The sequence below is a fragment of the Brotaphodocola sp. genome (assembly GCF_050873065.1).
Lineage (GTDB): Bacteria > Bacillota > Clostridia > Lachnospirales > Lachnospiraceae > Brotaphodocola.
The window spans coordinates 1-57,671 of sequence record NZ_JBNMIC010000010.1 but is presented as its reverse complement, the minus strand read 5'-3'; the positions used below and the strand labels follow the sequence as shown (position 1 = coordinate 57,671).

The following is a 57,671-nucleotide window of genomic DNA, read 5'->3' as shown; positions in this document are numbered from 1 at the left end:
CGCAAGCTCGTGGTGGGAGGCCTCCACACCGAAGCCCATCTCCTCCAAATTCAGCACAATATCGCGGCGAACATTCTCTGCCATATCGATCGGAGCGACATCAAAATATCCTGCCATCTCGTGAGTCTGTGTCGTCGGTCTTCCGTTGTCGTCCGTGTGGAACAGGAAGAACTCACACTCCGGTCCTACATGGAAGGCATATCCCATGTCCTCGGCCTCCTTGAGCACCCGCTTGAGCACATAGCGCGGGTCTCCCTCAAACGGTTCTCTGTTCGGGCGGTAAACATCGCACATCAGGCGTGCAACCTTTCCCTGCTGCGGTCTCCATGGAAATATTTCAAATGTATCAAGATCCGGATACAGATACATATCAGATTCTTCAATCCGGACAAAACCCTCAATTGCGGATCCGTCAAACATGCATCGATTCTCCAGTGCTTTCGGCAGCTGGCTGGCGGTGATGGCTACGTTTTTCAGCATACCGAACATATCGGTAAACTGCAAACGGATGAATTCGACGTCCTCTTCTTCTACCAGACGGATGATGTCATCCTTATTATACTTGCTCATCGTTTTTCTCCTTTTCTTTGCACGGGTTTCGGGCTGCCTGTCCGTCCCCCGATACACAAAGGAGGGCGGCAATTCGATCATCCGGGCAGACGATCCCCTTTTCATGCAACACCCTCGTTCCATGCTCAAATGATAACAGGCAAAGAAAAATTTGTCAATGTATGAATTTTAACAACTCTTCCTCTTATTTGTCATAATTTTCAGCCAATCGCACTTTATTTTCTTCCGGCTTGCCGGAACCTTTGGCTTATGGTAAAATAAAACGATTCACCCGGATTGATTTCCGGCTGCCTGCAACTGTTCACCGATATTTTTATTTTTTACGATTTATTTATGGGGGATTTTTTATCTATGAAAAACAAGAAACTCTCATCCCTGCTCCCGATTGCTGTCTTTCTCATCTTTTATCTGGGGCTTGGAATTTTTTCTGAATATGTCATGAAAATTCCGATGGGCTTTTACAACATCCCGATCGTCGTCGCCTTTCTGCTCGCGATCCTGACCGCCTGCCTGCAAAACCGTTCTGTCTCTTTCGACCGCAAACTTGAGCTCATGGCACAGGGCGTCGGGGACAAGAATATTATCACGATGCTCCTGATCTTTCTGACTGCCGGAACTTTCGTCGGCGTTGTCGGGCGCAGCAGTGCCGAGAGTGTCGCCTACCTGATGCTCTCCCTGATTCCAGCGCGTTTTTCCGTTGCCGTGCTCTTTGTCGTCGCCTGCTTTGTGTCAACCTCGATGGGAACTTCCGTCGGAACGATCACGCTTCTCGTCCCGATTGCGGCCGCGGTTGCCGAGACCTCCGGTTTTTCGCTTGCGCTCTGCACAGCTTCCGTCATGGGTGGGGCAATGTTCGGGGACAATCTGTCTTTTATCTCGGATACGACGATCGCCGCCTGCAATGGTCAGGGATGCGCGATGAAAGATAAGTTCCGGGAAAACTTGGGAATCGCTCTCCCTGCTGCCATTGCCTCACTGATCCTGATTCTCCTCGTCTCTTTTCGGGAAGATCCGGGAACACCGATCCACCACTCCTACAACCTGATCCAGATGCTTCCCTACCTTCTGGTCCTGATCGGAGGAATCGCGGGCGCCCAGGTCTTTCTCGTGCTTCTGACAGGCATCGTCTCCGGCGCTGTGATCATGCTTGGAACCGGACAGACAACACCGTGGGCGATGCTCACAAGCATGGGATCCGGCACTTCCGGGATGTTTGAGACCTGCATGGTCGCAATTCTCGTCTCTGCAATGTGCGCACTGATCCGCGAAAACGGTGGCTTTGATGTCCTGCTTGAGACGATCCACAAAATCTTCCGAGGAAAAAAAGGTGGACAGCTCGGAATCGGTCTTCTCGTCGCCCTGCTCGACATTGCAACAGCAAACAACACTGTCGCGATCGTCATGGCAAACCCGATCGCAAAAGAGATGTCCGATGACTACGGCATCACTCCGAGAAAAACCGCCTCCCTCCTCGACACCTTTTCGTGTATCGCTCAGGGTGTGATTCCCTACGGTGCCCAGATGCTCGTCGCTCTCTCTGCCGTGCACGAACTGGGGTATGAGCTGTCCGCATTCGACATCATTCCGCGTCTCTTTTATCCATCGATGCTGCTTGTCAGCTCACTGATTTTTATTTTTCTTCTCCCGGAGAAAAAAGCCTGAAAGACTAAAAAAAGACGGAAGCGCAGGATTCCTTTCTGGAAACTGTTCTTCCGCCTTTTTCTTATTTCTTACTTCTTAATTTGTAATTTTCTACGTTTTCTCTATTCTGATTCTTTTCTAATTACTTTCTCTTTTATAGGAGAGTGCACGGATCGCATTGAGGATTGCGAGAACAGAGACTCCGACATCGCCGAACACAGCCGCCCACATCGAGGCATATCCGAGTGCGACAAGGATCAGCACAAGCACCTTGACTCCGATCGCAAAAATAATGTTCTGCCGCACAATTCCAACCGTCTTTGAGGCAATCAGGATCGCATCCACAATCTTTGACGGCTCATCATCCATGATGACAACATCGGCCGCCTCCACTGCGGCGTCAGAACCGATTCCTCCCATCGCAATGCCGACATCAGCGCGCGCAAGAACCGGGGCATCGTTGATTCCATCCCCGACAAACGCAAGCGTCTTTCCGGGTGCTTTTCTGCCAAGAAGTTCTTCCACCTTCTTAACTTTGTCTCCCGGAAGAAGATTTCCATAAACCTCATCAAGGCCCAGCTTCTCTGCGACTTTTCGTCCGACTTCCTCGCGGTCTCCGGTCAGCATCACAAGTTTCTTGACGCCATGGCGGCGCAGGCCCTCAAGCGCCTTCGGCACATCCGGACGGATTGTGTCAGAGATCACAATCGCACCGAGATACCGGCTCTGCTCTGCGAGATAAAGCGTCGTTCCGAGAAGAGCTGCCGGCTGTTCGATAACTGCCCCGCATGCCTTCATGAGTTTTTCATTTCCAATGTAAATCTCCCGGAAGTTTCCATTTTCTTCAATCTGTGCGTGAATACCCTGACCGGAAATCTCTTCGACGTTTCCGATTCGGCCCGCATCCACCTCGCTTCCGTATGCACGCTTGATCGAAAGCGCAATCGGATGGTTGGAATTGTGCTCGGCAAACGCTGCAAGCTCGAGAAGTTCCTCCCTCGTCGTGCGAACTGCAGAGACTTCCGTCACTTCAAACTGACCGGTTGTCAGAGTTCCCGTCTTATCAAAGACAACCGTCTCGAGACTTCCGACCGCCTCAAGGTAATTGCTTCCCTTCATCAAAATACCGTTCTTCGATGCGGCACCGAGACCGCCAAAGAAACTTAACGGAACCGAGATCACAAGCGCACACGGACAGGAGACAACAAGGAAACTGCAGGCGCGGTACACCCAGGTGCTCCATCCGCCTCCGAGAACAAGCGGCGGAATCACCGCAAGAATCACGGCGAGAACCACGACGATCGGCGTGTAGACTCTCGCAAACCGTGTGATAAATGCCTCCGCCTTCGCCTTTCTCGAACTTGCATTCTCAACGAGTTCGAGAATTTTTGAGACAGTCGAATCATCAAAAAGCTTCGTCGTCTCGACCTCAAGCACACCACTCAAATTGATCGAACCGCTCACAACCGCCTGACCTTCGATCACCTCAACCGGCATCGACTCACCAGTCAGCGCTTTTGTGTCGAGCGTGGAACTTCCCTTTCTGACGACGCCGTCAAGCGGAACCTTCTCACCCGGGCGGATCACAATCGTGTCACCGACCTCGACCTCATACGGATCGACCTGCTCCTCCTGTCCCTCTCTCAAAAGATTTGCATACTCCGGATTGATGTCCATCAGATCTGTGATCGACTTTCTCGACTTGTTGACCGCATAGTCGTTGAAGAGTTCTCCGATCTGGTAGAAGAGCATTACTGCCACAGCCTCCTCAAGGGAGCCGACGACGATCGCTCCGATGGTCGCCACCGACATCAGAAAGTTCTCATCGAAAATCTGTCCCTTCGTGATGTTTCGGCAGGCACGCAGAGGAATGTCATACCCGGCAAAGAGATATGCCGCAAGAAACGGGATCCACGCAAACGCAGACCGTTTTTCCAGAATCAGCGCCAGAATGAAAAATACGGCGCTGGCACTGAGCCTGGTTACCATCTTTTTCTGTTTTTTTGTCATCACAGTCATCCTTTCCTTCCGGCGCTCTCCGGAATCCTGTCTCTATCTTTTTTCTGATCTCGCCCTGCAATTAAGGGAAATCCCCTTTCTCACAGAGACTCTCTTTTCCACGTCCTGTTCTTTAGCGCAGAACCTTAAACTCTGCCTCCGGCTCGATCTTGTCTGCAACCTTTCTTGCTCCCTCAACGACCTGATCTTCCATTCCATCCTCAGCCTCGATCACAAGACGCTGGGTCATAAAGCTCAAAGATGCCTCCTTGACGCCGTCGAGCTTCTTGACACCCTCCTCAATCTTTGCAGCACAGTTTGCACAGCACAGTCCCTCAAGCTTAATGATCTTCTTCATCGTTTTTCTCTCCTTTTCTTTGCTTTTCTTTTTTATTTTTTTGTTTTATTTGTAGCTGTCTTGCAGTACATTTTTGTACTTTTACAGTTACTTTTATTTTTGTTACTTTGTTACTTTTATCTTTCTTTTGCGAAACCTTTTTGTTATTCAAATCTGCCTGTTTTATTCGCTGATTTATTTCTATTCGCTGATATGTTCCATTCCCTGAGCAAGAATCGTCTGAATGTGCGAATCCGCAAGACTGTAAAAAACCGTCTTTCCCTCTCTGCGAAAGGACACCAGTCTCATCTGCTTCAAGGTTCTCAGCTGATGGGAAATCGCCGATTGCCCCATCTGTAAAAGAGTTGCAATGTCACAGACACACATCTCAGACTGGCTGAGCACATACAGGATCTTAATTCGCGTGGAGTCTCCAAAGATCTTAAAAAATTCAGACAGATCAAGAAGCTCCTGCTCATCCGGCATGACTCGCTCCACCTTCTCCACGATCGCATCATGGACATGGATGAATTCACAGGTTCCCTCTTCCACTTCCTCTTCAATCTTTGCTCTCTCTTCCCTGGTCATCAAAGCCTCCGTTTGTTTTTATGTTCATATGAATATCTGTTCATATATTTATATTAGCATATTCTAACTCATTGTCAAGTAAAGTACGCAAAAAAAGAGAAACTTTCAAACATTTAATCTCAATGTTCAAAAATTTCTCTTCTATCCGAATTATTTCTCCGGTCAGCCTGCCAGATGCAGCATCTCAATCAGGAAAATCCAGCTCAATCCATAGTACGAAATCACGGCAACAAGGTCGTTGATTGTCGTGATTAACGGACCGGAAGCGACTGCCGGATCCACATGAATCTTCTTGAAAAAGAGCGGAATCAGCGTGCCGACTGCGCCGGAAATCAGCATTGCGAGCACAAGTGCCGCGCCGATGCATCCCGACACTGCATAGGCAAATGCAAATGTCTTTTTCTTAAAGAATACAATGTAAAGTCCGATCACGGTGAACGAGAGCACACCGAGAATCATACCGTTTGAGAATGCGATTCTCATCTCTTTCCACACCAGTTCCAGTTTCTGGCGAACAGTCAGAGACTCATCCATCAGAACACGGATGGTGACAGCCAGAGACTGGGTGCCGACGTTTCCTGCCATGTCAAGAATCAGTGACTGGAAACACATGATCAGCGGAAGCTGACTTACCACCTGTTCAAACAGACCTACTACCGACGATACCAGCATGCCGAGAACGAGAAGAATCAGAAGCCACGGCAGACGCTTTTTCATGCTCTCCTTGAGTGGTTCCTTGAGATCTTCCTCCGCAGTCAGACCTGCTAACTTTGCATAATCCTCTCCCATCTCATCGTCAACGAGTTCTACGATGCTCTGGGAAGTGATGACTCCGAGAAGACGGTTACTGTTGTCCAGAACCGGAATGGAGTCCTCCGAGTAATCCTTCAGTTTCTCAATACAGTCGTCAATCGCCTCATGGCCGTACACATACGGGTAAGAGGTGACAATCAAATCCTCAAGCGGTGCCTCCGGCGGTGCTGTGAGCAGATCTCTTAAATCCATCGCACCATAAAAAGTGTGGTCATCCGTCACCATAAACAGGGTGGAGATATTGTCATTCTTCTGGGCCTGACCGACGAGGCTTCCCATCGCCTGCTTCGCTGTGAGATTCTCCCGGATCACAATGCAGTTTGTCGTCATCCAGCTTCCGATCTCCTCCTCGTCAAACGAAGCGATCACTGCGACGCTCTTTCTCGCATCATCGTCCATGAGCTCAATTAAAAGCGCCCGCTTCTCCTTCGGCTCCATCTTCAGGACATCCACAACCGCATCTGTCTCCATTCCAGAGAGAATAGATGCCGCTTTCTTGATATCCATCTCATTCAGATAACCGGCTGCCTCACGCTCATCGATGTGCTCGAAGATATCCGAGAGCATGTCCGTGTCGAGAACGCGGCAGACTTTCTGCCGTTCCACCACTGTCAGCTCCGGAAAGACATCTGCCAGATCATTTTCATGGTAATCCTCCAGCTGCCCGCGCAGGACACCCGGTGATGCATTTCCCCGGATAATTTCCAGGATTTCGGACTTGTAATCTTCCTGTACTTTATTTTCCATGTTCGATCCCCCTTATTCAGTTTTTGATGCAGTACTCCTGAATCTATTCAAGTCGATACAGACTTTCCATCACTTCCATTCAGGTACTGCGCTTGCAAACAGGGACGAGTTCCGAACAGGATCAGATTATCAGAGCAAACAGAATAGACTGCCGTCTGCTTCCGACCCTGTGCTTCTACTTCGTCCATGACTGTCGCCGTCCATTCTGTTCACCTGCCTTTTTCATAGAATTTCCTGTTATCTTAACAGGATTTTAGCGGGTACCTCAAAAATATCCCGATATATTATAGTCTACTTCCCCCTAAAAGTAAACTTGAAAATGCAATTTTTTATGTACAAAAACAGGCTTTCTGCACAAGAACCATAAAATCGCCTGATTCTCCTGTACAAAAAGCCTGTCTCTGTCTGTTTTCTCAGCCCTCAGTCACCGGGCCCATTCCTCGCTTCCGAGAGATCGATCCTACACGGATGCTCTGCCTTGACACTCACCTGACATCCATATATTCATCTTCACATCTTAAAACTTGCACACAGTGTCTGATCTGCCGTTGTCGCATAGTCTCCGGTGATTCCGATGTGATCAGCCATGCAGCGGTGACCCTCGTTGTACATACACTTTACTGCCTCACAGCTGACCTCTAACTTTTCCTCCGGTGTCTGGAAGACATTCGTAAAACTGCCCTCTTTCTTCTCATCGAAACTGCAGCAGCACGTGTCTTCTTTCGTGCTCGCGTCCTGACCATCGACTACAATCGCCTGACGGCAGCAGCAGTGGTCGGAATTGTGCAGACAGTTGGTGACAGAACATTCAAGTTTCGTCATAATAAATGCATACCTCCTTGATCCAAAAATCATAATTATCTGGCATCAGGAATAGTATGCATTTATTTTTAAAACTTATTCTGTTGTCCGAAATTTTCACATCAAAACTTTTTCAAGCCGACGCGACTGGATCAATGTCTGACTTTGATCTGACTTTGATCTCACTTTGAACTTACTTGTTCTCTGCGACAACCTCTACCTTGCGGTTTTCCTTGCGCTCAATCTCGCCCTGAATATCGGACAGGAAATCTGCAAGGCTCTTCTGTCCCTCGTCGCCCTTGAAACGGCTGCGGACAGCGACAACACCATTCTCCTCTTCCTTCTGGCCGACAACCAGCATGTACGGGATCTTGTTCTTCTGAGCCTCACGGATCTTGTAACCGATCTTCTCGGAACGGGTGTCAAGCTCTGCACGGATACCAGCCTCGTCGAGCTCTGCCTTTACCTTCTGTGCATAGTCGAGATACTTGTCGGAGATCGGCAGTACCTTTACCTGTACCGGAGCCAGCCAGGTCGGGAATGCACCTGCAAAGTGCTCGATCAGGATACCGATGAAACGCTCGATGGAACCGAATACAACGCGGTGGATCATGATCGGACGATGCTTCTCGCCGTCTGCACCGATGTACTCAAGCTCAAATCTCTGCGGAAGCTGGAAGTCAAGCTGGATGGTACCACACTGCCAGGTACGTCCGATTGCATCTACCAGATGGAAGTCGATCTTCGGGCCGTAGAATGCGCCGTCGCCCTCGTTGACTACATAGTCAAGGCCGAGCTCATCGAGTGCATTTCTCAGACCGTCGGTTGCTACCTCCCAGTCCTCATCGCTTCCCATGCTGTCTTCCGGTCTCGTGGACAGCTCTACATAATACTTGAATCCGAACAGCTTGTATACGCTGTCGATCAGGTTTGCTACACCCTTGATCTCATCCTTGATCTGGTCCGGGGTCATGAAGATATGTGCATCATCCTGAGTGAAGCAGCGAACACGCATCAGACCGTGAAGCTGACCGGATTTCTCATGGCGATGAACAAGACCAAGCTCACCCATGCGCAGCGGCAGATCGCGGTAGGAACGCGGCTCAGAAGCATAAACCAGAACACCACCCGGGCAGTTCATCGGCTTGATTGCGTAATCTTCGCCATCGATCACGGTTGTGTACATGTTCTCTTTGTAGTGATCCCAGTGTCCGGAAGTCTCCCACAGGCTGCGGTTTAAGATCACCGGAGTGGAAATCTCCACATATCCTGCCTTCTTGTGGATCTGTCTCCAGTAGTCAAGCAGAACATTCTTTAATACCATGCCCTTCGGCAGGAAGAACGGGAATCCCGGGCCAGCCTCATGCATCATGAACAGGCCAAGCTCCTTGCCGAGCTTTCTGTGATCGCGCTTCTTTGCCTCTTCCATCATCGTGATGTAAGCCTCAAGCTCCTCTTTCTTTGCGAAAGCAGTTGCATAGACTCTGGTGAGCATCTTGTTGTGCTCATCACCTCTCCAGTAAGCACCTGCAATGCTCATCAGCTTGAATGCCTTGCCGACTTCCTTCGTGTTTGCCAGATGCGGGCCTGCACACAGATCGGTGAAATCTCCCTGGCGATAGAAGCTGATGGTCTCACCCTCCGGCAGATCCTCAATCAGCTCTACCTTATACGGCTCCTCTTTCTCCTTCATCAGAGCGATTGCCTCTTCTCTCGGAAGCTCAAAGCGCTCTAACGGCAGAGCCTCTTTCACGATCTTCTTCATCTCTGCCTCGATCTTGCCAAGGTCATCAGAGGTAATCGGGGTCTCAAAGTCGATATCGTAGTAGAAACCATCTGCGATAGACGGACCGATTGCCAGCTTTGCGCTCGGGTACAGGCGCTTGACTGCCTGAGCCATCACATGGCTTGCGGTGTGGCGCAGGGTGGACAGTCCGCCTGCATCCTTTGCGGTCAGGATGTTCAGGGCACAATCTTTGTCCAGAACTGTGCGCAGATCTACAACCTCTCCGTCAACCTCTCCTGCACATGCGACTCTTGCCAGACCCTCGCTTAAGTCTTTTGCGATATCCAGAACGGACATCGGCTGTGCATACTCTTTTACACTTCCATCTTTTAATGTAACCTTCATGATTCTGACTCCTTCTTTAAAAAAAGTTTCCTACGCCATGAGGCGCGATTTCTAAAAAACATAGAACGCACTTTTTTATGAAACAAAAAAATCCCCTGTCTGCACAAATGCCAGACAAGGGACGATCTTCATCGCGGTTCCACCCTGTTTGTTATGAGTCTAACAGTCTATCTGCTCTGCCTCACAACCACTTCATTCTGATGATAACGGAATCACCGGATCCGATTAAGGATCACTCCGAGATGGTCTTCACCGCGTCTTCCCCGCAGAATGCTTCCACCAATCACATTCCTCTCTGTGCGCTCCGGGCGGGCTACTCTTCTCATCAACGTATTTTTATATCTCGTTTGCTTTCGATTCGTACTTCATTATAACACGACAGGCAGATATGTCAAGCCTGTCCGGATGCAAAATTATCCTTTTCCTCATAAAATCGTGGGAATTGACGCCTGCAGAATTCTGATCGCTTCCTGTTCATCCGGTCCCTCCGCCTGGATCTCAATCCGATCCCCGCATTTCGCCTTCAGTCCCATCAAAGCCATCACTCTGCCTGCATCCACTTCTTTTCTTTTCAGCCGGATGCGTACTTGTGACTGAAAAGGCTCTACCAATCTGCTGATTGCCGCCGCACTGCGCGCATGCATTCCAGCCGGGTCAGAAATTACATATTGAAACCACGTCATGTCTCTCATCCTCCAAACATTTTCATGTGCCTTTTATAAAAGTACACGTTTTCCGGTTTCCCTGATTTTCACACACATTTCTTCTCCCCTTCACGTTCAGTTTATCAGCCTTTTGTAAATTCGTAAACAGCATTTTTGACCATAAGCAAAAGTAATTTTTTCAATCATTTTTACATATTGGCTATTTTTTCTTCCGTCCCTTATAATAAAATCAGTCAGTCAGACAAGATTTCCACGTTTTCCATTCATTTTTTGGCTGACTTCACATGACTTTATTTGTCACAGAAATTTTTATTTTATTTCAGATTTGTAAACACACATATTCTTTACATATCAAGGAGGATTCTATTATGGCAGGAACACCAATCATCACAGAGATGCAGGTCATCCCGGTAGCAGGATACGACAGCATGGAAATGACGCTCAGCGGAGCTCATGCACCGTACTTTACAAGAAACCTTGTCATCATCAAGGATAATTCCGGCCACACCGGTATCGGTGAGATTCACGGAGGCGAATACACCGAGGAGTGCTTAAACAGCTACATTCCGCTCGTTGTCGGACAGGAGATCGGCAAGTACCGCTCCATCCTCGGCGCCATCCACAGAGGCGGCAAGCGCGCAGAAGGCGATGACGGCGAGGGCATCCAGACCCTCGACATCAGCAAGCTGAAGTTCGTTGTCCGCGCTGAGTGGGCAATTGAGTGCGCTCTGCTTGACCTGCTCGGTCAGCATCTCGGTGTTCCGATGTGTGAACTCCTCGCAGAGGGCAAACAGCGCAATCAGGTCGAGGTACTCGGCTATCTGTTCTACGTATCTGACCGCAACAAGACCGATCTTCCTTACTTAGATGAGTCCACGAGCTCCGATCCGTGGTTTAAGATGCGCCGCAACGCAATGCTCTCCCATGAGCAGATTGTGGAGGAGGCACAGTGCCTTCAGGAGAAATACGGCTTCCGCTGCTTCAAGCTCAAAGGCGGTGTCTTCTCCGGCGAGTACGAGATGGATACCGTCCGCGCTTTAAAGAAACACTTCCCGGACGGACGCATCAACATCGACCCGAACGGCGCATGGAGCCTCGCAGAGGCAATCAGCCTGTGCAAGGGTATGCACAACACCCTCTCCTACATCGAGGATCCTTGCGGACCGGAGGCAGGTTTCTCCAGCCGTGAGATCATGGCCGAGTTTAAGAATGCGACAAACATGCCGGTTGCAACGAACATGATCGCAACCAACTGGCGCCAGTTCTACCATGCAGCAGCACTCAAGTCCGTCGATATCGTGCTCGCTGACCCGCACTTCTGGGGTCTGGAAGGTTCCCTGCGCATGGCATCCATCTTAAACGACTGGGGTCTGACCTGGGGCAGCCATTCCAACAACCACTTTGATATCACTCTGGCTACGTTCGCCCATGTCGCTGCTGCCGCTCCGGGCAACCCGACTGCTCTGGATACCCACTGGATCTGGCAGGATGGCCAGAACCTCTTAAAGGATGCTCCGATGATCAAGAACGGCTATCTGGAAGTTCCGAACCGTCCAGGTCTTGGTGTCACCCTCGACATGGATCGCGTCATGGAGGCAAACCGTCTCTACAACAGCATGCCGTCCCATGACCGTGACGATGCAATGGCTATGCAGTACCTGATTCCGAACTGGAAATATGACTCCAAGAAGCCTTGCCTTGTAAGATAAGATTTATTGTTTCATTATTATTCTCTTTTCATAGTACCTCTAAAAAGTGCGGTAAAAAAGTGCAGATTTTTACCGCACTTTTCTCTTTCTGATTGTTTTCAAATTTTTCCAAAAAAGATATAATAGATTGAGAATAAAGACAAAGTTCCCAATGAAATTTAATGGAAAGGAATCTCTCATCATTCATGAAACCCGTCAAAAACCACTCTTCTCTGGACTTCTTCACAAAGATCAAAGTACAGAAACAGCTGTACCTGATTTTTTTTATTGCTATTTTTATCCCCGTCGTCGGAGTAGGCGGATACTTAGTCCGGCAGACGAGAATCCGGCTGTTTGACCACTATGCAAGTCAGACCCGCTCCGACAATCTGCGCGTCAAGTCTCTTCTGCTTGACTTGACCAGCAATATCTACCGGCAGTCACAGACTCTCGCCTCCGATCCTGAGCTCACCGAGCTTCTTGGCACCTCTTATGGGTCCGAGGAGGAGGGGCTTAAAGCCGCCAGAAACTGCAGGCTTTTAAAAAACGCACTCTCACAGGATGCCTCCCTAGGCGGAATCGCTGTCTATACCTGGAATCCCTCAATTCCGGACAGCACTTACATCCACCCGATTACCGACGCTCTAAAAAGCGAGCCATGGTTCTCCCATGCCTCAACTTCCGTCACCCCGTTCTGGAATGTGGAGACTGAGCGGAGCAACCGTTTCGGGACAGAGATCCGGGTGCTCTGCCTCTACACGAGGATATTTCTTCCGAACATCCGCAGTTACGCCATCTTAAAGACCACAGTCAGCAGGAATTATATCAAAAACCGGATTGAGAACAGTTCCATGCACACAGTTCTGTGGCTGAACGACCGGGAGGTTTTCTACACCAGCGACGACCGTCTCTCCCTCCCTGGTCTTGAACAGTACGACAGTCTTCCGGGAGAATCCTTCAGCGGGACACTCTGCCTTGCCTCGGATGACCGGCGGATCGGCACAGTCTCGAATCTCTCCGCGGTCTACTCCGACGACGTATTCCGCATGGCTTCGCTGAGTCTCGACGGATATCCGCAGATCAACCGGATCACCGGTGTCTATGTCGGCATTCTTGCCCTTGTGCTCTCTGCCGCCAGCCTGTTTATCTATGCTTTCTCGCGCTATTTCAGCGGAAGAATCAACACGCTCCGGGAGAGCATGCACCGCGCAAGCATGGGGGACTACAACATCACCGACCATTTCCACGGGGAGGATGAGATCTCCGAGGTCTTCACCGATCTCAAAAAGATGATCGAAGAGATCCGCCAGAAGGAGGCCTCGATCTATCAGGCACAGATCCGCACGCAGGAGCTGGTCAACCAGCAGCAGCAGATGGAATTTAAGATGCTCTCAAGCCAGATCAACCCGCACTTTCTCTACAACACGCTTGAGACCATCCGCATGCGCTCTCTCAAGGCAGGAAACCGGGAGGTCGCAAATGCAGTCAAGCTTCTCGGCAAATCCATGCGCTATGTGCTCGGAAATACGACAACCGCTTCGACAAGCCTCGCAAGAGAACTTGATTACATCGAGACTTATCTTGCAATCCAGAAACTCCGCTTTCATGACCGGGTCAACTATTCGCTCTCCATCCGGCCGCCCGTTGACTTAAACGACTATGAAATCATGCCGCTTCTGCTCCAGCCCATCGTGGAGAATGCGATTCTTCACGGACTTGAGGAAGTGGAACAGAACGGCAGAATCATTCTTCACATTGAGATCCTTGAGCCTTATCTGCGCATCCGTGTCTATGACAATGGATGCGGAATGACGCCTGAGGAAATCAAAAAAATGGAAGACAACATCTACCACCATCCGAAAGACTCCTCCCGGAGCATCGGATTATATAACATCAACCAGAGAATCGAGCTGTGTTACGGATTTGGATATGGAATTCAGGTCCAGAGCAAAAAAGGCTTTGGAACTCTGGTCACGATGGTAATACCAGCAAAAAAATTTACAGGGGGAATGACAAATGAAACTGCTGATCGCAGATGACGAGATCGGTGTACGCGAGGGAATTCGTTATCTTTTAGACTGGGATGCCCTTGGATTTACAATCTGCGGGGAGGGAAAAAACGGCCAGGATACACTCGAACAGATTGAAAAACTGCACCCGGATGTAGTCCTGATGGACATCCGGATGCCGAAGCTGACCGGCCTTGACGTGGTCCGCCTTGCAAGGGAGGCCGGATTTTCCGGAAAATTTATCATTGTCAGCGGCTACTCCGATTTCAGCTATGCACGGGAAGCAATGCGCTACGGGGTGAACAGCTATCTGACAAAACCAATCGATGAGGAGGAACTCGAAAAAGCCGTGATCGAGGCGAGAGATTCTCTTCTCGAGGAACAGAGCAAAGAGAACCGGATGCTTCAGTACCGGGACCGCGCGCGCGAATCCATCCTCAAGGAGATTCTTCTCAATCAGGCATCTTATTCCTATTTAGACTATCGGGACCTGACTCTCGATGTCCCGGTCTGTCAGGTTGTTCTCTATGCCAACTATAATCAGGAATCCTTCCAGACAACCTGGGATTTTGCAAGCATCCTGCGCCTCGCCAACCACAATCACAACTCCCTCGATTATCTCAAAATCGATAATCAGGACGTGATTCTGTTGAAAGGAGAGTTCGCGCTGCGGCGTTTTCAGGAACTCGTCGATCACTATATCAGCCAGCCACAGAAAGGCTCTCCCCTCGATGCCCTCTTTTTGACCTACGGCCGCCCGGTCTACTCTCCGGAACAGATCCACTGTTCCTATGAGGACGCCCAGACTCTGATGAAGCGCCGCTTCTTCTGCGAATTCAACCAGCACGTCCTCGGATACACGGAGATTCCGGCCGAGACGCATCTCTCCCGCGAGTCCTCCATGGAGAATCTCTATTCCCGGCGGATTTCCGACTACATCCAGTCCGGAAACCGTCATATGATGCTCGAGGTGTTAAAGGAGATGCGTCAGGATTTCTATGCGTCCGGCGAGGAGATTTCCGTGATCCGCCGCTGCCTCGAAGATGTGATGATCCAGGTCAAGTCCCTCGTGACGCGTAACTATGATGACCTGACTGCTCTTCTTCCCGGAAATGCCGCAATCATCAGCACCATCGAAGAAAAGTATTATCTCTACGAGATTTTACAGTTCTTCACGATGCAGTTTGAGATCTGCATGAATGCGATCGGTTCCCCGAGCCGTGACAGCGTCATGGACGGAATTCTCCAGTACATCCAGCACAATTACCGGGAAGACTTAAAACTCGGCTCCATCGCGGAACTCTTCGGCTACAACAGCTCCTACCTCGGAAAAGTCTTCACCAAGACCGTCGGCAAGAGTTTTAATTCCTACGTCGATGAAGTCCGCATTGAAAATTCCAAGCGCCTTCTGATCGGGGATACCTGCAAAGTCTACGAGATTGCCCAGCTCGTCGGCTATGCCAACGTCGATTATTTCCACAAGAAATTCCGAAAATACGTCGGCATGAGCCCCGCCGAGTTCCGAAAAAATGCAACCGGACGCAGCGAGTGATTCATCACTTTAAAGCTGGCATTTAAAGATCTCCCCGCCGTATGCGCCAAGCTGAATCGTACTTCCTGCCGGGTAGGATTCGCAGGATCCATCACACAGACAGCAGTCCCACGGCAGGCAGACAGTCTGTTCTCTTCCACTGTGATTGAGGAGGAAGAGAACGGACGTCTGTCCATTTCTGCGAATCGTCGCCTCCACGCCCTCGGGCGTCTCCATCACCGGTTTCACTCCGGCATCTTCACAGATTCTTTCAAGAAAATCACGATAAAACGTTTCATCTGACCGCGTTCCCACATACCAGGAATTCCCCTTGCCAACCTTGTTGCAGGTAATCACAGGCGTTCCCGAATAGAAGTCCGACTCATAACGGCAGATCGCCTCCGCGCCTTCCAAATGCATGAGATCGCAGAGAACCCGCGCCGGATAACGTTTTCCATTCCACAGGAAGGAATTCTCCTCGCCCTCCGGCAGCGCATCGTTTTCCTCCACCCAGATTCCAAGCGTCCCGGAGAGTTTTCCCGGATATGCGCCGACGACGAGGTCATCCTGATCGACAAGCCCGCTGAAATAAGTGGTGATAAAGGTTCCGCCATTCTCGGCAAACTTTTTGATTTTCTGATCCAGTCCCGGCTTGACCATGTAGAGAAGCGGAGCAATCACAACCTTGTAACGTGACAGATCGTCATCCACACCGATGAAATCCACAGGCACGTTTTGGTCAAACAGCGCACGGTAATAATCTTTCACCGCATCCATATATTTCATCAGAACACTCGGACCGGCCGAATATTCGACTGCCCACCAGTTCTCCCAGTCCACGAGGATCGCCGTCTCAGACGGGGTTCTTCCATTCAGAAAGACTCCATTCCAACCCTCAAGCTCTGCGCCAAGCGAAGCCACCTCCCGGAACACCCGGGTGTCACTGCGCCCTGCATGGTCGATCACTGCCCCGTGGTACTTCTCACATGCACCGATGCTTCTGCGGATCTGGAAAAACTGAATCGCATCTGCACCGTGAGCCGCTGCCTGAAGACTCAGAAGACGCATCTGACCCGGACGTTTCAGGCGGTTGTATGGCTGCCAGTTTGTGACGCTCGGCGTCTGCTCCATCAGAACAAAAGAATCCTGATCGTGGATTCCCCGCATCAGATCATGGTTCATCGCACAATCTGCCGGAAGATCATCCGGGGACGGATAGCTGTCCCAGGAGACAAAATCCATGTATTTCGCCCACTTCTGGTAGTCGAGAGGCTTGTAGAATCCCATCAGATTTGTCGTGACCGGAGTGTCCGGCATCCATTTCTTGACAGCATCCCGCTCAAGACGATAGCACGCAAGGATGCTGTCCGACTGAAAACGCTCATAGGCGAGCGAGATTCCCTGAAACATCGTCCGCTCTGACCCGCTTCCATCCCGGAAATGTTCACTTCTAAGATCCGGAATCACAATCTCGTCCCAGTCATAGAAGGTATGGCCCCAGAAAGAAGTGTTAAACGCACGGTTTACCGCCTCAAGCGTCCCGTAGCGCTCCTTCAGCCATTCCCGGAAAGCCTTCTCACAGTTCTCACAGTAACAGCGTCCGCCGTACTCGTTTGCGATATGCCATGCCACAATGTTGTCATAGCCGCGGTAATGTTCTGCCAGCTTTTCCGCCAGTTTCGCCGAATAATGGCGGTAGGTCGGACTGTTCGGGCAGGAATTGTGTCTCCCGCCGAACTTATGGCGCATTCCGTCAGAATCCGTTCTCAGAATATCCTGATGTCTCTTCGCCATCCAGGCGGGATGAGCTCCGGTGGAAGTCGCCATGCAGACCTTCAAACCGTTCTTTCTCACAAGCTCCATGATTCTGTCCAGACGCTCAAAATCATAGACGTCCTCGGACGGCTGAATCGCCGCCCAGCTGAACACATTCAGCGTCACGAGGTTGATATGCGCCTTTTTCATCAGACGCATATCCTCCTCCCAAACCTCTTCACTCCACTGCTCCGGATTGTAATCTCCGCCGTAATAAATCTCTGTCACCTGTTTTCCGTATGCCATAAGTTTCGATTCCTGTCTTTCTATTGATTTCCTTCTCTTTTCTATCGCCCAGAATGGATGCGCCTCTGATTTCCAATCCTCTGCAACCTTCTATTTCGTGCGGCTGTTGTACTCTCTGATCGCTTCCGTTCTCGATGCGGCACGGTCTTTCGCATTCTGAAGGTCAACCTTCAACACTTCCTCATATCCGAGTCCTGCAACCGTATCCTGCATATGTCTCAGAATCTGCTCAAACTCAGCCTCATCCGACGCAAAAACCATCTGCCAGGAGTCATCGACGATCACAGATTTGCACTGTCCGCGAAGAGTTGTGATATCCGAGGTCTCCTCCGGCTGGATGTATGAGGTTCCCGGAGCTACCGAGAGCGCATTCTTCTCCTCCAGAAATTCTACGGTTGTGCGCGCTCCTCCTGCCCAGGATTTCCACGCCTCATCCACCGGCGTATTGTTCAGTTCCAGAATCGAGCTCCACATCGTTGTCAGATACGGCTCATTCGTGCGCGGATCGGTGTCGACGAGTGCAAGCGGTTTATAGTTGAGCGCACTGATTCCATCTTTCCAGGTTCCGCCTCCCCACTCTTCCGGCACAGCAACATCGTTGCTCGGGAGCGCTTCCCATCCGTATTCGGTGTAGACAGCCTCCCCGTCTTTCATCTCCCAGGTCAGTCCCTCCGGACCGGCTGCTCCGTTTGCCTGTCCGACAATCTCCATTCCCTCCGGAGAATACAGCCAGTCAATGAAATCAGCAAGACGGCTTGCATACTTGGTCTGACTGCCGATCGCAATCACGCCTTTTCCATTTCCCATTGAGTAACAGCCCTCTGAGTACGGCGCCATATCCTCAATATACAGCGGCATCATGCCCTTTCCGGCTTCCTTGTGTTCCCTCGTGTTGTAGTTGCTCTGTCCCTGCCATGACCAGATCGAACTTAAAATCTGACCGTCACGGAATTTATCGGAAAGGGTATCGTAATTCTGGGTTGTCGACTCCGGATCCACAAGCCCCTCCTGATTTGCCTCAAACAGAAAATGAAGCGCTTTTACATAGAAGCTGTCATCGTCAATGATACTCTGGAAATCGCTGCCATCCGCCTTCTCCATCGCGAATCCGATCTCCTGATAGCCATACAGTGCCGCATAGTTCTTCGCCACCATCATCATGTTGTCATCCCAGTCCTTGAACAGGGACAGCGCATAGGTGCGTTTTCCGGAATCACTGAGCGGAATGGCCTCCTGAATGCCCTTTAAGACCGGAATCAGATCCTCGAGAGTCTTTACTTCCGGGTACCCGATCTGCTGATAGCCGTCCCAGCGGACATACGGCGCAACGAGAGGCTCGATTCCATCGGAGGATGTCTCCGGAGACTGGTTTGAGATCTCACTCGGAATCACGAAGATTCCCTCGCGGTCCAACCCCTGATTCATGTTTTTAATCGCATCCGAGTAGTTCTGATAGACATCCTTATCCTGGATCAGATCCGTCATATCCATCAGAAGTCCGGCTTTCACCATGTTCTCCAGACGGCCGTTTTCTGTCTTTGTGATGATCAGATCTCCCAGATTGCCCGCTGCCGAACGGGTCTGAAACAGGATATCTCCGCCTCCGGCAATATTCGGTGCAATGATGTTAAGCTCCATATTAAACCGGTCTTTCACGATCTTTGCAAACCATCCACTCTGGATGCCCTGGTAGTTTGCCAGCGTGTCAAACACATCCACCGTGATAAACTCGTCATAGTCGCTGTTTCCGGTTGTATTTACCACCTGTTCCTGCTTGCTGCATCCACTCACGCCAAGTATCGTCGTCGCCGTGAGTGCCGCACACAAAAACAGACTGATTCCTCTTTTCTTCATAAATAAACTCCTCTCCTTCTTTCTTTCCCTTTCCACATTCCGTCTCGCTCCTTAACCCTTCACAGAGCCGATCATAATTCCCTTTACAAAGAATCTCTGGAAAATCGGATATACACAGAGAATCGGAAGCACAACGATGACGGATACCGTCATTCGGATCGACGTCGGTGTCTGCTGGCTTGCAAGTGCAGCCGCACTCAGCGCTCCCGTTCCTCCGTTTCGCACAAGCGCAGCCAGGGAACTTGCCTGATTGATATAAGTATACAGCAGATACTGGAGAGAGTACAGTTTCTGATCTGTAATGTAAAGCAGGGTATCCTGATAGGAGTTCCACTGGGCAACTGCCGCAAAGATCGCAACCGTCGCAAGGATCGGCTGGGCAGTCGGAAGCACGACCTTGAAGAAGATAGTAAGAATTCCCGCTCCGTCAATCTCAGCTGCCTCCTGAAGGGATTTCGGCATCGATTCGATGTAGGTCTTTACCAGAATGATGTTAAACGGCTGCACAATCGCCGGAAGAATGTAAACCCAGAATGAATTCAAAAGGTGCAGGGTCATCATCGTGATAAAGAGCGGAATCATTCCCGCATTGAAGTACATCGTCACCACGAAAAAACGATACCAGAATTTGCGGTGCCACAGTTTCTCCTGCGTAAACATAAATCCTAAATACGCGGAGGCAAGCACAGTACATGCCGTTCCGATCACGGTTCTCGCAAGGGAGATTAAGGCTGCCGTCGGCAGACCGCGAAGTCCGAGCACTTGTTTATAGTTTTCAAAATGAATGCCTCTCGGCAGGAAGTTGATGAATCCTCCCGAGCTCAGCTCATTGGAGCTGATCGTGTTGATAATCATGTAATAAAACGGATATGCACAGATCAGGGTGATCAGGATAAACAGCAGATAGTTAAAAATGCTGAATGCCACATCCCCGGATTTTAATTTCATATGTTGCTTCTTCTCTGCTTTCACTGCTTCGCCTCCTAAAAAATCCCAAACTCAAAGTTCTGTTCTAAATAATCGATTCTCCGCGCGTCTTCTTTGACACAAAGTTTACAAGCATCAGAAGGGTCACGCTGACCACACTCTTGAGCATGCTGATCGCTGTTCCGAGTGACATGCTGCTTCCCATACCGATGTTGTACACATACAGATCAAGCACCTGGATGTGCGTCTTGTTGAACGAGTTCTGGAATACGTAATACTGATCCATACCATTGTTCAAAAAGTTTGCCACAGACAGCATCAGAAGAACAAAGAACGTCGGCATCAGGCACGGAAGCGTGATATGGCGCATCAGCTGGAAGCGGTTTGCTCCGTCCACACGGGCAGCCTCATAAAGTTCCGCGTCAATTCCCGCGATTGAGGCCAGATACATGATTGCTCCCCAGCCAAGTCCTTTCCAAAGATTCCACAGCGTCATCCACAGATAGGTGTGGGCATCGCTGTCGAGGAACTTGATCGGCGCTGTGATAATGCCATGATCCACGAGAAGGGTGTTCACCATTCCGCTGTCGGTGAACAGGCTGAATGCTACCGAATACACAAGTACCCAGCTGATGAAATTCGGCAGTGTCGTCAGGGTCTGAACCAGTGTCCGGAACCATTTGCAGTTGATCTCATTTAAGAAGATCGCAAAACCGATCGGAAGCACGGAAGTCGCCATTCCGAGAAGGCTCATCGCAAAGGTATTTTTCATAACCTGGACCATCTGGGCCACCTGTGTCTTGTTTGCAAAAATCATCGTAAACCACTTTGCCCCGACAAATTCACACTGGGACAGCTTTAACGGCGGCTTGTAATCGTAGAATGCGTAAATCCATCCGTGAAGTGGAAAATAGGAAAACATAAAGCACAGAATGATGAACGGCACGATGCAGTAAAACAGCCGCCGGCTCTGAGCATTCACTCTCGCTGATTTCCCCGTTTGCGTTGTTTTCATGGTAATCTCCTCCTATTCTTTGCTACACCACTCTTATTTCTTCCGATGATAACACAGCCCTCATTTGATCGAATACCATACAAATCGGACGGATATGCCATGAAAAATTGCAGATTTGACCATGCAAACCGGAAAAGTCGGATTTTTACTGTATTTATGCTGAATTTCTTCCACTGGCATTTTCCCATATCTTTTTCTAAGATAAAGCCATCGGTTAAAGTCATTTGCCAAAGTCAGGATCGATAAGAACAAGCGTCAAGAACAACCAGCACAAAGGGAGCGGAAAAAGGAGGAAAAAGCGATGAAATTTTCTGTGGAGAGTCCATTTTTTTCATTTCTCGCCACACTGACCGATTTTGTGGTCTTAAATCTCGTATTTTTAATCACCTGCCTTCCGATCTTCACGATCGGTCCGGCACTCTGCGCGCTCTTTGCCGTGACTCTGCGGGAAGTGCGGAAAGAAAGCGGCTACCTGATCCGGTCTTATGTTCAGGCTTTTCGGGAGAATTTCCGGCGCGGACTGATGTTGTCCCTCTGTTATGTTCCGATCGGTCTGATCCTGCTTTACAACCTGTTTTTCTGGGCACAGCTTCCGGGAATTATCGGCACTGCCGCCACCTTGATTCTCACACTTGCAGTGCTGATCTATCTGTTTTCGCTGTTTTACGTCTTTGCACTCTGTGCCCGCTATGAAAACAGCTTAAAGCTCAGCATCCAGAATTCGGTTGCACTCTCTCTAGGTCATCCCAGACAGACTCTGACGATTGCACTGATCCTTGCCGCAGCGGGATTTTTCTGCATCATGCCGCTCTTTCGCGTGCTGATGCTTCTGTTTGGCTTCGCCTTTCTCGCTTACTGCACCTCATTTCCTCTGACCCGGGTTTTCTCTTATTATGAGACTTCCGAGAGCAATCCTGCCAAGGCCGCTTTTGATGAGACGGATTCTGATGAGGCATGATGAGATGAATTGCGAGATGCACGGCATTGACTTTTATTGAAGATAACATGAGGATAACAAAACCTGATAAGGATGAAACATCACAAACAAAAAAGGAAACAAATGGAAAAAATCACAAAAAGGAGAATATAGATTATGAAATATGGACACTTTGACGATTCTGCCAAGGAATATGTGATCACAGATCCGCGAACACCGAACCCGTGGATCAACTATCTCGGAAATGAGGATTTCTTTTCTCTGATTTCCAATACCTGTGGCGGATACAGCTTCTATAAAGATGCAAAACTTCTGCGTCTGACCCGCTATCGCTACAACAACGTTCCCGCTGACTCAAACGGCCGCTACTACTTCATCAAAGACGGCGAGACCGTCTGGAATCCGGGCTGGCAGCCAACCCAGACTGAGCTTGACTTCTACGAATGCCATCACGGTCTCGGATACAGCCGTTTTCACTCCAAAAAGAATGAGGTTGAGGCTGATCTGACCGCTTTTGTGCCGCTTCACGAGACCTGTGAGATCAACCGCCTGCGTTTAAAAAACACCGGATCAGAGCCGAAACAGCTGACGCTCTATTCCTATGTTGAATTCTGCTTCTGGAATGCCGTTGACGATTCCACCAATTTCCAGCGCAATCTAAGCCTCGGCGAGGTTGAAGTCAAGGATTCCGTCATCTATCACAAGACTGAGTACCGCGAGCGCCGGAACCACTTTGCTTACTACTGTGTCAACCGCCCGATCGATGGATTCGATACCGACCGCGATGCCTTTCTCGGCGCCTATGGAACCATCCAGAATCCAAAGGCTGTCCGCGAGAATATCTCCGGTCAGACAATGGCAAGCGGTGGAGCTGTGATCGGCTCTCACCGGATCGTGCTGAACCTTGCACCGGGTGAGGAACAGAGCCTGATCTTCATTCTCGGATATGCCGAGAATCCGGAAGAGGAGAAATGGGAAGCCTTAAACGTGATCAACAAGAAGCCAGCCCTCCAGACCATCCAGAAATTTGCGGACGAGAAGACTGTCGATCAGGCTCTGGCTGATCTGAATGACTACTGGAATCAGCTTCTCTCCCGCTACACAATCACCTGCTCTGACGAGAAACTGGCGCGCATGGTCAACATCTGGAACCAGTATCAGTGTATGGTTACCTTCAACATGTCCCGCTCCGCTTCCTACTTTGAATCCGGAACCGGACGCGGAATGGGATTCCGTGACTCCTGTCAGGATCTCCTCGGCTTCGTTCATCTGATTCCGGAGCGCGCAAGAGGAAGAATTCTCGACATCGCTGCCACACAGATGGAAGACGGAAGTGCCTACCACCAGTATCAGCCGTTGACAAAGCGCGGAAATATGGACATCGGAAGCGGATTTAACGATGACCCGCTCTGGCTGATCGCTGCGACCGCCGCTTACATCCGTGAGACCGGCGACTTGAGCATTCTCGACGAGGAAGTGGACTTTGACAACAACCCGACCAAGAAGGATTCTCTGCTCGAACACTTAAAGCGCTCCTTTAATTATACGCTGACCCACCTCGGACCGCACTCCCTGCCCCTGATCGGACGCGCAGACTGGAATGACTGTCTGAACCTCAACTGTTTCTCAAAGGAGCCGGGAGAATCCTTCCAGACCACCGGACCTTCCGAGGGACCTGTCGCAGAATCCGTCTTCATCGCCGGAATGTTCGTGAAATACGGAGCTGAGTACGCCCATCTTCAGGAACTTCTCGGAAACCGTCTTGAGGTAAAACGTGCCAGAAAAGCTGTCGAGGAGATGACGGAGGCAATCTTAAAAGACGGATGGGACGGCGAATGGTTCCTGCGCGCCTACGATGCATCCGGAGAAAAAGTCGGATCTTCTGAGAATGAAGAAGGCAAAATCTTCATTGAACCGCAGGGATTCTGTGTGCTCGCCGGAGTCGGCGTGGAGAACGGTTATGCGCAGAAAGCGCTTGATTCCGTTCACCGCCATCTTGAGACCAAATACGGCATCATGCTGCAGCAGCCTGCCTATCAGACCTATCATCTGAATCTCGGGGAAATCTCTTCTTATCCGCCGGGATATAAGGAGAACGCCGGAATCTTCTGTCACAACAATCCCTGGGTTTCCATCGCAGAGACCGTGATCGGCAGAGGCAACCAGGCATTTGAGATCTATCGGAAGACCTGTCCGGCCTACATCGAGGACATCAGCGAAATTCACCGCACAGAGCCTTACGTGTACTCCCAGATGATCGCCGGCGCAGATGCCCCGAAACACGGTGAGGCAAAGAACAGCTGGCTGACCGGAACTGCTGCATGGACATTTGTCAATGTCTCCCCGTACATTCTCGGCATCCGCCCGGATTACAGCGGACTTCTCATCGATCCCTGTCTTCCAGACTCTCTCGACGGATTTACCGCCAGAAGAATCTGGCGCGGCTGCGAGTTTGAGATTGAGGTTCGCCGTGCTGACCGCTCAAACGGCGAACAGGCCGGAACTTTCGTCGATGGCGCAAAGATTGACGGCTCCCTCGTAGAGCCAGACGGCAAGCAGAAACTTCATGTTTTAAAATTGCTATAATATCACTTGTAATATCACGTTCTGAAGATTTTCACTCTCCTGGAAATCTTCAGAAATATACACTATGGATGATGCATCCTTAAAATTCCTTCCCATAAAACGTTCTCATAAAGAATACGCCCTGATTTCTTTCCCATCTCTCCGGAATTGAAACCAGGGTGTATTTTTATCTTGCAGGAAATCAGCTTCTCACCAGTCCCTCAATCGCATTCGTGTATCTTCCGGTGATGACAAGGCTCACCGTCGACTCGATGAAAGCTCCGATGCTGCTGATCTTCTCCGGCGGCGCCGCATAAAAGACCTGAAAATGATTCTCCTCAAAGTATTTCACCATCTGCTCGATTCGCTCTCTCGACAGCGCTGAGAAGGCTTCATCGATGAAGACAAGGCGGGCGCAGCAGACATTCTGCGGATAGCACTGGTTGAGACTCGCCGCAAGAATAATGAAATATGGCGTCTGCTTCTCACCGTTGCTCGCAGATCCCTGCTTCTTTGAGAGGTCTGCCACGATCTCCTTGTTTCCCTGACGGCTGATGATCTTCATGTCATAAGTGAAGTATTTGCGGTAATCGGTATACTCACTCTCGTCCTCCTCATCAAGAATCACGCTCATGAACTCCTGAATGTCCTTCTCCATCTCCTCGTCATCGCGCCCGGAGCTCATATACGCTTCCGGGGAATCCATGTAGTTTTCGAGACGGCGGCAGATTCTAAAGAAGACAGCCCGGTCCGGTTTTTCCTCCATCACAAAGCGGTACGTGTCATTTCCAAACGGAAGCTGTTTCAATTCCCGGTTGATCAGGGCGATCTCACTCTTCGCCTCGCGGACTGCCTCATTGATCTCGGCGACAAAGTCATTCATAAAGGCACTCTCGAGCCGTCCCGCCTGCTCCTCGAGTTTGTGGTGTGCCTCCTCAATCTTGACATTTGCAAGATTACGGTACTCCTCGCGATAGTAAGAAATGTATGCCGTTCCTCTCCTGCTCAAATCTTTCTCGGACAGGCGGCAGTACTCGATCTGGGCATTCTCAAGTTCCCGGATGCTCTCACTCACATTTTTCTCTGCATCCCGGACCGCTGCCGCCGTAATTACCTGAAAACCGCCTCTCTGCTTCCTGAGCTTCTCATACTCCTCCATCATCGGCTTCTCAAGCTCCATATTTCTGGAAGAGAAGTCCTGGTACTCCAGACTCAGCTTATAGAGATCGCCGGATATCATCTTCTGGCTTCTCTGATTCTGACCCTGCGCATCGGAACAGGTTCGGATATCTCCGATCACCCCATCACGCTCCCTCTGGCATGTCTCGTAAGCCTTTCTCGCAGCTTCCTGCTCCTGAATCACCGCCATAAACTCTGAACTGTTCTGGATCTGCTCAATCTGTTTTTCCAGATCCGCCTGCTCTCTTTTGAGCTGGTTCAAGCGCTTCTGAGCTTCAAAATCATAGTGCTCTAAATTCCAGTCCACAGCGGCGATCTCCCGGCGGTGGCTCTGCGTTCTCGCCTGTTCCTTTTCAAGATTCTGATACTCTTCCTGATTTTTCTGCCTGTCCGCCTCGGCCTGTGCCAGCTGAAGCCCAATCGCATCCTCGCCGAGACAGAGGGAAGTCTTCTCAAGCTCCATCGCCGAAACCGCATAGCTTTTCGCGAGCATTCCATCCTTCGTCAGACCGCCCTTCGGGTACTCGTGAAGTTCTTTTAAGGATTCACACAGATGAATCCCATTCAGCAGATAATTCGCATAGCGCCGCGCAAATCCATTTGGAATGCTCAGAATCTCTGCCGCCGATCCTTCTGTCACCGGAGTCTCCGGGAGACGGTCTGTGATGACAAGCTTACAGTTTTTCAGCTTCCGGCTCTTCAAGATCTCCATCGCCTTCTGGCAATATTCGCCATCCACAATCAGATCAAAACGCTTTTTCCCGAGAAATGTCTCCACGGCCGCACGCCACTCTGGTTCCCTGACTTCCTGAATCAGCTCCGCAAACACCCGAACCGGTGTGTGAATCCCCTGATTCTCCAATTCCTTTTGAATCTCGCTTCGCGCCTTCTCAACCTCTCTCGGAAATACCATGCGATTTGCGCGCAGTTTTTTGATGTCCTGCTCAATATTCTCCCGTTCCTTCAGGAGAGCACTTTTCCGGTCTTCACTGTGGACTTCCATGCTCTGGAACTTCCGGTCGAGTTTCTGCACATAAGAAGAAAAAGCAAGGAAATGCGCCGTCTTTTTCTCTGATGTCATCCCCTCCTTTGCCAGGCAGCAAAGTGCACTTCTCTCTTCCCCTAAAAAGGCATCTTTGTCCTCGTCCCCAATCCAAATAAGCAGAGTTTCGATTTGTCTCTGGAGATGTTCGATCTGTCTCTGCGCTCTCTCATAGCGCTCCGCCTCGCGCGCAAGCTCCGTGCACTGTCCCTTCATTGCGCGGATACTATCCTGCATGCCCCGGAACATATCGTTGCTTTCCGCAATTCTTAAACGGGAGGAGGCATGTTCATAACGCTCATCCATCTCCCTCTGGCGAACTTTGAGCTGTTCTTCCTGATGGCGCAAAACCTCCAGCCTCTGTTCAAGCTCCCGCTTGTGTGTCTCCTTCTCCTGAAGCTGCTGATAGCAGAACATCATCTGACGAATTCTTAAGCGGCGCAGACGATTCTCATAGTCCGTGCTTCTCTGCTCCACCCTCTCGAGCTGGTCTCTGCTCGCCCGCATCTGCTGATACATCTGACGGATGCGCTCAAACTGCGCTTTCTGTTCCCGCAGATCTTTCAGGGAATCCACATTACTCGGCTCGAGCACGCATTCCTGAATAAACTGATCAATGTTGTTCTCCGGATTAAATGCCATCATTTTCAGAAGCTTGTTGCGGTAGCGAACCGGATCACATCGAAGTCCAAGTGCCCGGAGCACCTGCTCCACACCGCGGTCTCTCGACATGAAATCTGCGGATCGAAGCTTCTTCTGTGCGGTGTGCAGCTCCTGTCTCGGCGTCACACGCAAAAGTCCATCCTCCACACGCGCAAAATTCATCTCCGCAAGCGTGGTATCCCGGCAGACAAACCAGCTGCTCTTGTAGCTTGTCTCATCAGGAGACTCCATGCAGACACCGATCACAAGCGAGGTATCCTCAACCGGCGACCAGAATTCCATTGCAATGTAGCTGATGACCTCCCCGCTTCTCAAATATCGGTCCGGTCCGTTGCTCTTTGTATCGCCGCGGACATATGCAACAACTGTTCTGTCCCGATCCTTTGCCGCCTTGTTAAACTGGGTATTTCCCGTGAGAAGATAGGTCATCGCATCGAGAACAGTCGACTTTCCGCTCGTGTTGACTCCCGTAAAGAGTGTAGAGCCCTCAAGACGCATCTCCACATTCTGAAACCGCGACCACTGCACGAGAAGCAGTTTTGTCGCCGTCTTTCTGTTATTCATCTCCGTCTTCATCTGCGCCCTCCTCCAAGTCATCACTGTCTTCGTCGCCATCTCCATCGCGGTATTCATCCCTGTCTCCGTCAAAATCTTTGCTGCCGCTCTCCCCTGTCATTCTAACTGTCTGCCCGACTTCCTCCTCGAGATCCCTCATTCTTCTGTCTGCATTCTCCACAAACCTGCGCATCTCATCCGTATTCAGCGCAAATTGAAGAGAGGGATACAAATGGATCTGACAATCCGGATCTCCGACTTTTCCCTCAAGGTCAAGCAAATTGTAACTCGAAAAAATTGTGAGAATCGCACTCATCGTTGTCTTATCCACAAGATCTTTCAGCCCATATTTCTCCAGCTCCAGCCGCAAATCCGTCATGGAAATCTGAACCGCTTTCGACAGCTTCCCTGCACGAATGCGGTCGATATAGAGCGTCCAAAGACAGCAAAGCACAATGCTGTCCACCTTCCGCAGCGCATATCGGTTTGCCTGGATCTTTCCATCCTCACCGGACTGTGCACAGTTTTTCAGCATCACGACGCCATTTTCCCGGTCAATCACAATCTCAAATCCGATATAAGAAAAATACAGAGAGATCAGATCCGGTCTCTTTGTAATAAAATAATACAGTTTTCTGCTGTCCTCATCCTTGTCCCGAACGACAAACGTTCCCTTCAAAAGTCTTCGGCAGGCTTTTGTAAACATACTTTTTTCCGATGAGGTATAATCCTCCCAGTAAGCATCCATGCCCATCTTTTATTATTCCTCCCAAGTAACCTCGTAGTCCCCGGTCATTCGCACCGTTTCGTTATTTTTCTGATATACAACGAGTGTTAATCTTTCAACTTTTCGTCGCGAGTTATTGACTCTTATCCTTGTCCTCGCGGTCTATCCTGCGAATCTCAAATCGACGAAGAAGCAGATGGTCCGCCTCCACATATCCATCCGCAGGCTCCACCACGTAGCCGTTCTCATTTGCATAAGCGACAGCCGACAACGCACACAGAAGGTCTTCACTCTTCTCAAGCGGCAGATCTTCGCTCTTTAAGGTAAGAGACTCTGCCATCGCATGATCCAGATACTGTTTCATCCGATCCTTTGAGTACGGATTGTACGACTCCCTCTCATGGGCCAGACGAGCCTGCTCCACATCTGCACTCGTCATCTCCTGGAACTGAGAGACGGTCTCCCTGCGGATTCTCTGGACTTTTCTCGGATAGCGCAGCGAGTCCAGATCAAGAAACTCATTCTTTTCCAGACAGAACAAGGACTGTAAATCCTCTCCGAGCGGGTCTTTCCAGTCCACCATTCTCATCTCACGCGCAAGACAGCGGATTGTCTGCTCAACACTTCCGCGCACATCCGTGTCCTGATTTCGGATAAAACGTGCTCTTCCGATCGCAATCTGAAGATAGACATTGATCTTATGCTTGATGTCTCGCATGATCTTGTCGTAATCCTCTGTCAGGAAATTGCGCGTCGCCTGAATCATATCGAGAACCGCATTTTCCGCTTCCCAGTGTTCAAGTTCTTCCTCCCTCGCACATTCTTCTGCAAGCTGTTCATAAAGCTCCTGATTGTTCTGGATCTCATCCAACTTCTGCCGGATAAAAGTCCGGTACAGATGAATGTTCTGCTGTTTGGTCAGGCGCGCGTACTCCCGGATAAAATCTCCCTCGCAGTACTCAATCACGTTCTCCGTCAGGCTCTCTAACGTCTCCTCCTCCGCCATCCGCTCAATAATTTTCCGAATAAAGGTCGAGAGACGCTTTAAGGACTTTGAGAGCATCTTCGCATTCCGGTAAATATTCTTCAGACCGTTTACATACGGCTCCTGCTTCCACTGGTCCTCATTGTGCAGGATATTGTAAATGTTGTAAAGATAGCTGGAAAACTCTTCCCGCTCCGGCTTTTTAAGCTGCTGCAAAAACTCCGCAAGCAGGATTCCCTGCTCCGTCATCTCAATGTGCTTCTCATAGGTGGCATCATCGGTGTCTTCCTCGAGCCAGCCAATCTCCTTAGAGCAGAAACGGCGAATCACCGCATTCGCCAGATCATTGTAATTCCTCTTTGCCAGAGAAGCGGTGCCCTCCCGGTTCACATTCTCCCGGTTCGCATTTTTCCTGTCTTGCTCCAGCGTTAGCTGTGCATCCGCCTCTCTGCCAAAATCCGGATTCTGATCTAAATTTCGATCGGAATTCCCATCAAAATTCAGACCTAAATCCAGATCCGGCTCCAGCTCATTCACCTGATTCTCAAGCAGATATGATGCCAGAGCATCTCGAATTCTGCTTCGTGCAATCCGGTAGGAAACCTCCCTTTCATACTGATCGTAAATCAGCTGGAGGCAATCCGAATAAATCTGGTTGTTGCCCGCACTCGACAGACAGTTAAAAAAACCAGATGGAATGGTATTAAAAAGTCTCGGCATCTCTCCCCGTATCCTCTCTTCCTCTTCTAAAAAATTCCGTCTCTTCACTGCTACTATCTTACCACATTTTCCCCAAAATAGCAAATATTTTCGATCATATGTTCGATTTTTTGAGTCGTATCCAAAAAATCCATGATCATCGTAGTCGCCAAGATAAAAAATGCACATGACAAAGAGAATCCGACGGACCCATCTCATCATGCGCACTCAAAAAATATCTTTATTTATTTTTAATGTTTTATTTTTGAAGTTCTTACCAGCCGGAGTGTGTTCTCGGGATAATCAAGTGTGAGACCGGACACCTCCGATACAGGTCAAAAACCCATACTCCTCCCGGAACTGGTAAAGCGGAATGCATCGAATGCGTTCCGCCTTTTATTCTAGCGCGTTTCGGCTATTGATGCAAGGAGAAATATTTTTTGCCCATCTTAATACAAATTTAATACCGTCAAATCGACGCTAATACACATTTTATGCCATATATGAAATAATAAACTCAGAAAGCAGAAACAACATTCCGTAAAAATCAGAACGAAAAAGCACAAATGAAAGCAAGGATACAAACATGAGACAAATAAAAAAGCATTTATCTTCCTCACAGATTATTATTCTGGGTTTTGCAGGCGTCATTCTTTTGGGGAGTCTGCTGTTGATGCTGCCGATTTCCACGCAGGATGGAAAGGGTGCACTTTTCACAGATGCACTTTTCACCGCCACATCAGCAGTCTGCGTCACCGGACTGATCGTAAAAGATACCGCAACCTACTGGAGCTCATTCGGACAGACAGTCATCCTCTTTCTCATTCAGATCGGAGGCATGGGAGTTATCACTGTGGCAGTTGCAATCTCCGTCATATCCGGAAAACGAATCAGTTTAAAACAGCGCAGCACGATGCAGGAGGCAATTTCGGCACATAAAGTGGGCGGAATCGTGCGATTAACCGGATTCATTATCAAAATGACTCTGATTTTTGAACTGATCGGTGCAGTGAGCATGTTTCCAACTTTTTACAAAATATTTGGCGGACGAAAAGGTGCCTGGTATGCCCTTTTTCATTCGATCTCGGCATTTTGCAATGCCGGATTTGATTTGATGGGAATCCGAGTTCCTTATTCCTCTCTGACATCTTTTATTGAAAATCCTGTCATCAATCTCTCTGTCATGACACTTATTGTCCTTGGCGGAATCGGATTTATGACCTGGGATGATGTCAAAAACCACACTTACCATCTTCAAAAATACCGCATGCAGAGCAAAGTCATCCTTATGACAACCATACTGTTAATCCTCCTTCCCGCACTCTATTTTTTCTTTTTTGAATTTGAAAATATTCCAGTCGGGAATAGGATCCTTGTCTCCCTCTTTCAGGCGGTTACACCGAGAACCGCAGGATTCAACACCATCGACTTGACTCAGCTCAGCGAAGTCGGCATTGCGGTCATCATCATACTGATGCTGATCGGCGGCTCTCCCGGATCAACTGCCGGTGGTATGAAAACAACAACGATTGCAGTCCTTCTCTCCACGGCAATTTCCGTTTTTCGTCGCAGAGAACACACCCATTTTTTCGGACGAAGAGTTGACAATGATACGATACGGAATGCCGCAACCATTCTCATGATGTACATTACCTTGTTCGTGTTCGGTGGATTTATCATCAGCCGAATAGAAAATCTTCCCTTACTTGCCTGCCTGTTTGAAACTGCCTCAGCAATCGGTACTGTAGGACTGACACTTGGAATCACCCCTGAACTCGGAATCTCATCCCGGTTCATTTTAATTTTATTAATGTACATCGGACGGGTAGGCGGTTTAACTCTTATTTTTTCCGCTCTGTCCGGAAATCAGGGACATACTGCAAGATTTCCTCAAGAAAAATTAACGGTCGGATAAGGAGCATATTTTATGAAATCAGTATTATTAATTGGACTTGGACGTTTCGGCAAACATATTGCGCGAAAACTCAACGAATTAAATCACCAGGTTATGGCAGTAGACAGCAATGAAGAACGCGTGAATTCTGTTCTCCCCTTTGTCACAAATGCACAGATCGGCGACAGCACAAACGAAGAATTTCTTTCTTCTCTCGGAATACGAAATTTTGATGCATGCATTGTCGCTATTGGAGACAATTTTCAAAATTCTCTCGAGACAGCTTCTCTCTTAAAAGAACTGGGCGCAAAAAAAGTAATTGCCCGAGCCTCCACCGGAGTACAAGAAAAATTTTTACTGCGAAATGGAGCAGATGAGGTTGTCTATCCAGAAAAGCAGTTAGCATCCTGGACTGCGATCCGCTGTACCTCCGATAATATTCTGGACTATATTGAACTGGACGAAAATTACTCCATATTTGAACTTTCTGTTCCCTCCGAATGGATCGGAAAGTCCATTCTCCAACTTGATATCCGTAAAAAATATGGCATCAGCATTCTTGCCATTCGAGAGAACGGCAAACTGCACATGAATATCACACCAGATACCATTCTCAGCGATGAGAAATCCATTCTTGTCCTGGGAGAACAGAGAGCAATTCAAAAATGTTTTCGTATTTAGGTGACTAATATTTTTCAAAACAACTTGCAAGAAACATATTGGGGGTGAAGCAGATGAAGTGGACCGACAAAATGCTTTTAATGGTTACCGCGCTCGTTCTTTTTTCATTTGGATATTACATATCAAAACGCTTTGATGATTTCATGGAACAGAGCAATAAACAATTTCCACCAGAGCACAGCACAGTTGTCTCAATTGCCTCTGAACCCCCTGTTCTGCTGAACCTTTCCATCAAAACCTTAGACTCCTGCTTTCACATCAATCCATGTATGGAATTTCATTTCAGTGTCAGGAGTTTTCGTCAGCTCTTACAAAAAATTTCCGATGGTACCGTCGACCTCGCTTTTATCTCTGATCAAAGCATTCAGGAAGTACCAGATAATCATAATTTGGGACGTATCCATATCAAAAATCCAGATAAAAACTGCTATTTCTGGATTCTGTGGAACAGACAGGTTTCCTCTCAAGACCGCGACCGAATTCTGCTCACATTTGAGAACACATTCCCGGTAGAAAAAACAACCTTTTTATGATAAAATTTGTCGTAGACCAGGAGGAGCACGCAGATGGAGCAAATAAAAAAAGGGCGTTTAAAAATTTTTTTCAGCTATGCGGAAAGTATCGGCAAAACCCATTCCATGCTAAAGGCAGCTTTAACTGCCAAAGAACAGGGAATTGACGTTGTTGTCGGTTATGTTGCCCTGCACACTTTGGAAGAAGATTCAGAATTATCGGATGTTCTTAACCAGCTCGAATGGCTCAACTGTACAAATCAAAGTTTTGATATTGATCTCGCATTGAGCCGGAATCCTGAATTGATTTTAGTCGATGAACTGGCTCATTCGAATCAAGCAGAATGTCGCCACAAAAAGCGCTATCAGGAAGTAAACGAACTGATCAATCATGGAATTGATGTATACACAACTGTCAACGTAAGCAACCTTGAAAGCCTCCATGATACCGTAGCCTCAATTACAGGAATCACCACATGGAATCGCATCCCGGATTCTATTTTTGACAATGCAGATCAGGTAGAATTGATTGACATCGAACCGCAGGAACTTATTGAACGCTTACAGGAAAAAAACACAGCCGATTCCCAGCTGACCGTTGAACAATTAACTGCCCTGCGGGAAATCGCTCTCAGGCGCTGTGCAGATCGGGTAAAACGCCTGTCCAGCCAGCTTTCAAAAACAAATCGATTTCATACCGATGAGCACATTCTTGCCTGCCTGTCCTCTGCACCCTCAAATGCAAAAATCATCCGAACAGCTGCCCGAATGGCACGGGCGTTCAACAGCCAGTTTACTGCTCTCTTTGTAGAAACGCCTGACTTTGCGGAAGAAACCCCCGAAAACAAAGACCGGCTTCACAGCCATATCAAACTCGCAGAACAGCTCGGCGCAAATATTGAAACCATATACGGAGACGATGTCCCATATCAGATCGCTGAGTATGCCAGATTATCCGGCATCACAAAAATTGTTCTTGGCAGAAGTGCCATGACCCGCAAACGTTTTTTGGGAAAACCTACTCTCACCGAACAACTTCTCTCTTATGACCCGGAAATGGATATTCACATCATTCCGGATCGGTGCACCGAACAGCCTTACCGTCAGAAAAGAAAAAACGATTACTTAAAAAAACACAGCATTTTCACAAACACGCTCAAAAGCAGTGCCATCCTTTTTGGTGCTACTCTGCTGAGCATCTTATTTGACCATCTGGGATTTACAAGTGCCAATATTATTATGGTATACATTCTGGGCGTCCTGCTGACCTCTATCGTGACGTCCCATCAGGTTTACAGTTTGATCTCTTCTGTCGCAAGTGTATGTATTTTTAATTATTTATTTACCATTCCAAAATTTTCTCTGACTGCTTATGGAACGGGATATCCTGTCACCTTTATTGTGATGTTTTTAACCGCTTATATCACAGGAACCATGGCAATTCGGTATAAAGCACAAGCCGGACAATCTGCAAAGATTGCATACCGAACCAAGATTTTATTTGACACAGATCAACTGTTATCCAAAGCAAATGGAAAAAAAGAAATCTTTGAAGCCACTGCCAAACAGATTCAAAAACTTTTGGAACGAAATGTAGTGATTTTTGAAAATGTAAACGGAAAACTGTCTGAACCCTATTTTTCACAGACAAAAGAAACCTCAAATGTTCCCATTCCATACAACTTTGAGAGAGAAAAAACCGCTGCAGAATGGGTTTTAGCAAACAACCACACGGCTGGTGCAACCACAGATACCCACTCTCACACCCAATATCTCTATTTTGCGCTTCGCATGAATGAACGGGTTTACGGAGTAATCGGAATCGAAGCCAAAAATACCCCCTTAGATGCTCCTGCTCACAGCATCTTACTCTCTATTCTCGGAGAATCAGCACTCGCCCTTGAAAACGAAAAAAACCTCTGTGAAAAAGAGGCAGCGGCAATTCTCGCAAAAAGCGAACAGCTTCGCGCCAATATGCTTCGCACGATTTCTCATGATTTACGCACACCATTGACCTCTATCTCCGGAAATGCAAGCAATTTGATGAGCAATGGAAACTATTTTGATGAAGAGACAAAACAACAGATTTATTCAGATATTTATAACGACTCCATGTGGCTTATTGATCTGGTAGAAAATCTTCTGTATGCTACTCGAATTGAAGAAGGAAAAATGACATTGCGCACTTCCACAGAACTCCTCAGTGAAATTGTTGAAGAAGCAATTCAACACATTAAGCGAAAACTGGACAGACATACGCTCTCTGTCTCCTATGAGGATGACCTGCTTTTAGTCAAAGCAGATGCTAAACTTCTTGTTCAGGTTATCGCAAACATAATCGATAATGCAGTAAAATACACCCCTGCAAATTCTTCCATCACAATCACTTCAAAGAGAAAAGGAGACATGGCTGAGCTTTCCATCGCTGATACCGGAAATGGAATTCCACCCGTAGATAAGGAACGGATCTTTGAAAAATTTTACTGTGGAAATCAAAAAATAGCAGACAATCGACGCAGTCTGGGACTCGGACTGTATCTATGTAAATCCATCATAGAGGCACACGGCGGAATCCTATCTGTATCTGACAATCTGCCACACGGAGCCATTTTCAGTTTTACCATTCCATTAGAGGAGGCACCTTTTTATGAGTAAATTCCAAGTTTTAGTAGTTGAAGACGATACCCCTGTCCGAAATCTAATCACCACCACACTGAAAGCACATGATTATCGATTTATCACTTCCGCAATCGGTGAGGGAGCCGTGATGGAAGCTGCCTCTCACAATCCTGATATGATTCTCTTAGATTTGGGACTGCCAGATATCGACGGAGTTGAAGTTATCAAACGAATCAGAAGCTGGTCAAATGTTCCCATTATTGTCATCAGCGCCAGAAGTGAAGATATTGATAAAATCGATGCCTTAGATGCCGGCGCCGATGATTATCTGACAAAACCATTTTCCGTAGATGAGCTTCTCGCCCGTCTGCGCGTGGTTCAACGGCGTCTCGCGCTCATGCAAAACAATCTCTCGCAAGAAGCAATCTACGAAAATGGACAGCTTCGCATTGACTATGCATCTGGCTGTGCCTACCTTGCCGGTCAGGAACTCTCCCTCACCCCAATGGAATATAAACTGCTGTGCTTATTGGCACGCAATACAGGAAAAGTTCTAACTCACAAATACATTCTTCAGAATGTATGGGGAAGCAGTTTAGAAACAGATGTAGGATCTCTTCGTGTCTTTATGGCAACTCTGCGAAAAAAACTAGAGCAAGCGCCAGCTTCCCACCAATATATCCAGACCCACATTGGTGTCGGATATCGAATGATGAAAGTAGAATAAAATCATTTGCCATTCTTTAAAATTTTGTCTTGAAAAATGGCTATTCATATGCATGATGCATCATTGATTACAATATTATGCGTTATCTGATCTATGTTGTACCCGATGATACATCATCACCTGCACTGCAAGGTTCCAGAGTGGGATCAGATACAGATATACCGCCGTGATCAGACAGCTCTCCGGCGCTCCGACAGTTGCAAGCGGCACCGCCCCGGCGATCGACCACGGAATCAGCGGAGCAATTACAACCGCTGTATTTTCCAGATCTATCGCCAGCTCTTCCCGGTCCCTGACCACCGTCTCACAGAGCTGATGGGTCAGCATAATCGAGAGTGTCTGGTTGCAGGCAATCGCACTCGTCACAACCGAGGTGATCAAAACCGCTCCATACGGGGTCACCTTTCCTGCCAGTCGGGCAATCCCGTCCTGAAGATGATCCAGAAAATGTGTCTCCCTGAAAATCCCCGCGTAGCAGGAGGAAATGCAGACAATCAGAAAAACACGAGTCATCGAGATCAGTCCGCCTCCATCCATAAACACGGCAACCTCCGCACTCTCCGCCGAAAATCCAAACACACAGAGATGAACCAGCTGCGCCAGAGAAAGGTGCTGCACCACTCCTGCAATCAAAATTCCGCAAATGCTGCTGACAAACAGCGTGATTTTGACGTTCTGTCTCATCACAGAAAATGCAATGACAATCAGCGCCGGAAGCAGCGTCACCCAGGAAAGATGGTAATACGACTCCAAGACTGCACGGATTGCAACACTTCCAGCCCCAGCAGTGTAAGCCTGTCCAAGTTTCCAGTAGATCAGACAGGTGATCGCAAACGGGACGAGCGAGGTCTTCACCATTTTCCCAATATTTCTAAATATATCCGTCCGCGTCAGTTCACTCACCAAAAGTGCACTCGTGGACATCGGGGAACAGCGATCACCGAAAAAGACACCTGCAAGCACCGCTCCTCCCGTATAAAAAATTGGTACTCCCATGCTGTCTGCAATCGTCACACAGATCACGCCCATCGTCGCAGCACTTCCAAACGAGGTCCCCGTCAGGACAGAAATCAGACAGCACATCAGAAATGTCACAAGAAGAATCGCAGATGGAGAACAGAATCGTGAAGCCTCACAGACAAGTAAGGCAATCGTCCCGCTGCCTCTCCAGATTGCCGTGATCATTCCGATCAGCAAAAACGTAATCAGAATATTCTTCACTGTGCGGATTCCGCCAAGTGAACATCGAACCATCGCACCGACACTGTAACGGCGCAAAAGTCCATATCCGAAAAACAGCACATATCCGAACATCATTGCAAGCAGGATCGATTTTCCGGTAAATACACAAATCAAAAGGCCTGCTGAAAACAGGCAAAGTGCAAGCGCTTCCATCTTCAGCAGCCTCCCTCCCATTTTTCGATCACGGTTCTCCGATTGATCCATCCCGGTTTCCAGATCATCAGATACGCCGTAAATCCAATTGAATCCCTCGCAATCTCAAATGGCTCCTCTCTCAAAATCAGTGATTTCACTCCCTGCTTCTCCAGCTGTGCCTGGCGCTTTCTCGCCTTGTCCATCGTCTCCTGAAAACGGGCATCTGCCTCCTCCCCAAAAGAGCGTTTCGGATAAATTCCTGCCGCCCGGCTCAAGCGCTCCGCCAGCAGATCCGTCACCTTTGCATGTGCATTTGTGTGCAAAAGTATTGCAAGAAAACGCGAAAATGTCTTGCTAGGATGTCTGCGGTACCATCTAAGAAGCATGGAAAATCTGGCGTCTTTTGCCTCTGCCGCAAGCTCCTCCATGACAGAAACCGCCTGCTCAGACGGAATCCACGGTTCTTCCTGCGGAACCAGATACTTCTCCGGAACTGCCGGATAGTTCGTGTGGTTGAGCGGCGGAAAATGTGCTAAAGAAGCCAATTTTTTCTCTTCCTCCGTGCAGAATTCTTCCCCGAGATACTCACACTTGTCTCTCAAGATCGCAATCCGGTATTCCAACTGGCGCAGATACTCATACCCGCTGACCCAGAAATGCCCGATTTTCCCGTAGTCATACAGATGACACTCCAATCGCAGATCCTTAAAAAACAGTGTCACCACACTGTCTCCCTGACGAACAATCAAAAGATACGGTTTCTCCGGGTCGTCCTGGCATTCGAGAGAAGCTTCTAACTCCCCCTCATAATCTGCCTGATAAGTTCCCGTGAGCACTGCATGTTCAAAGACAAGAAAACTTTCAACTGCATCATTCATCAGATATACCAAACGAATCTCCTTTTCCCTTTCGTCTCTGTCTGCGACCCCGTTTTCACCTCTGCTTTTATCTTTGCTTTTTTCTGTGCTCTTTTCTTTGCCCTTATCTTTACTTTTCTCTTTGCTATTATTTTCTGCCGCTTCTTCATCCAGCAAAAGTTCAAACTGATCCTGTGCAAGAAGCTGTTCCAACCGTCTGAATGGGTCCATTGTCTCGACTGTCTCGCTCATCTCGGTCACTCCTGCTCTCCTTCGTTTGCGTCTTCCATCGTCACCATCTGCGCAAACTCCTCCGGGGATCTCGTCTCATCCGGCACGTAAGAGAGGCACATCACCGCCTGCGGCCAGTTCAGGCTAAGCTTCGCCTTTTTCTGCCTCTCCTCTCCTGCTTTTGCCATGCATTCAAGCAATTCTTCGAGAACTGCCTTTGTCAGATAGCCGCCTCTCCAGTGGAAAGTAAATTCTTTTCCTTTCTTTGCCGTCTGCTTCGCCCTTTTGTAGACATCCTCGATTTTTGTGAATGACAGCTTTTTCTCCCGGTAATAAAAATGATCGCCATCCGTGCAGGCAGGCGCCGGAGCAATCAGAGGTTCGTGATCCCGAAAAACAGCCTTGTCATCCAGATTGAAATAATCATAGCGGATTGTCGCCTCCCCATTTTTCTTTTCTCTGCTCAGGCTGTTATCAAAAGTCGCATCGAGGTGATAGTAAGTGCCATTGATCTTCACGATATTCCACGTATGGCGGTATTTAATCCCCTTCTCCGGATTGTTTCCGCAGAGCGCAATCATACACCAGATCCCCATCGCATCGCAAAGTATTTTCACCGATTTTGCAATTCCCTCACAGACACCGACTCCCTGCCCGAGAGGACCGATAATCTCATGGGAATACGGCTTTTTTAATTTATCGTAGCGAACATTCTCGCAAATAAAATCATGGATGTACTTTTCTTTCTCCCACTCAGACATCTTCTGTGCCGGCCGCACTAACTTTTCCACACGCGCTCTTAACGCCCTCTGATGCTCCTGAATCTTGCTCTTTTCAAACAGGTATTCCGGAATCATAATCAGATTCGGGGAATCCTGATAATACTTGTACTTAAAACCAGATACCCAGAAAATTTCAGGGTGATCCAGACGCAGCTGAAAAAAGATTTCATGAAGGGCAGCCCCATCGAGACGCGGAACCTGAAAAGATTCCGACAAGCTCTCAAATCCCTGTTTCATCGCCCGGTAAACCGCCTGGTATTCACGGTTCATCTTGCTGTAATAATATGCCTCCATCTACTGTTCTTCCTCCAACTGCTTCTCCATCTCATTTTTCTTTTTGATTAACCGACCCGATTCTTCCAGAGAGACGAGATCTCCCTCCAGAATCTTTTCCGCTTCCAAATCGGCATCTCTCATCTGAAGCGTGTGCTCCTCGCCGGACTTTTCTGATTTCAGGCGAACCATCACCATCGTCTCCTGACCGTCCGGACGCTCCTCACAGCCAAAATCTGCCTCATAAATTTCCAAAACTCGATAATCTTCTCTCATTTCTCACCCATGTTCTCTGATCGCTATGATCGTTTCCTCTATACAAAAAACTTTTCAAACTCCGCCTTCGTTCCCCGAAATACATCCAGATCCACATCGCCCTGCTGATCGGCAACTCCCTCAAACCGTCCCTCATCGCAGTACTGCCAGAATGACCATCCGGCAATATCGAGAGGCGGATAATACGTATTTCGAATCCAAAGCGGATATTCCGAAAAATTCCCGCGAATATAGCGGGAATAAAACTTGTAAGTCGTATAAATCACCGGCTTCTTTCCGTATTCCTCTTCCAAAATATCAAGAAATCTCTGCAGGGAATCCACAAGTTCCTCCGGCCTTGGCATTTTTGCATCGCCGAGCGCATAGTACTCCACATCCACAGCCGGTATCATCTGTCCCGAGAGATCTCCAACTGTCTCTATATAAATTTTTGCCTGAGTCTCCGGTGCACTCTCAAAGCTGAAAAAATGATATGCTCCCGTATGAATTCCAACCGCCTGCGCCTGCCTGCGGTTGTCCTCAAACTGATCATCCACATGACCACTTCCCTCAGTCGCCTTGATATAAGCAAACTGTACGTTTTCCTCTTTTAATTTTTCCCAATCAATGTCTCCCTGATGATGGGATACATCGATTCCATGTATGGAATATTGTTTTACCCAGAATTGATTGATATTGATCTTTTTCATATAAATGAGTACGCCAAAAAAAATCAGCAGTAAAAATGACAGTAATAAAAAAATCAACACAAGTGATTTTCTGCCCGATAATCTGATTTTCAAAATGATATCTCCAAATAATTTTTTATTGTCCCCAAGTCTTATCTTATAATAATCAGAACGGATATGCAACCAAAGAATCCGAAAGAATTTCTGAAGTTTTTTTCTTGAAACCCATACGTCTCCCACAGAAAACAAGTATAAAAAAGGAGAATCCTATTTTTTATAAGATTCCCCGCAGTCTGCCGATAGAACATTTTACCGATTACCGATAAAATAAAATATCCCATCAATTTACAGATTCACACTGTCCGGCTCAAAATAATCTCGATATTCCACCTCAATCGCATGTTTCATACGCGTCATGCTGATTGAGAGATGTTTTTTCAGTGCATCCTCAAGTCCCTTCTCATCATGATTTTCCAACATTTCAAGAAATCCCGCATGCTCCCGGATAATGCGTGTGAAATCTGTCTCTGTCACAAAATCAAGCATCCGGAAGCGTGTATAGTGGAGCTGCTGTGCCTGAATCACCGTCCATAACTTGAGTCTTCCCGTCGCGGAAAACCAAACCTTGTGCATCTGGTCATCCATCGCATAGAAATCTTCCGGTTCAAAATTTTCCTGTTGAATCAGGAGTTCCTGACAGCGGATATGATGTCTTACTTCCTCAAGAAGAAGCGGGGTTGCAATCTGCATAAAATCTTTCATCACCATCAGCTCCACTGCAATTCTCATGTAGATCATCTGGCGGATATCGTCCAGATTCAGGAGTGTCACATAGGTTCCCGAATATGGCACGGTGCGGACGAATCCCTGTTCCTGAAGTCTGCGCAGTGCCTCGCGGACCGGAGTTCTCGAAACCTCAAATCGGGCACAGATCTCATTCTCACTGATCGCCTGCCCTGGTTTCAGCTCCAGTCTCAAAATTTCTCTTTTCAATGTATCAAACACATAATCCCCGCGATTCTTCAGACACTTCTCACCCATATATGCCACTCCTTCAATTCTGTCATCCATTCAGTTTTCCATTTCCCATGACGCCCACGATTCCACTATTTTCATGCTTTCTATCATTCATTTCCATCACAGGAACGATGAGCATCATTCTCATTATTCTCATAAATCATAAAACAGGCTCCGCAAATCGGCTGTTTTTTCGATTTTTTCTTTTTCTTTCTAATTCTCTTTTTAAATTTTTTCTTTTTTAATTCTTTAATTTCTTTTTCCTTTAAATCGTTATCATTTTACAAAAATAATGGAAGAAATGCAAACCTTTCTTTTGCCGCAACTGTCCGATATTCTCAACTTTTCTGTAGCATCATGTTCCGATCAACGCGCATAAGGACCTCACCCGCGATTTTGCACAGTGCTGTTGACATTTTCCAAATCAGAAAATTCTCTCTAAAAACGGACAAAGCTCTTCCTGTCATCCGGAGACGGCAGAAAGAGCTCTGTGCTTTTATCGTTTAAGAGAAACCCTTCTCAATAAAAAATCAGGATCTTTTTACGAAAATTATGAAGGCTGCTTTCCGATGTATGCCTGAATTCCGCCATCTACATACAGAATCTGACCATTTACAAAGTTAGATGCATCTGATGCAAGGAAGACTGCCGGTCCGCCCAGATCAGAAGCCTCGCCCCAACGTCCTGCCGGAGTCTTGGAAACGATGAACTGATCAAACGGATGTCTGGAACCGTCTGCCTGCTTCTCTCTCAGCGGAGCGGTCTGCGGAGTTGCGATGTAGCCAGGTCCGATACCGTTGCACTGAATGTTGTACTCACCGTACTCAGAGCAGATATTTCTGGTCAGCATCTTTAAGCCGCCCTTTGCTGCTGCGTATGCAGAAACGGTCTCACGTCCGAACTCAGACATCATGGAGCAGATGTTGATGATCTTTCCGTGACCCTTCTTGATCATGCTCGGAATGACTGCCTTGGAAACGATGAACGGAGCATTCAGATCTACGTCGATAACCTGACGGAAATCTTTTGCGGACATCTCGATCATCGGGACTCTCTTGATGATTCCGGCGTTGTTTACCAGAATATCAATCACGCCAACTTCCTTCTCGATCTTTGCAACCATCTCATTGACTGCATCCTCGTTGGTTACGTCACATACATAACCATGAGCCTTGATGCCCTTCTCCTCGTAAGCTGCAATTCCCTTGTCTACCAGCTCCTGCTTAATATCGTTAAACACGATCGTTGCACCTGCACCAGCCATAGCGGTTGCGATTGCAAAACCAATTCCGTAAGATGCTCCTGTAACCAGAGCGACTTTACCTTCCAGGGAATAGTTATTGATGTAATCCATATCGTTTATTCTCCTTCTCCGTATTTTGTTTCTGTATACACATTCTTGAACTTGTATACAATCAACTTATAGGTATACAATACCACACTTATCCTCGAAATACAACTGGCAGTTCAGACAAATCCAAATCCCCTTTTTTGTATATTTCGCTATACCACGCGTTTTCTCTTCTTTCACACAAAAATATCCACAAATTTTCCTTCATTCACACCTGTCTCACTGTCCACATAAGATATGTTACAAAGACAAATAAAGGAGCTTTCAGATATGTGTGGATGCAATGGATGTGGAAACAGCTGTAACAATGGAAATGGATGCGGCGGCTGTGGCAGCTGCGGAAACGGAAACTGTGGTTGGAACAACCGCAACCGTCAGGCTTTTCGCAGCGGTTTCCGTGATGGATACGAGGAAGGATTCCGTGACGGTTTTGATACCGCAAATGACAACGGATTCCCGTTTCCGGGCGGCGGGCCTGGTGGACCTGGAGGCCCCGGCAGACCTAGCGGCGGCAATTGCGGAGGCGGTTGTAACGGAGGTTGTGGCGGTGGCTGCAATAACTGAATAACTGATCCGGATGATGCGACTAATTCGGGGGATTCAACTTCAGGTAATTCAATTGATGCGTAATCATTGATGGGCTTGATAGAATCATTTAATTGTCTCCTTGAATTCATTGGAATTCAGGTCGACACTCGCAGAGTATATTATTCAGGAGGGGATTGTCTCCCCTCCTGAAAATATTTGTGATATTTTCACCTATAAAAAAAGAAAGGCTTCACTCTGAGCTATAAAAACTTTCTTTCCACATGCAGCAACGCCTTCTGTTTTCAAAAATCATTTTCCATTCATACTCTTTTCATTTTCTAATTAACGTGCTACAATGAGGAGAATAAATCTGTCAAGTTTTGGATCTTATTCAAACTTTCAAATTACAAAAAACAAATGAATTCAAAAAAGAAAAGCATGAAAAAGAAAGGGTTTTAATTATGTTCAAAAAGAAAAATACCGGCGGTTACGTCTTAAAACTCAGCCCACAGGGTCCAAAATTACGCTTCAAATCTGAAAAAGAGGCAAATGAATATCTGGCAAAATTAAAAGAAAAAAATGCAAAATACCGAAATCCGGAAAATCATGAATAAGTGTCATGAAATCCACTCCTCACATTTTCAATTGTCTTGAAAGTATGGGAAAATCTCTATACTAAGATCTTCCCATCGTAAAAATGACTTTTTCTAATGAATTACCACGTCTGAAGTCTCCGTTTTCTACGCCATCAGGCGTGGTTTCTGAAAGACTACGATAAGTGGCTTATGGCTATTCACAAAGCCCTATCCCATCTGAGATCTGATCGTTTCGGCGGTTTGTGATTGCATAATACGCTTATCCGGTACAAATTTCTTTTCCGTTTGAAGAGTCTGTTCGCTTACAAGTTTTGCAATGGTTTTGTTGTACTATTGATTGGATGCCTTGGCTGTGCTACCTTTGTATAAAAGAGACTCTATGCCACAGTTATTCAAACACCTGACCTCGCATCAAATTAATATCATAATGTGCTTTACTCGTGAATACAGTTAAAACCATGTATGCTCCTCCTGACTTAACGTAAATCTTTCAAGCTCTGTATAATATGAGTCGTAACTGTCTATTACATTACCGGTTCGTCTCGATATAAACTTGCACTCCCACTCTCTTAGCTGGGGCATTGTATCTGCATCAAACACTACATCAGATTTTACACTCACGCTCCCAAGTACTTTAAAACAATTCTCATCTAACCACGACAACGGTAGCGCTAATCCATCCGTACTCCCCTCATATGCGAGGATTACAGTATGGCACCCACCTGAAAGATTATCACTTGTTAATGTACCAAAATCTGGATGCTTGAATATTTCTCCAGTCACATACTCAACACCATCAACTTCTGCTATAATACGTAATACTGTTGGATCATCGAACCACTCCAACTCTTTGACATATCTGAATCTACCGGTAACGTCATGTATAACCTCGTCATCCTGTAAATTATAATCTAAATACAGCTTACCACCGGAAACATCCTTTACTCTAAAGAATTCCGCAATATCGGGGGTATTACGTAACGTCTCAATAGTAACACCATATGCGTCCAGTTTATCTTTGTTGTAAAGAACGCCATCATATACTATCGTATTCAACTATTAATTACTCCTTTATAGAATACAATTCAATGTAGAAATTATCTGTTTCTTTATTGTACTTAGTGTTGGTATGAACTGAATCAAACGACATAGCCAACCTCAATACTGTCATAGCCAAAAACTTCGTCTAGGAATGCGCGTACAACAAAAGCCCTGTCGTATAACAGAGCTTACCTTCACCCTAACAGATAATCCACTATATTCTAAGTTCTTCAAAGCATTTCATATCCTCCATATTTTTGTATAATTCTTTAGGGTACGCATTTAGATATTTTTCAACATCTGCACATTTAATGTTTTCATCCTTGATATACTTTCTCACTCGAGGTGCTGCTGATTTCAAACCACCCTCTGAATAGGTATATATCTCAGATAATAAATCCAATAACTGTAACACTTTATAATTATCGTTAGTAACAGGTACCCTAGGTTTCTTTAAAACAAATTCAATGTTTCTAATGTAGGTTGAACTACGCTCACTATCTGTATTATTCGTAACAATCTCTAACTTAAACGGTACCTGCGTTGTGATGCCAAACCAATTTGCAAACGTAAATCCAGAATAATATCCATTTATCTGACCTTTATTCTTGATATACTTTTTAACCGCCACTGACTCGGCACTTGGTAGGGTGCCACCCGGCAATCTAGTCTTCTTTGGAAGATAGTATACACCCTTATCAAATCTCTTTACTTTATCATCCTCGCATAACTTGTCTAATTGTCCGTTAGTATAGGGTATATCAATATCAGATAAAAGTATTGGTTCATTTGGTTTATAGTTTTCTGTTAAATATTCATACAGCATAATCACATCTCCTTTACTTAATTGCGCTCATATATTAAAACCCCCTTACTCAGCGCTTTACGCGCAGCGCCTGTCTGATATGAGTGTTCTCCCTCTATCGAGGTACGCAGAAAGTCATCATCTACATACTCTGGAAAAATCTCTGGAAGCACCCACGTCATGTCATCGCACATCTTATCCTCATCGTTGTATATCACCATGAAATCTATATCAGATTCATCTCTGCATTTTTCCTCTAATGTAGATCCGAATAGATATACTTTCTCAAAGCTCTTTAAGCGCGGAAATACTGTGAGATATTTCTTTAACTTGCTGACCTTAATATCAGCAACATTTGCTGTCACTCCAGTAGGGAATGTCATTGAAACTAATTTGCACACTTACTATATCTCCATCCTATTATCTATTTCAATATGTATTGGTAGGTATTATTTTTCTAAATTAATTGTTGATTTCTGCCTAGGTGCGAGGCTTATCCTCCCTCAAGATGCGACAGCTAGATACTGGCACACCCAGATAGGTCTTTTACACTCTATCATAATCTACAATAGCAGTCTCCGGCATGAGCTTCTTAGCAGTGTTTACAATCTCCTCAATCTTCTGTACAACGTCATCGGGTAAATTCCCCATTCGCTCATATATCAGTACTCCTTTCTCTACTACAATATGTTTATGGTTAATATCCCTAAAACTATTTTATCGCAACACCGCATTCGTTGTAGTATTCCCATTTGTCACAAGTTTGTACGCACAATCAAATGCTGTCACATCATAACAACGTGACACGTACAAAACCCAGCAATCGTGACTTCTTGCACTCTTGAAAAACTCACCTCTATCTGGGAATCTGACATCTTCGTCTATCACTAAGAGTTCATCGGCATGCTCATCAAACCAATACTTACTCCGAGGGGCTTCAGACACGACTGTCACACGCTTATCACACTCTACGACTAAACCAGCACCTTTTCCGTACTTATTGAAATTATCAATATATCTTACAAGCTTACTCTTACCTGTGCCTGAATCTCCTTGCAACAGCGAATTACGACGTTCCAGATTAAGTATATAACTATGTTTCTTTGTCTTTACTGTTAAATACAAACTTAATCATCTCCTCTCGGTATGACTGTGCATCATTGATTACAGCACCTGTTCTCTTAGAAATAAACTTACATTCCCAATCCCAGATCAATGGTACACTATCAGCCGCAAACGTCACGTCATGCTTTATTTTCAAAGACCCAAGCACTGGCAAGCAGTTCTCTCCAAGCCACGACAAAGGAAGTGCACAATCATTAGTCTCTCCCATATACGCGAGAATCACAGTCTTTACCCCACCTGAAAGTTCTGTGCTTACAATTCTACCAAGTATTGAACTTTCAAAAATATCTGCCTCGACGTGTGTAACTCGATCAATTATCTCAACTATCCGAACCACCTCTGGATCGTCAAACCAACTCTTCTCATAGATCGTATCATACAGTGCTGATGGTGTCGCTATATCCTCCATCGGAATGTTGTAATCTATATACAGCATTCAATCAACTCCTCTCTAACACCTTCGTGGATTACGCTATCCACTTAAAATCACATCATCATTACAATCCTATCCCCTCTTTGTGTATGTATAATTCTTATATATATCGTATATACGGCATATCCCAAAGGTATCCTTGAAAATAATCATGTAAGAATCAGGACAGGATTTACATAAATACTTGAGGTAGCTGGATTTTCCAGTACTGCATTCACCTACGACCATTGTAAACATATTCCACGCTCATTTGCCGCCCCAGCAAAAGCACTACACCTACTCTTGAGATAAACTGTCACATCAGCATTCTTAAACAAATCCATATATATTCTTGAAGTCTTTGGCGATAACTCGTCCGGATAATCAACCACATTCAAATGCTTACCCTGCTCAACTACACAACAAGTCACCAGAAACATCCTCTCAGCTGTGCCCATCTCTGACAAATGGTATGTCTCTCCTCTCCATACATATGTCTGACCAACCAATGATACATCCTCAATGCCCTGATTATTTATCATATTCAATACAGTAACTATCCTCTTGGTATTCTTTACATCTCTGAATGATCTAAGTAACTGTATAAAGTTAGCATTCCACAAATACACTTCTGACATATCTACATCAGCAGTAGTTCTAATCTCTAACATACTGCAAAATTCCCCCTATCTTCAAACACTAACAATCTTCTCTGCTTCATCCAAATCAACCTCTTGTAATTTCGGAACACCATCATCCCAGTTAAGCGTAACTATTCTATCTGCGTTGTACAATTTAAGTATATCGTGTGAGACTGTGATTACGTTTTTATATCGACCAATCTCTGCAAGCCAATTATTTATTAATCTACCATCAGAATATGATCTAGTACCAAATCCCACTTGATCTACTAACAATACTGAACATTCCCGACAAGCATCCGTCAGTTTCCGGCGAGCGTCTTCCTTATCTTTAAACCCATCAAGAGGTATCTCATCACCGAACACTTTTTCTATCAGAGCTGTATCAATATTATATCTACGAGCATCGTCAACTCCCATGAAGTATGATCCCTTAACAGTATCCCTGAGATACTGCAAATATGCGGATTTTCCAGAACTACATTCACCAATTACCACTATAAACATATTCCACACTCCTCAAACCTTTAGCATCTACCAAGACACAGGTATCAGTCAAAGATCCAAGCTTGTCCCATACAGCCTGTGCTCCAAGTAAATCCATACGATCAAAAACTACGATTGTGTTCTCAGTTGTAATTAAACCACGTGTAAGAAATAAGTCATAATCCTCTTTTTTATCTAATAAGATTATTTGATGCGGGTAGCTAGTATCTGACTTAGCTCTCTTCGCAAGAGCTGTTTTACCAGTAGCTGAAGAGTTATCACATCAGTGTACACATCTATCTAACTCAATATCAAGACGTGCACTTTTAATCTTCATCATTCATATACTCCTCATAGTCAGTGTACACTTTACCACGATACATAGCAGTAAACTTATCTCCCTTGGATGGCCACGGAGCTGCTTCATAAATTATACCGTGCGGTAACAATGTCAAATCTCTGATAGCATTAAGTCCACACTCGATACAGGAAAACGCGATACCAGGATAGTAATAAGCATTGAGAATTGTCATACCACCGATGCTTAGATCTTCCCAGTACAGATCAACACCGCGACTATCTTTAAACCTATCGTTGTCAAGATACTTGCAATTATCAACATGCGGTAATAACTTGTCCACATCTTGATCAAGAACAGCAATTGTATGCTGTACAAAGAATAATTTATTATCTTCTACACATTCAATACCATCTGGTACCTGACTTTTCAAATCATAAAATGTTACCACCATAACACCTCCCTATCTGAAACTGTAATACCCTCTTCGCTCAGATTTATTTTCACAGGTATAGAGCGTCCATAATATTTCCAGCTATTCTTGCAACCCACAAGTATGCATCTATCGCCATTCTCAGCAATATATTTCCAGAGGTCATCAGTTTGAAACAAATCAAATCTGTCAAACAAGAATATGGTATTATTCTTTCTCATTCCCGAATACTCCGGTAACGAACTGTAATCACGAGCACTTTTGAAATGTATCACATTGCTGGACAATCCATTATCTGCTTTTGCCATATACCCAAAAGCACTTTTGCCTACAGCTGAATCCCTAGATAAACGGTGAATCCCAACACCTACATCAATCTTAACACGATCACCTTAATCAACAATACGCATCTTTAACCTCCCTAACACTGGTGTAATGTTCATCGTCAACCATAACATCGATAGGATCATCATCTGAATCAGAGTATGGTACACCATTTGAAAACTGCCCATGCGGTAAATGTGTTGCGTCAATCAGAGCTGACTTGCCACACTCCAAACAATCAAATATTACATCCGGATTATAGTATGCGTTTAGTACCGTCTTACCACCAGTACTGAGAAACTCCCATGGAAGATCATACCCAAACCGGTCCTTGAACCTCCGTGCATCAACATACGTACACTTGTCTGTGTGCGACAACAATCGATCTACATCATGATCGAGTTTGGATATTGTGTGCTGTACAAAATACCTGTCATTATCCAATACAGCACCATCTACTTTATCTGTATCGAATATTACCATCACGTATTGTTAACACCTTACCTTCCCATGTAAACCTGGCTAATTTGTATTTTACCGGACTTAGCCATAACCGTTTGGCGTCAACCAATACACAACTATTTTTCAATGTCCTTAACTTATCCCACACGGCCTGTGTACCTAATAAATCCATCCGATCAAAAACCACGATTGTGTTCTCATTCGTAATTAATCCGTGTTCCAGAAATAGATCATAATCTTCTTTTTTGTCAAGTAATATAATCTGGTGCGGATAGCTAGCATCTGACTTAGCTAACTTCGCAAGGGCTGTTTTTCCAATAGCTGATGACTCCCTACATCGATGGATGCACCTATCTAACTCTATATCAAGACGCATACTTTTAATCTTCATTCAACACACTTCTCCTTAGACAGCATTTCCAACCTCCGTGACAAGCACATTGTATTTCAAAAATATCGGTATTGCTCGCAACATGAAAAACTCTAGTTTCAGTGGTGTGTTATTTATCATAGCCTCAACACCACTTGGAACTTTCAACTCAGGTAACTTAAATGATTCGTACTTCTTTAAGCACGGCGGCAACTCACCACGGACATACTCCATTAATCCCAGCGAATATGCCAACTGCTCATCATTCTCTGGCTTGAACCATCTTCCAGGGTGCTGTGCCAAATATTCAGCACCCTTATATTTCACAAGATGATTTAACTCACTTACGTATCCTGTGTATGTTATCATAACCTACACCTCCCATCAATAATCTTCATACCTCTCATGCAACACCATAACGCAAGCTACTAACTCCTTATACCTCACACCAGTAGCCACATGAACTTAATTATTGTCAAACGAATGTCACCGTCTTGTAACTGCTCAGGAAGCTTATTCCACAACCCATGTGCTCATGTATCTTCCATCAACGTAAAAATCAAAATCTCTCCCAAGCTCATCTACCAAAAGGAGTGAAGAATCCCGGCAGATATTTTCCATCCACATGCGTGCTTTTGACTTGTCGACAAATCCGTCTAAGGGATACTCGTCTCCATACATATCTTCTCGCACCTGTTCATTCACCGGATACATCTTTGCTTTGTCTCCTCCAATAAAGTAACTGCCCGGAGTTGTCTCTCGCAAGTATCACAAGTACTGCGACTTACCAGAACTATTCTCGCCAATTACCACTATGAGCATAATAGTTCCCCTTTCCATAAAGCGTAAAATGCCAAACAATCGTGCTTTAAACATACTGCAATGTTTGACTCCGAAAACATCTCTACAAAAAGTTTTGAAGCTCTCGGTGACAATTCTTCAGGGTAGTCATATATAGCCAAGTCTACTTTACCAACCTTAGCGATATATGATATAAGAAACATCTTCTCTGCTGTACTCATAAGAGTTATCGGTAATGTTTTGCCATACCGAATATAAAATAGCATCTCTAGTGACACGTCAGTAATTCCTTGATTATTGATTCTATTCAATATATCGCATAAATCTTTAACATTGATTTTTATTTTAAGTTCTCGCAACTCTACAAGAAGTCTATCGAAATTCCCGTAATATAACTGATAATCACTTTTATGAGTTGAATCAAAAATTATTTCCAGCATTCTTATAAATACTTCTCCGCTTCTTCTAACGTGATCTCTTGTGTAATTGGCTTACTATCAATCCACTTAACTGTTACCACTCGATCTGCACTATACAATTTAGAGATATCATGTGTGACATACACGACGTCTTTATATCGACCTACATCAGCTATATAGTTGCACATCTCACATCCATCATCATAAATTGGGAATCGCATACCTATCTCATCCACAAGCAAAGTATCACATGTGCGACATACATCGTTTGCATATACGCGTGCCGTGTCTTTGTCGAAGAAATTCTTCTCGAAAAATTCACCAAACACTTGCTCTTTAAGTTTCTCATCAACTGGAAATAACCGTGAATCACTAACTCCAAGAAAGTAAGCGTTGGGCAAATGTTTACTCAAATACTTGAGGTACACGGATCTACCCGAACTACACTCACCAATTACGGCTGTAACGCTACCCATGGACAATCACCTCCGCATCTTCCAATGTAACATCATATAAAAGTGGCATATCACCATCCCAATGCACGGTTACAATTTTATCGGCATTATACAATTTCATATTGTCGTGTGTAACCATGTACACATCTTTAATCTTACTAATTTCGTAAACATACGTTGTGAGCAAATATGCATCGTGATGATATCTTAGTTGTGCCCCCAACTCATCGATCAACAATACAGAACACTTCCTGCACATGTCCTCCATAATACCCGGTACACTCGCCTTGTCACCAAATACATCTACTGGATACATACCATTTATTCCACCAAATATCTCATAGCTTAAATCTACATCAACACTTCTACTAGCAGGACAGTCATAACCTATTAAGTATGAATTCGGAATTATTCTGCGTAAGTAATGCAAATAGCTAGTTTTACCAGTACTACATTCACCTACAATCACTGTGAACATAATAATTCTCCCTTTTACAAAGTATAAAATATTGAACACTCATGTTTTAAACGCACAATCATACTCAAATCGAAAAACCTGCACCATGTAACACTGACATCCTAACAGCCTCTTCTATTCTTATAATCAAATATCTTTCAACTAATCCATTATCTATCAAGAATATTCCAATAATGTTAGTTCATCCCGTATATATTTAATATGCTGACATCTCAGGTATTTTAATGTTGTCCAGTACATCTGAGTAAATATGTTATATACTTCACCCACCCACATTTTTTCAGGCTTTTTAGAATCTTTTTGGTTAACAATAGTATAACCATATTGCTCTATGAAATCTATCTACTCGATTAACTCTCTTTTCCACTTTTTCAAATTCTTTTCCACTTTTCTTTATTTTGCTATATATAATAGGACGGGGTGCTATTATGACTTGTGATAAATGTATTACATTTACAGAAAATGATCGAAATGAATGTTTAGGACATCTAAGCGGGAATCCTCAGTCATTCAATAACCGAGATGAAAGCGCCATTCTGCTATAATAATTCATACTGTGTGTATGACAATATTACTAAATAAAAATTGCAATTTAATACATATAATATTATACTGTATGTATGAACAAAAATAATCTAAAACATGCACGAACTTGCGTGTATAATATCAATTATCATATTGTATGGTCTGTTAAATACAGAAGAAAAATAATAACTCCTGAGATTGAGTTTTATATGAGAGACTTGATTCAACAGATTGCTTCTGACAAGGGGTTTGAAGTTGCTGAGTTTGAGTCAGGAGAAGGAGATCATGTTCATCTTTTTGTTTCGGCGCCACCTAAATTATCGCCGTCCTTAATTGTTCAATATCTGAAAGGAATTACTGGTCGTAAATTATATGAGCAGTACCCGGATTTGCGAAGTAAATTATGGAAAGGAGAATTATGGAATCACTCTTATTACATCGAAACGATAGGAGATGTATCATCAGAGACCATTCGCAAGTATATTGAACATCAATCCAAACAATATTAAGAAGGGAGAATTACCATGCCTAAGGCAAGACGCAGAAAAGACAGTGGATTTCAGACGGCGATAACAAAAAGCGTATTTCTGTACGGAAATCCGAATAAAGAAAAACTGGCAGTTTTAAAGCGCATCCAGTTGTCTTTTACTGCGCTTGTTAATCAGGATATCAAGATACTTGAACAGGAAAAATCTGTATTTTTACAGATTGTGAAAAACGATAAGAAAGATTCCGAGATGCGTCAGCTGGAAAAATCAATGCGTCCAGTTGGAATGAACTCTGCATTTTGTCAGAATGCATTTGACATTGCCGTAACCCATCTCTCTAATCGTCTGAATAATATTCGCCAGGATCTGCTATCAGAAGGGATGGATGTTTTTGCAAAATCAAAAGTATTGTTTGCAATGGCAGTTATGGGAAAGCCTCAAAAAGTGATGATTTCTTCTTTACGGGCAATTGGAAAGACTTTTCATAACGAGTGTGCAGATATAGTTGAGAAAATGGAAGAACGTGAGTTTACCTATTTCATGACAGAGTTTTTCGATCGATATTATAGTAAATGTATGGAATATAAACTACCAGTTTTGAAAAATATCTCTGTTCCACTGGATTCAAGATTGATGAAACTGGAAGAATCTACAAGCACATGTATGCCATATGTAATTACAGTTACAGATCCAGAAAACAAAGGAAAACGATTTTCGATACCAATCAATAGCAGTGCACATTCTTTACATAAAATAAAGAGTCATGGAATGGCAGGTACTGTTATGATGCAGATTCATAATGGAAAGTTGCAAATTGGATGGTCTTATAAAAATATCAGAAAACAGCCAGATACTAAGAAATATATTGGTGTAGATACCGGAATTGTGGATGCTTTTTTTACTTCAGACGGGAAAGGGATTGGCACGATGTCTGATGTCATCCAATTTTATCATGAACAAGTAGAGCCTGCATTTGCAGAATTATCAAAGTTAAGGAATAAAAAGCGGGCAATCCAGCATTATGTGCGACATCATCAGCTTCCTGACGATGTGAGACGTTCTCTCATCGCCAAAATAGATGGTTTGGAACATATGATTTGTACCGCGTCTGCCCCGCATAAAAAGAAGCGGCATTATTATAATATGCTAAATCATGAAATCAAGCAGTCTATATCCGCTTATATAAAAGAATTAACACCAAATACGATGACGGTTCTTGAAAAGCTGGATATCAGAGAATTTCGTAAGAGCCGTAAGATAAATGGACAATTTTCGATGTTTGCACGTGGAAAGTTACAGCAACGCTTAATGGAAACTCTGAACTGGAAGGGATATGACTTTATGGAAGTTGCGCCTGATTTTACCAGTCAGGTGTGTCCGGTATGCAATCATCTGGATTCTGAAAACCGAAATCATAAAGAATTTCTCTGTACTTGCTGTGGTTACACAGAGGATGCAGATTATGTAGGTGCTGTTAATATTAAAAAACGGGCGACAGATGTCGAAATCATGAGATTATGTGAGAAATATAAATATAATCACCATTTGCTTCAGAATTCCATAAAGATCGTTTATGCCGATAGATTTAAAACTTACCGGCAAGTAGCATCCTTATGAAAAATGGCAATATCCCACAGGTATGGTCTGTGGTGTATTGCCGTCTAGTAGTAAGGAACATATGAACTACCATCGTCTTGGTACAGCATGTCTGTATCTGGATTGTCTGACGAAGATCTGTCTGGTTTGTATGATTCATATAAATTGGTCTTATTTCCAATAGATCGTAATTGATTGGTTTTGCATTTTCAGATGCTCGGCCATTCAATGACCGAGTAGTTCACAAGCCTTGAAAACAACATACACACTATCAATTAATGAAGCAGTCGCCGCCACCCGTAAAACGGGTGGCTCGGGACGTTGGCTGCCTGAATGACGGTATGAAAATTTTTCTGTAAATTTAGATCTTCTATGATAATTGATTGCGGCTTAACAGCAGTTTTCTGTGGTTAAGCCGTTGTTTATTTAATAGCAAAAATAAGTTGGCATGTCAAGAGCACCCAGAAAGATCTGGGCGTCTATTTGCTCTTGACTATCCAGCTTTTATAGCTATATCAGCATTCGATCCGGGTACATGATTTCCAGTTCGCCACGTACTTTACCCCAGTTACGGATTGGCATTATCCACTTTTTGGCTATCTCAAAAGTTCCCAGGTATAACGCTTTCATCAGTGCCTGGGAGCTCGGAAATACGCTTCTTTGCTTGTTTAATCTACGATAGCACGAGTTCAGCGATTCAATGGTATTTGTGGTATAAAATGCAGTACGGACGTCTTTGGAAAACTTAAAAATTGGAGAAATCGCATCCCAATTGTCATGCCAGCGATTCATGGCACTCGGATATTGTCCTGACCATTTTTCTGTAACGATCTTTAACTGCTTTCTGGCTGCCTGTTCGTCTGCAGCTGTGTAGATCGTTTTTAAGTCTTTGGCAAAAGCTTTCATGTCCTTGTTTGCGACATATTTAAGGGTATTTCTAACCATATGTACAATGCAACGTTGTTGTTCCGTTTTAGGAAATGCGGCAGAGATTGCATCTTTGATTCCTGTCAGTCCATCAGAGCAGAGAATGAAAATGTCCTGGATTCCTCGATTTTTCAGACTATTCAACACAGACAACCAATACTTGCTGCTTTCATTTTCACCTACAACAATGCTTAATACTTCTTTCATACCGTCTTCGTTAATTCCCAGTACAACATATGCGGCAAGTTTTCTAATTACTCCATCATCACGGACAGAGAAGTGTACCGCATCAATGAAAACAATAGGATATACTGCAGATAAAGGACGATTTTGCCATTCCTCGATTCTTGGAAGAAGCTTGTCTGTGATATCGGATACCATTCCTTCACTTACCTCAAAACCATAAATATCCTCTATCGTCTCTGAAATCTGCCGTGTGGTCATTCCCTTTGCATACATGGAAATGAT

General features: G+C 45.9%; 55 protein-coding genes and 1 other annotated feature (1 of these 56 running past the window's edge). Of the genes, 15 read left to right on the top strand and 40 right to left on the bottom strand.

Features of this window, described 5'->3' with window-relative positions; all coding sequences use genetic code 11:
• On the bottom strand, positions 1-570 hold the beginning of the coding sequence (gene glnA / locus ACR0QE_RS04625) for a type I glutamate--ammonia ligase (RefSeq protein ID WP_432627196.1). The gene continues 771 nt to the left of window position 1, outside the view; only the first 570 of its 1,341 coding nucleotides appear in the window; its start codon is at positions 568-570; its stop codon lies beyond the left edge, outside the window.
• Positions 571-921: 351 nt separating this feature from the next.
• Here glnA and ACR0QE_RS04620 point away from each other — a divergent pair, with 351 nt between their 5' ends.
• On the top strand, positions 922-2,232 hold the full coding sequence (locus ACR0QE_RS04620; protein WP_432627195.1) for a Na+/H+ antiporter NhaC family protein: 1,311 nt from the start codon (positions 922-924) through the stop codon (positions 2,230-2,232).
• 117 nt (positions 2,233-2,349) lie between these two features.
• On the opposite strand, the gene ACR0QE_RS04615 is transcribed toward ACR0QE_RS04620, so the two are convergent.
• The 8 genes from ACR0QE_RS04615 to ACR0QE_RS04580 form a co-directional block, all read right to left on the bottom strand.
• Positions 2,350-4,221: a heavy metal translocating P-type ATPase gene (locus ACR0QE_RS04615; protein ID WP_432627194.1), complete on the bottom strand. Its 1,872-nt coding sequence runs from the start codon at positions 4,219-4,221 to the stop codon at positions 2,350-2,352.
• A gap of 121 nt (positions 4,222-4,342) precedes the next feature.
• Entirely contained in the window at positions 4,343-4,567 is a 225-nt protein-coding gene (locus ACR0QE_RS04610; RefSeq protein ID WP_432627193.1) for a cation transporter, read from the bottom strand.
• Positions 4,551-4,718 carry a hypothetical protein gene (locus ACR0QE_RS04605; RefSeq protein WP_432627192.1) on the bottom strand — a complete coding sequence of 56 codons (168 nt, stop codon included), beginning with the start codon at positions 4,716-4,718 and terminating at the stop codon, positions 4,551-4,553. Before ACR0QE_RS04605 ends, ACR0QE_RS04610 begins: the two co-directional genes overlap by 17 nt.
• Before the next feature lie 29 nt (positions 4,719-4,747).
• On the bottom strand, positions 4,748-5,134 hold the full coding sequence (locus ACR0QE_RS04600; RefSeq protein ID WP_432627191.1) for an ArsR/SmtB family transcription factor: 387 nt from the start codon (positions 5,132-5,134) through the stop codon (positions 4,748-4,750).
• A gap of 162 nt (positions 5,135-5,296) precedes the next feature.
• On the bottom strand, positions 5,297-6,694 hold the full coding sequence (gene mgtE / locus ACR0QE_RS04595) for a magnesium transporter (protein ID WP_432627190.1): 1,398 nt from the start codon (positions 6,692-6,694) through the stop codon (positions 5,297-5,299).
• Positions 6,695-7,204: 510 nt separating this feature from the next.
• Complete coding sequence (locus ACR0QE_RS04590) at positions 7,205-7,516, bottom strand: DUF1540 domain-containing protein (RefSeq protein ID WP_432627189.1); 312 nt, start codon at positions 7,514-7,516, stop codon at positions 7,205-7,207.
• Between the two features lie 172 nt (positions 7,517-7,688).
• Entirely contained in the window at positions 7,689-9,626 is a 1,938-nt protein-coding gene (thrS, locus tag ACR0QE_RS04585) for a threonine--tRNA ligase (RefSeq protein ID WP_432627188.1), read from the bottom strand.
• Positions 9,627-9,740: 114 nt separating this feature from the next.
• Positions 9,741-9,964 (bottom strand) — a binding site (T-box leader).
• An 87-nt stretch (positions 9,965-10,051) separates the two neighbouring features.
• Positions 10,052-10,309 carry an HPr family phosphocarrier protein gene (locus tag ACR0QE_RS04580; RefSeq protein ID WP_432627187.1) on the bottom strand — a complete coding sequence of 86 codons (258 nt, stop codon included), beginning with the start codon at positions 10,307-10,309 and terminating at the stop codon, positions 10,052-10,054.
• 350 nt (positions 10,310-10,659) lie between these two features.
• Between ACR0QE_RS04580 and ACR0QE_RS04575 the strand changes: the two genes are divergently transcribed.
• The 3 genes from ACR0QE_RS04575 (at position 10,660) to ACR0QE_RS04565 (ending at position 15,540) form a co-directional block, all read left to right on the top strand.
• Positions 10,660-12,000 carry an enolase C-terminal domain-like protein gene (locus tag ACR0QE_RS04575; RefSeq protein ID WP_432627186.1) on the top strand — a complete coding sequence of 447 codons (1,341 nt, stop codon included), beginning with the start codon at positions 10,660-10,662 and terminating at the stop codon, positions 11,998-12,000.
• Between the two features lie 185 nt (positions 12,001-12,185).
• Complete coding sequence (locus ACR0QE_RS04570; protein WP_432627185.1) at positions 12,186-14,018, top strand: sensor histidine kinase; 1,833 nt, start codon at positions 12,186-12,188, stop codon at positions 14,016-14,018.
• Positions 13,996-15,540: a response regulator transcription factor gene (locus ACR0QE_RS04565; protein ID WP_432627184.1), complete on the top strand. Its 1,545-nt coding sequence runs from the start codon at positions 13,996-13,998 to the stop codon at positions 15,538-15,540. Before ACR0QE_RS04570 ends, ACR0QE_RS04565 begins: the two co-directional genes overlap by 23 nt.
• A 9-nt stretch (positions 15,541-15,549) precedes the next feature.
• Here the strand turns inward: ACR0QE_RS04565 and ACR0QE_RS04560 are convergent, their stop codons facing one another.
• The 4 genes from ACR0QE_RS04560 to ACR0QE_RS04545 form a co-directional block, all read right to left on the bottom strand.
• Entirely contained in the window at positions 15,550-17,580 is a 2,031-nt protein-coding gene (locus ACR0QE_RS04560) for a beta-galactosidase (RefSeq protein WP_432627183.1), read from the bottom strand.
• Positions 17,581-17,670: 90 nt separating this feature from the next.
• Entirely contained in the window at positions 17,671-19,434 is a 1,764-nt protein-coding gene (locus tag ACR0QE_RS04555; protein WP_432627182.1) for an extracellular solute-binding protein, read from the bottom strand.
• Positions 19,435-19,485: 51 nt separating this feature from the next.
• Positions 19,486-20,382 (bottom strand): carbohydrate ABC transporter permease, encoded by an 897-nt coding sequence (locus ACR0QE_RS04550; protein ID WP_432627203.1) that lies wholly within the window; start codon positions 20,380-20,382, stop codon positions 19,486-19,488.
• Between the two features lie 64 nt (positions 20,383-20,446).
• The gene (locus ACR0QE_RS04545; RefSeq protein ID WP_432627181.1) at positions 20,447-21,376 is read right to left on the bottom strand and encodes an ABC transporter permease subunit; all 930 of its coding nucleotides are present in this window, start codon (positions 21,374-21,376) and stop codon (positions 20,447-20,449) included.
• Positions 21,377-21,677: 301 nt separating this feature from the next.
• Here ACR0QE_RS04545 and ACR0QE_RS04540 point away from each other — a divergent pair, with 301 nt between their 5' ends.
• Positions 21,678-22,334 (top strand): YesL family protein, encoded by a 657-nt coding sequence (locus tag ACR0QE_RS04540; protein ID WP_432627180.1) that lies wholly within the window; start codon positions 21,678-21,680, stop codon positions 22,332-22,334.
• Positions 22,335-22,469: 135 nt separating this feature from the next.
• Entirely contained in the window at positions 22,470-24,899 is a 2,430-nt protein-coding gene (locus ACR0QE_RS04535; RefSeq protein ID WP_432627179.1) for a GH36-type glycosyl hydrolase domain-containing protein, read from the top strand.
• Positions 24,900-25,080: 181 nt separating this feature from the next.
• On the opposite strand, the gene ACR0QE_RS04530 is transcribed toward ACR0QE_RS04535, so the two are convergent.
• The 3 genes from ACR0QE_RS04530 to ACR0QE_RS04520 form a co-directional block, all read right to left on the bottom strand.
• The gene (locus ACR0QE_RS04530; protein WP_432627178.1) at positions 25,081-28,338 is read right to left on the bottom strand and encodes an ATP-binding protein; all 3,258 of its coding nucleotides are present in this window, start codon (positions 28,336-28,338) and stop codon (positions 25,081-25,083) included.
• The gene (locus tag ACR0QE_RS04525) at positions 28,319-29,071 is read right to left on the bottom strand and encodes a DUF4194 domain-containing protein (protein ID WP_432627177.1); all 753 of its coding nucleotides are present in this window, start codon (positions 29,069-29,071) and stop codon (positions 28,319-28,321) included. Before ACR0QE_RS04525 ends, ACR0QE_RS04530 begins: the two co-directional genes overlap by 20 nt.
• 106 nt (positions 29,072-29,177) lie before the next feature.
• On the bottom strand, positions 29,178-30,749 hold the full coding sequence (locus ACR0QE_RS04520; RefSeq protein WP_432627176.1) for a Wadjet anti-phage system protein JetA family protein: 1,572 nt from the start codon (positions 30,747-30,749) through the stop codon (positions 29,178-29,180).
• Positions 30,750-31,314: 565 nt separating this feature from the next.
• Between ACR0QE_RS04520 and ACR0QE_RS04515 the strand changes: the two genes are divergently transcribed.
• From ACR0QE_RS04515 to ACR0QE_RS04495, 5 genes are read left to right on the top strand one after another with little or no spacing between them, the layout of a single operon-like run.
• Positions 31,315-32,643: a TrkH family potassium uptake protein gene (locus tag ACR0QE_RS04515; protein WP_432627175.1), complete on the top strand. Its 1,329-nt coding sequence runs from the start codon at positions 31,315-31,317 to the stop codon at positions 32,641-32,643.
• Between the two features lie 12 nt (positions 32,644-32,655).
• Positions 32,656-33,303, top strand: a complete 648-nt coding sequence (locus ACR0QE_RS04510; RefSeq protein WP_432627174.1) for a potassium channel family protein — start codon at positions 32,656-32,658, stop codon at positions 33,301-33,303.
• 53 nt (positions 33,304-33,356) lie between these two features.
• Positions 33,357-33,836, top strand: coding sequence for a hypothetical protein (locus ACR0QE_RS04505; protein WP_432627173.1), 480 nt, complete (start codon positions 33,357-33,359; stop codon positions 33,834-33,836).
• Between the two features lie 33 nt (positions 33,837-33,869).
• Positions 33,870-36,470: an ATP-binding protein gene (locus ACR0QE_RS04500; protein ID WP_432627172.1), complete on the top strand. Its 2,601-nt coding sequence runs from the start codon at positions 33,870-33,872 to the stop codon at positions 36,468-36,470.
• On the top strand, positions 36,463-37,161 hold the full coding sequence (locus ACR0QE_RS04495; RefSeq protein ID WP_432627171.1) for a response regulator: 699 nt from the start codon (positions 36,463-36,465) through the stop codon (positions 37,159-37,161). The genes ACR0QE_RS04500 and ACR0QE_RS04495 overlap by 8 nt, the downstream gene beginning before the upstream one ends.
• A 75-nt stretch (positions 37,162-37,236) precedes the next feature.
• Here ACR0QE_RS04495 and ACR0QE_RS04490 read toward each other — a convergent pair whose 3' ends face one another.
• From ACR0QE_RS04490 to ACR0QE_RS04460, 7 genes are all read right to left on the bottom strand, one after another.
• Positions 37,237-38,556 carry a Na+/H+ antiporter NhaC family protein gene (locus tag ACR0QE_RS04490; protein WP_432627170.1) on the bottom strand — a complete coding sequence of 440 codons (1,320 nt, stop codon included), beginning with the start codon at positions 38,554-38,556 and terminating at the stop codon, positions 37,237-37,239.
• Between the two features lie 2 nt (positions 38,557-38,558).
• Positions 38,559-39,647, bottom strand: coding sequence for a DUF3878 family protein (locus tag ACR0QE_RS04485; RefSeq protein ID WP_432627169.1), 1,089 nt, complete (start codon positions 39,645-39,647; stop codon positions 38,559-38,561).
• Between the two features lie 5 nt (positions 39,648-39,652).
• Positions 39,653-40,702, bottom strand: a complete 1,050-nt coding sequence (locus ACR0QE_RS04480) for a transglutaminase domain-containing protein (protein WP_432627168.1) — start codon at positions 40,700-40,702, stop codon at positions 39,653-39,655.
• On the bottom strand, positions 40,703-40,936 hold the full coding sequence (locus tag ACR0QE_RS04475; protein ID WP_432627166.1) for a hypothetical protein: 234 nt from the start codon (positions 40,934-40,936) through the stop codon (positions 40,703-40,705).
• A 59-nt stretch (positions 40,937-40,995) separates the two neighbouring features.
• Entirely contained in the window at positions 40,996-41,646 is a 651-nt protein-coding gene (locus ACR0QE_RS04470) for a glycoside hydrolase family 25 protein (protein ID WP_432627165.1), read from the bottom strand.
• A gap of 324 nt (positions 41,647-41,970) precedes the next feature.
• Positions 41,971-42,666: a GntR family transcriptional regulator gene (locus ACR0QE_RS04465; RefSeq protein WP_432627202.1), complete on the bottom strand. Its 696-nt coding sequence runs from the start codon at positions 42,664-42,666 to the stop codon at positions 41,971-41,973.
• 526 nt (positions 42,667-43,192) lie between these two features.
• Positions 43,193-43,996 carry a gluconate 5-dehydrogenase gene (locus ACR0QE_RS04460; protein ID WP_432627164.1) on the bottom strand — a complete coding sequence of 268 codons (804 nt, stop codon included), beginning with the start codon at positions 43,994-43,996 and terminating at the stop codon, positions 43,193-43,195.
• Positions 43,997-44,263: 267 nt separating this feature from the next.
• Between ACR0QE_RS04460 and ACR0QE_RS04455 the strand changes: the two genes are divergently transcribed.
• Both ACR0QE_RS04455 and ACR0QE_RS04450 read left to right on the top strand, forming a co-directional pair.
• Positions 44,264-44,557: a hypothetical protein gene (locus ACR0QE_RS04455; protein WP_432627163.1), complete on the top strand. Its 294-nt coding sequence runs from the start codon at positions 44,264-44,266 to the stop codon at positions 44,555-44,557.
• A gap of 425 nt (positions 44,558-44,982) precedes the next feature.
• The gene (locus ACR0QE_RS04450) at positions 44,983-45,135 is read left to right on the top strand and encodes a hypothetical protein (protein WP_432627162.1); all 153 of its coding nucleotides are present in this window, start codon (positions 44,983-44,985) and stop codon (positions 45,133-45,135) included.
• 432 nt (positions 45,136-45,567) lie between these two features.
• Here ACR0QE_RS04450 and ACR0QE_RS04445 read toward each other — a convergent pair whose 3' ends face one another.
• From ACR0QE_RS04445 to ACR0QE_RS04370, 16 genes are all read right to left on the bottom strand, one after another.
• Positions 45,568-46,173, bottom strand: a complete 606-nt coding sequence (locus tag ACR0QE_RS04445) for a hypothetical protein (protein ID WP_432627161.1) — start codon at positions 46,171-46,173, stop codon at positions 45,568-45,570.
• A 199-nt stretch (positions 46,174-46,372) separates the two neighbouring features.
• Positions 46,373-46,984: a DUF6088 family protein gene (locus ACR0QE_RS04440; RefSeq protein WP_432627160.1), complete on the bottom strand. Its 612-nt coding sequence runs from the start codon at positions 46,982-46,984 to the stop codon at positions 46,373-46,375.
• A 17-nt stretch (positions 46,985-47,001) separates the two neighbouring features.
• The gene (locus ACR0QE_RS04435; protein WP_432627159.1) at positions 47,002-47,364 is read right to left on the bottom strand and encodes a nucleotidyltransferase domain-containing protein; all 363 of its coding nucleotides are present in this window, start codon (positions 47,362-47,364) and stop codon (positions 47,002-47,004) included.
• A gap of 316 nt (positions 47,365-47,680) precedes the next feature.
• Complete coding sequence (locus ACR0QE_RS04430) at positions 47,681-48,088, bottom strand: hypothetical protein (protein ID WP_432627158.1); 408 nt, start codon at positions 48,086-48,088, stop codon at positions 47,681-47,683.
• Positions 48,057-48,524 (bottom strand): DUF4869 domain-containing protein, encoded by a 468-nt coding sequence (locus ACR0QE_RS04425; protein ID WP_432627157.1) that lies wholly within the window; start codon positions 48,522-48,524, stop codon positions 48,057-48,059. Before ACR0QE_RS04425 ends, ACR0QE_RS04430 begins: the two co-directional genes overlap by 32 nt.
• Before the next feature lie 215 nt (positions 48,525-48,739).
• Positions 48,740-49,171, bottom strand: coding sequence for a hypothetical protein (locus ACR0QE_RS04420; protein ID WP_432627156.1), 432 nt, complete (start codon positions 49,169-49,171; stop codon positions 48,740-48,742).
• 21 nt (positions 49,172-49,192) lie between these two features.
• Entirely contained in the window at positions 49,193-49,648 is a 456-nt protein-coding gene (locus tag ACR0QE_RS04415) for a hypothetical protein (RefSeq protein ID WP_432627155.1), read from the bottom strand.
• Positions 49,649-49,953: 305 nt separating this feature from the next.
• The gene (locus tag ACR0QE_RS04410) at positions 49,954-50,379 is read right to left on the bottom strand and encodes a hypothetical protein (protein WP_432627154.1); all 426 of its coding nucleotides are present in this window, start codon (positions 50,377-50,379) and stop codon (positions 49,954-49,956) included.
• Positions 50,370-50,579, bottom strand: a complete 210-nt coding sequence (locus tag ACR0QE_RS04405) for a hypothetical protein (RefSeq protein WP_432627153.1) — start codon at positions 50,577-50,579, stop codon at positions 50,370-50,372. The genes ACR0QE_RS04410 and ACR0QE_RS04405 overlap by 10 nt, the downstream gene beginning before the upstream one ends.
• A 175-nt stretch (positions 50,580-50,754) precedes the next feature.
• Positions 50,755-51,165 (bottom strand): hypothetical protein, encoded by a 411-nt coding sequence (locus ACR0QE_RS04400; RefSeq protein ID WP_432627152.1) that lies wholly within the window; start codon positions 51,163-51,165, stop codon positions 50,755-50,757.
• Positions 51,143-51,535 carry a hypothetical protein gene (locus tag ACR0QE_RS04395; RefSeq protein WP_432627151.1) on the bottom strand — a complete coding sequence of 131 codons (393 nt, stop codon included), beginning with the start codon at positions 51,533-51,535 and terminating at the stop codon, positions 51,143-51,145. The genes ACR0QE_RS04400 and ACR0QE_RS04395 overlap by 23 nt, the downstream gene beginning before the upstream one ends.
• Positions 51,536-51,550: 15 nt before the next feature.
• On the bottom strand, positions 51,551-51,883 hold the full coding sequence (locus tag ACR0QE_RS04390; RefSeq protein ID WP_432627150.1) for a hypothetical protein: 333 nt from the start codon (positions 51,881-51,883) through the stop codon (positions 51,551-51,553).
• Between the two features lie 144 nt (positions 51,884-52,027).
• Entirely contained in the window at positions 52,028-52,228 is a 201-nt protein-coding gene (locus ACR0QE_RS04385; RefSeq protein WP_432627149.1) for a hypothetical protein, read from the bottom strand.
• 98 nt (positions 52,229-52,326) lie between these two features.
• Entirely contained in the window at positions 52,327-52,755 is a 429-nt protein-coding gene (locus tag ACR0QE_RS04380; RefSeq protein WP_432627148.1) for a hypothetical protein, read from the bottom strand.
• 2 nt (positions 52,756-52,757) lie between these two features.
• Positions 52,758-53,210, bottom strand: coding sequence for a hypothetical protein (locus ACR0QE_RS04375; protein ID WP_432627147.1), 453 nt, complete (start codon positions 53,208-53,210; stop codon positions 52,758-52,760).
• Positions 53,203-53,667 carry a hypothetical protein gene (locus tag ACR0QE_RS04370; protein WP_432627146.1) on the bottom strand — a complete coding sequence of 155 codons (465 nt, stop codon included), beginning with the start codon at positions 53,665-53,667 and terminating at the stop codon, positions 53,203-53,205. The genes ACR0QE_RS04375 and ACR0QE_RS04370 overlap by 8 nt, the downstream gene beginning before the upstream one ends.
• A 620-nt stretch (positions 53,668-54,287) precedes the next feature.
• Between ACR0QE_RS04370 and tnpA the strand changes: the two genes are divergently transcribed.
• Complete coding sequence (tnpA, locus tag ACR0QE_RS04365; RefSeq protein WP_432627145.1) at positions 54,288-54,701, top strand: IS200/IS605 family transposase; 414 nt, start codon at positions 54,288-54,290, stop codon at positions 54,699-54,701.
• Positions 54,702-54,716: 15 nt separating this feature from the next.
• Positions 54,717-56,297, top strand: a complete 1,581-nt coding sequence (locus tag ACR0QE_RS04360) for a zinc ribbon domain-containing protein (RefSeq protein ID WP_432627144.1) — start codon at positions 54,717-54,719, stop codon at positions 56,295-56,297.
• A 489-nt stretch (positions 56,298-56,786) separates the two neighbouring features.
• On the opposite strand, the gene ACR0QE_RS04355 is transcribed toward ACR0QE_RS04360, so the two are convergent.
• The coding region (locus tag ACR0QE_RS04355; protein ID WP_432627143.1) for an IS256 family transposase at positions 56,787-57,671 on the bottom strand (885 nt) is incomplete at its 5' end.

What these genes read in the sequence shown, in the direction of transcription:
- ACR0QE_RS04420 (WP_432627156.1), bottom strand. Translation starts at nt 49,171, where the DNA reads ATGTTAGAGATTAGAACTACTGCTGATGTAGATATGTCAGAAGTGTAT.
- ACR0QE_RS04360 (WP_432627144.1), top strand. Translation starts at nt 54,717, where the DNA reads ATGCCTAAGGCAAGACGCAGAAAAGACAGTGGATTTCAGACGGCGATA.
- ACR0QE_RS04505 (WP_432627173.1), top strand. Translation starts at nt 33,357, where the DNA reads ATGAAGTGGACCGACAAAATGCTTTTAATGGTTACCGCGCTCGTTCTT.
- ACR0QE_RS04450 (WP_432627162.1), top strand. Translation starts at nt 44,983, where the DNA reads ATGTTCAAAAAGAAAAATACCGGCGGTTACGTCTTAAAACTCAGCCCA.
- ACR0QE_RS04495 (WP_432627171.1), top strand. Translation starts at nt 36,463, where the DNA reads ATGAGTAAATTCCAAGTTTTAGTAGTTGAAGACGATACCCCTGTCCGA.
- ACR0QE_RS04535 (WP_432627179.1), top strand. Translation starts at nt 22,470, where the DNA reads ATGAAATATGGACACTTTGACGATTCTGCCAAGGAATATGTGATCACA.
- ACR0QE_RS04600 (WP_432627191.1), bottom strand. Translation starts at nt 5,134, where the DNA reads ATGACCAGGGAAGAGAGAGCAAAGATTGAAGAGGAAGTGGAAGAGGGA.
- tnpA (WP_432627145.1), top strand. Translation starts at nt 54,288, where the DNA reads ATGAACAAAAATAATCTAAAACATGCACGAACTTGCGTGTATAATATC.
- ACR0QE_RS04395 (WP_432627151.1), bottom strand. Translation starts at nt 51,535, where the DNA reads ATGAAGATTAAAAGTATGCGTCTTGATATAGAGTTAGATAGGTGCATC.
- ACR0QE_RS04610 (WP_432627193.1), bottom strand. Translation starts at nt 4,567, where the DNA reads ATGAAGAAGATCATTAAGCTTGAGGGACTGTGCTGTGCAAACTGTGCT.
- ACR0QE_RS04565 (WP_432627184.1), top strand. Translation starts at nt 13,996, where the DNA reads ATGAAACTGCTGATCGCAGATGACGAGATCGGTGTACGCGAGGGAATT.
- ACR0QE_RS04515 (WP_432627175.1), top strand. Translation starts at nt 31,315, where the DNA reads ATGAGACAAATAAAAAAGCATTTATCTTCCTCACAGATTATTATTCTG.
- ACR0QE_RS04580 (WP_432627187.1), bottom strand. Translation starts at nt 10,309, where the DNA reads ATGACGTGGTTTCAATATGTAATTTCTGACCCGGCTGGAATGCATGCG.
- ACR0QE_RS04415 (WP_432627155.1), bottom strand. Translation starts at nt 49,648, where the DNA reads ATGTTTATAGTGGTAATTGGTGAATGTAGTTCTGGAAAATCCGCATAT.
- ACR0QE_RS04615 (WP_432627194.1), bottom strand. Translation starts at nt 4,221, where the DNA reads ATGACAAAAAAACAGAAAAAGATGGTAACCAGGCTCAGTGCCAGCGCC.
- ACR0QE_RS04410 (WP_432627154.1), bottom strand. Translation starts at nt 50,379, where the DNA reads ATGGTGGTAACATTTTATGATTTGAAAAGTCAGGTACCAGATGGTATT.
- ACR0QE_RS04530 (WP_432627178.1), bottom strand. Translation starts at nt 28,338, where the DNA reads ATGAAGACGGAGATGAATAACAGAAAGACGGCGACAAAACTGCTTCTC.
- ACR0QE_RS04550 (WP_432627203.1), bottom strand. Translation starts at nt 20,382, where the DNA reads ATGAAATTAAAATCCGGGGATGTGGCATTCAGCATTTTTAACTATCTG.
- ACR0QE_RS04620 (WP_432627195.1), top strand. Translation starts at nt 922, where the DNA reads ATGAAAAACAAGAAACTCTCATCCCTGCTCCCGATTGCTGTCTTTCTC.
- ACR0QE_RS04520 (WP_432627176.1), bottom strand. Translation starts at nt 30,749, where the DNA reads ATGCCGAGACTTTTTAATACCATTCCATCTGGTTTTTTTAACTGTCTG.
- ACR0QE_RS04385 (WP_432627149.1), bottom strand. Translation starts at nt 52,228, where the DNA reads ATGTATCCGGTGAATGAACAGGTGCGAGAAGATATGTATGGAGACGAG.
- ACR0QE_RS04590 (WP_432627189.1), bottom strand. Translation starts at nt 7,516, where the DNA reads ATGACGAAACTTGAATGTTCTGTCACCAACTGTCTGCACAATTCCGAC.
- mgtE (WP_432627190.1), bottom strand. Translation starts at nt 6,694, where the DNA reads ATGGAAAATAAAGTACAGGAAGATTACAAGTCCGAAATCCTGGAAATT.
- ACR0QE_RS04525 (WP_432627177.1), bottom strand. Translation starts at nt 29,071, where the DNA reads ATGGGCATGGATGCTTACTGGGAGGATTATACCTCATCGGAAAAAAGT.
- ACR0QE_RS04460 (WP_432627164.1), bottom strand. Translation starts at nt 43,996, where the DNA reads ATGGATTACATCAATAACTATTCCCTGGAAGGTAAAGTCGCTCTGGTT.
- ACR0QE_RS04485 (WP_432627169.1), bottom strand. Translation starts at nt 39,647, where the DNA reads ATGAGCGAGACAGTCGAGACAATGGACCCATTCAGACGGTTGGAACAG.
- ACR0QE_RS04465 (WP_432627202.1), bottom strand. Translation starts at nt 42,666, where the DNA reads ATGGGTGAGAAGTGTCTGAAGAATCGCGGGGATTATGTGTTTGATACA.
- ACR0QE_RS04480 (WP_432627168.1), bottom strand. Translation starts at nt 40,702, where the DNA reads ATGGAGGCATATTATTACAGCAAGATGAACCGTGAATACCAGGCGGTT.
- ACR0QE_RS04405 (WP_432627153.1), bottom strand. Translation starts at nt 50,579, where the DNA reads ATGAGAAAGAATAATACCATATTCTTGTTTGACAGATTTGATTTGTTT.
- ACR0QE_RS04370 (WP_432627146.1), bottom strand. Translation starts at nt 53,667, where the DNA reads ATGTTCACAGTGATTGTAGGTGAATGTAGTACTGGTAAAACTAGCTAT.
- ACR0QE_RS04570 (WP_432627185.1), top strand. Translation starts at nt 12,186, where the DNA reads ATGAAACCCGTCAAAAACCACTCTTCTCTGGACTTCTTCACAAAGATC.
- ACR0QE_RS04510 (WP_432627174.1), top strand. Translation starts at nt 32,656, where the DNA reads ATGAAATCAGTATTATTAATTGGACTTGGACGTTTCGGCAAACATATT.
- ACR0QE_RS04455 (WP_432627163.1), top strand. Translation starts at nt 44,264, where the DNA reads ATGTGTGGATGCAATGGATGTGGAAACAGCTGTAACAATGGAAATGGA.
- ACR0QE_RS04575 (WP_432627186.1), top strand. Translation starts at nt 10,660, where the DNA reads ATGGCAGGAACACCAATCATCACAGAGATGCAGGTCATCCCGGTAGCA.
- thrS (WP_432627188.1), bottom strand. Translation starts at nt 9,626, where the DNA reads ATGAAGGTTACATTAAAAGATGGAAGTGTAAAAGAGTATGCACAGCCG.
- ACR0QE_RS04440 (WP_432627160.1), bottom strand. Translation starts at nt 46,984, where the DNA reads ATGCTGTATGAATATTTAACAGAAAACTATAAACCAAATGAACCAATA.
- ACR0QE_RS04425 (WP_432627157.1), bottom strand. Translation starts at nt 48,524, where the DNA reads ATGCTGTATATAGATTACAACATTCCGATGGAGGATATAGCGACACCA.
- ACR0QE_RS04380 (WP_432627148.1), bottom strand. Translation starts at nt 52,755, where the DNA reads ATGCTGGAAATAATTTTTGATTCAACTCATAAAAGTGATTATCAGTTA.
- ACR0QE_RS04560 (WP_432627183.1), bottom strand. Translation starts at nt 17,580, where the DNA reads ATGGCATACGGAAAACAGGTGACAGAGATTTATTACGGCGGAGATTAC.
- ACR0QE_RS04555 (WP_432627182.1), bottom strand. Translation starts at nt 19,434, where the DNA reads ATGAAGAAAAGAGGAATCAGTCTGTTTTTGTGTGCGGCACTCACGGCG.
- ACR0QE_RS04540 (WP_432627180.1), top strand. Translation starts at nt 21,678, where the DNA reads ATGAAATTTTCTGTGGAGAGTCCATTTTTTTCATTTCTCGCCACACTG.
- ACR0QE_RS04470 (WP_432627165.1), bottom strand. Translation starts at nt 41,646, where the DNA reads ATGAAAAAGATCAATATCAATCAATTCTGGGTAAAACAATATTCCATA.
- ACR0QE_RS04490 (WP_432627170.1), bottom strand. Translation starts at nt 38,556, where the DNA reads ATGGAAGCGCTTGCACTTTGCCTGTTTTCAGCAGGCCTTTTGATTTGT.
- ACR0QE_RS04500 (WP_432627172.1), top strand. Translation starts at nt 33,870, where the DNA reads ATGGAGCAAATAAAAAAAGGGCGTTTAAAAATTTTTTTCAGCTATGCG.
- ACR0QE_RS04400 (WP_432627152.1), bottom strand. Translation starts at nt 51,165, where the DNA reads ATGGTAATATTCGATACAGATAAAGTAGATGGTGCTGTATTGGATAAT.
- ACR0QE_RS04545 (WP_432627181.1), bottom strand. Translation starts at nt 21,376, where the DNA reads ATGAAAACAACGCAAACGGGGAAATCAGCGAGAGTGAATGCTCAGAGC.
- ACR0QE_RS04375 (WP_432627147.1), bottom strand. Translation starts at nt 53,210, where the DNA reads ATGGGTAGCGTTACAGCCGTAATTGGTGAGTGTAGTTCGGGTAGATCC.
- ACR0QE_RS04390 (WP_432627150.1), bottom strand. Translation starts at nt 51,883, where the DNA reads ATGATAACATACACAGGATACGTAAGTGAGTTAAATCATCTTGTGAAA.